The organism is Flavobacterium sp. (genome assembly GCF_004211145.1).
GTDB lineage: Bacteria > Bacteroidota > Bacteroidia > Flavobacteriales > Flavobacteriaceae > Flavobacterium.
In genome coordinates this window covers 1-57,671 of sequence record NZ_SEBS01000014.1, presented here as the reverse complement: position 1 = coordinate 57,671, position 57,671 = coordinate 1, and the positions used below count along the sequence as shown (strand labels likewise).

General features: G+C 47.1%; 43 protein-coding genes and 1 tRNA gene (1 of these 44 running past the window's edge). 26 read left to right on the top strand and 18 right to left on the bottom strand.

All coding sequences use genetic code 11. The features are described from left to right. The 9 genes from EOO50_RS08655 to EOO50_RS08615 all read right to left on the bottom strand — a co-directional run. On the bottom strand, positions 1 to 432 hold the 5' portion of the coding sequence (locus tag EOO50_RS08655; protein ID WP_290839285.1) for a hypothetical protein. It extends 165 nt beyond the left edge of the window; 432 of the gene's 597 nt are visible here — the first part of the coding sequence; its start codon is at positions 430 to 432; the stop codon falls past the left edge of the window. 160 nt (positions 433 to 592) lie between these two features. Further along, the gene (locus tag EOO50_RS08650; RefSeq protein ID WP_290839283.1) at positions 593 to 862 is read right to left on the bottom strand and encodes a hypothetical protein; all 270 of its coding nucleotides are present in this window, start codon (positions 860 to 862) and stop codon (positions 593 to 595) included. 3 nt (positions 863 to 865) lie between these two features. After that, positions 866 to 2,491, bottom strand: a complete 1,626-nt coding sequence (locus EOO50_RS08645) for an alpha-amylase family glycosyl hydrolase (RefSeq protein WP_290839331.1) — start codon at positions 2,489 to 2,491, stop codon at positions 866 to 868. A gap of 331 nt (positions 2,492 to 2,822) precedes the next feature. Then, positions 2,823 to 4,652, bottom strand: coding sequence for a glycoside hydrolase family 13 protein (locus tag EOO50_RS08640; protein ID WP_290839280.1), 1,830 nt, complete (start codon positions 4,650 to 4,652; stop codon positions 2,823 to 2,825). A gap of 64 nt (positions 4,653 to 4,716) precedes the next feature. Continuing rightward, the gene (locus EOO50_RS08635; protein WP_290839278.1) at positions 4,717 to 5,133 is read right to left on the bottom strand and encodes a GxxExxY protein; all 417 of its coding nucleotides are present in this window, start codon (positions 5,131 to 5,133) and stop codon (positions 4,717 to 4,719) included. Between the two features lie 107 nt (positions 5,134 to 5,240). Then, positions 5,241 to 7,541, bottom strand: a complete 2,301-nt coding sequence (locus EOO50_RS08630; protein WP_290839276.1) for a glycoside hydrolase family 65 protein — start codon at positions 7,539 to 7,541, stop codon at positions 5,241 to 5,243. Between the two features lie 293 nt (positions 7,542 to 7,834). Continuing rightward, on the bottom strand, positions 7,835 to 8,491 hold the full coding sequence (gene pgmB / locus EOO50_RS08625) for a beta-phosphoglucomutase (RefSeq protein WP_290839274.1): 657 nt from the start codon (positions 8,489 to 8,491) through the stop codon (positions 7,835 to 7,837). After that, positions 8,488 to 10,002, bottom strand: coding sequence for an MFS transporter (locus EOO50_RS08620; RefSeq protein ID WP_290839272.1), 1,515 nt, complete (start codon positions 10,000 to 10,002; stop codon positions 8,488 to 8,490). Before EOO50_RS08620 ends, pgmB begins: the two co-directional genes overlap by 4 nt. Positions 10,003 to 10,345: 343 nt before the next feature. Then, on the bottom strand, positions 10,346 to 11,389 hold the full coding sequence (locus EOO50_RS08615; RefSeq protein WP_290839269.1) for a LacI family DNA-binding transcriptional regulator: 1,044 nt from the start codon (positions 11,387 to 11,389) through the stop codon (positions 10,346 to 10,348). A 228-nt stretch (positions 11,390 to 11,617) separates the two neighbouring features. Here EOO50_RS08615 and EOO50_RS08610 point away from each other — a divergent pair, with 228 nt between their 5' ends. The 5 genes from EOO50_RS08610 to EOO50_RS08590 all read left to right on the top strand — a co-directional run bounded on the left by EOO50_RS08610 (position 11,618) and on the right by EOO50_RS08590 (position 23,282). Next, complete coding sequence (locus EOO50_RS08610) at positions 11,618 to 14,575, top strand: TonB-dependent receptor (RefSeq protein ID WP_290839267.1); 2,958 nt, start codon at positions 11,618 to 11,620, stop codon at positions 14,573 to 14,575. 12 nt (positions 14,576 to 14,587) lie between these two features. Continuing rightward, positions 14,588 to 16,195, top strand: a complete 1,608-nt coding sequence (locus EOO50_RS08605; protein ID WP_290839262.1) for a RagB/SusD family nutrient uptake outer membrane protein — start codon at positions 14,588 to 14,590, stop codon at positions 16,193 to 16,195. A gap of 18 nt (positions 16,196 to 16,213) precedes the next feature. Then, complete coding sequence (locus tag EOO50_RS08600; protein ID WP_290839260.1) at positions 16,214 to 17,281, top strand: SusE domain-containing protein; 1,068 nt, start codon at positions 16,214 to 16,216, stop codon at positions 17,279 to 17,281. Positions 17,282 to 17,340: 59 nt separating this feature from the next. Further along, positions 17,341 to 20,193: an alpha-amylase family glycosyl hydrolase gene (locus EOO50_RS08595; protein WP_290839258.1), complete on the top strand. Its 2,853-nt coding sequence runs from the start codon at positions 17,341 to 17,343 to the stop codon at positions 20,191 to 20,193. Positions 20,194 to 20,312: 119 nt separating this feature from the next. Beyond that, positions 20,313 to 23,282 (top strand): AsmA-like C-terminal region-containing protein, encoded by a 2,970-nt coding sequence (locus tag EOO50_RS08590; RefSeq protein ID WP_290839256.1) that lies wholly within the window; start codon positions 20,313 to 20,315, stop codon positions 23,280 to 23,282. A 14-nt stretch (positions 23,283 to 23,296) separates the two neighbouring features. Here EOO50_RS08590 and EOO50_RS08585 read toward each other — a convergent pair whose 3' ends face one another. Beyond that, positions 23,297 to 24,865 carry a hypothetical protein gene (locus EOO50_RS08585; protein ID WP_290839255.1) on the bottom strand — a complete coding sequence of 523 codons (1,569 nt, stop codon included), beginning with the start codon at positions 24,863 to 24,865 and terminating at the stop codon, positions 23,297 to 23,299. A gap of 77 nt (positions 24,866 to 24,942) precedes the next feature. Here EOO50_RS08585 and EOO50_RS08580 point away from each other — a divergent pair, with 77 nt between their 5' ends. Then, a complete protein-coding gene (locus EOO50_RS08580) occupies positions 24,943 to 25,296 on the top strand; it encodes a heavy metal-associated domain-containing protein (protein ID WP_290839253.1) in 354 nt (117 codons plus the stop codon). A 248-nt stretch (positions 25,297 to 25,544) separates the two neighbouring features. Further along, positions 25,545 to 25,859 (top strand): hypothetical protein, encoded by a 315-nt coding sequence (locus tag EOO50_RS08575; protein WP_290839251.1) that lies wholly within the window; start codon positions 25,545 to 25,547, stop codon positions 25,857 to 25,859. A gap of 127 nt (positions 25,860 to 25,986) precedes the next feature. Here the strand turns inward: EOO50_RS08575 and EOO50_RS08570 are convergent. Next, positions 25,987 to 26,059 (bottom strand) — tRNA-Phe (locus EOO50_RS08570). Positions 26,060 to 26,146: 87 nt separating this feature from the next. On the opposite strand from EOO50_RS08570, the gene EOO50_RS08565 reads away from it, so the two are divergent. From EOO50_RS08565 to EOO50_RS08535, 7 genes are all read left to right on the top strand, one after another. After that, entirely contained in the window at positions 26,147 to 26,878 is a 732-nt protein-coding gene (locus tag EOO50_RS08565; protein WP_290839249.1) for a type III pantothenate kinase, read from the top strand. Continuing rightward, positions 26,871 to 28,136: a hypothetical protein gene (locus EOO50_RS08560; RefSeq protein ID WP_290839247.1), complete on the top strand. Its 1,266-nt coding sequence runs from the start codon at positions 26,871 to 26,873 to the stop codon at positions 28,134 to 28,136. The genes EOO50_RS08565 and EOO50_RS08560 overlap by 8 nt, the downstream gene beginning before the upstream one ends. 25 nt (positions 28,137 to 28,161) lie before the next feature. Next, positions 28,162 to 29,448 carry a hypothetical protein gene (locus tag EOO50_RS08555; RefSeq protein WP_290839245.1) on the top strand — a complete coding sequence of 429 codons (1,287 nt, stop codon included), beginning with the start codon at positions 28,162 to 28,164 and terminating at the stop codon, positions 29,446 to 29,448. Positions 29,449 to 29,451: 3 nt separating this feature from the next. After that, a complete protein-coding gene (gene lptC / locus EOO50_RS08550; protein ID WP_290839244.1) occupies positions 29,452 to 30,006 on the top strand; it encodes an LPS export ABC transporter periplasmic protein LptC in 555 nt (184 codons plus the stop codon). A 48-nt stretch (positions 30,007 to 30,054) separates the two neighbouring features. Beyond that, positions 30,055 to 30,252: a hypothetical protein gene (locus EOO50_RS08545; protein ID WP_290839243.1), complete on the top strand. Its 198-nt coding sequence runs from the start codon at positions 30,055 to 30,057 to the stop codon at positions 30,250 to 30,252. 3 nt (positions 30,253 to 30,255) lie between these two features. Beyond that, complete coding sequence (locus EOO50_RS08540) at positions 30,256 to 31,506, top strand: hemolysin family protein (protein WP_290839242.1); 1,251 nt, start codon at positions 30,256 to 30,258, stop codon at positions 31,504 to 31,506. 137 nt (positions 31,507 to 31,643) lie between these two features. Then, complete coding sequence (locus EOO50_RS08535; protein WP_290839241.1) at positions 31,644 to 33,710, top strand: peptidylprolyl isomerase; 2,067 nt, start codon at positions 31,644 to 31,646, stop codon at positions 33,708 to 33,710. A gap of 51 nt (positions 33,711 to 33,761) precedes the next feature. Here the strand turns inward: EOO50_RS08535 and EOO50_RS08530 are convergent, their stop codons facing one another. Then, the gene (locus tag EOO50_RS08530) at positions 33,762 to 34,679 is read right to left on the bottom strand and encodes a GYDIA family GHMP kinase (protein ID WP_290839239.1); all 918 of its coding nucleotides are present in this window, start codon (positions 34,677 to 34,679) and stop codon (positions 33,762 to 33,764) included. A 36-nt stretch (positions 34,680 to 34,715) separates the two neighbouring features. After that, on the bottom strand, positions 34,716 to 36,059 hold the full coding sequence (locus EOO50_RS08525; RefSeq protein ID WP_290839238.1) for a hydroxymethylglutaryl-CoA reductase, degradative: 1,344 nt from the start codon (positions 36,057 to 36,059) through the stop codon (positions 34,716 to 34,718). A 125-nt stretch (positions 36,060 to 36,184) separates the two neighbouring features. On the opposite strand from EOO50_RS08525, the gene EOO50_RS08520 reads away from it, so the two are divergent. The 5 genes from EOO50_RS08520 to EOO50_RS08500 all read left to right on the top strand — a co-directional run bounded on the left by EOO50_RS08520 (position 36,185) and on the right by EOO50_RS08500 (position 43,869). Then, complete coding sequence (locus EOO50_RS08520) at positions 36,185 to 37,261, top strand: PA0069 family radical SAM protein (protein ID WP_290839236.1); 1,077 nt, start codon at positions 36,185 to 36,187, stop codon at positions 37,259 to 37,261. A 261-nt stretch (positions 37,262 to 37,522) separates the two neighbouring features. Beyond that, entirely contained in the window at positions 37,523 to 39,694 is a 2,172-nt protein-coding gene (locus tag EOO50_RS08515) for a S9 family peptidase (RefSeq protein ID WP_290839235.1), read from the top strand. Between the two features lie 21 nt (positions 39,695 to 39,715). Next, positions 39,716 to 41,599 carry a peptide MFS transporter gene (locus EOO50_RS08510; protein WP_290839234.1) on the top strand — a complete coding sequence of 628 codons (1,884 nt, stop codon included), beginning with the start codon at positions 39,716 to 39,718 and terminating at the stop codon, positions 41,597 to 41,599. Positions 41,600 to 41,609: 10 nt separating this feature from the next. Further along, a complete protein-coding gene (locus EOO50_RS08505; RefSeq protein ID WP_290839233.1) occupies positions 41,610 to 43,268 on the top strand; it encodes a peptide MFS transporter in 1,659 nt (552 codons plus the stop codon). Between the two features lie 136 nt (positions 43,269 to 43,404). Further along, positions 43,405 to 43,869, top strand: coding sequence for a thioredoxin family protein (locus tag EOO50_RS08500; RefSeq protein WP_290839232.1), 465 nt, complete (start codon positions 43,405 to 43,407; stop codon positions 43,867 to 43,869). Here the strand turns inward: EOO50_RS08500 and EOO50_RS08495 are convergent. The 5 genes from EOO50_RS08495 to surE form a co-directional block, all read right to left on the bottom strand. Next, the gene (locus EOO50_RS08495; protein ID WP_290839231.1) at positions 43,866 to 45,893 is read right to left on the bottom strand and encodes a ComEC/Rec2 family competence protein; all 2,028 of its coding nucleotides are present in this window, start codon (positions 45,891 to 45,893) and stop codon (positions 43,866 to 43,868) included. The two genes, EOO50_RS08500 and EOO50_RS08495, sit on opposite strands and share 4 nt — an antisense overlap. A 199-nt stretch (positions 45,894 to 46,092) precedes the next feature. Further along, the gene (locus EOO50_RS08490; RefSeq protein WP_290839229.1) at positions 46,093 to 46,824 is read right to left on the bottom strand and encodes a C40 family peptidase; all 732 of its coding nucleotides are present in this window, start codon (positions 46,822 to 46,824) and stop codon (positions 46,093 to 46,095) included. Positions 46,825 to 47,077: 253 nt separating this feature from the next. Beyond that, the gene (gene lpxB, locus EOO50_RS08485; protein ID WP_290839228.1) at positions 47,078 to 48,193 is read right to left on the bottom strand and encodes a lipid-A-disaccharide synthase; all 1,116 of its coding nucleotides are present in this window, start codon (positions 48,191 to 48,193) and stop codon (positions 47,078 to 47,080) included. Further along, positions 48,190 to 48,471: a hypothetical protein gene (locus EOO50_RS08480; RefSeq protein ID WP_290839227.1), complete on the bottom strand. Its 282-nt coding sequence runs from the start codon at positions 48,469 to 48,471 to the stop codon at positions 48,190 to 48,192. The genes lpxB and EOO50_RS08480 overlap by 4 nt, the downstream gene beginning before the upstream one ends. Beyond that, positions 48,458 to 49,237 (bottom strand): 5'/3'-nucleotidase SurE, encoded by a 780-nt coding sequence (gene surE, locus EOO50_RS08475; RefSeq protein ID WP_290839329.1) that lies wholly within the window; start codon positions 49,235 to 49,237, stop codon positions 48,458 to 48,460. Before surE ends, EOO50_RS08480 begins: the two co-directional genes overlap by 14 nt. A 336-nt stretch (positions 49,238 to 49,573) precedes the next feature. On the opposite strand from surE, the gene EOO50_RS08470 reads away from it, so the two are divergent. From EOO50_RS08470 to EOO50_RS08440, 7 genes are all read left to right on the top strand, one after another. Next, positions 49,574 to 51,811 (top strand): carboxy terminal-processing peptidase, encoded by a 2,238-nt coding sequence (locus tag EOO50_RS08470; RefSeq protein WP_290839226.1) that lies wholly within the window; start codon positions 49,574 to 49,576, stop codon positions 51,809 to 51,811. Positions 51,812 to 52,249: 438 nt separating this feature from the next. Continuing rightward, on the top strand, positions 52,250 to 52,903 hold the full coding sequence (locus tag EOO50_RS08465; RefSeq protein WP_290839225.1) for a GNAT family N-acetyltransferase: 654 nt from the start codon (positions 52,250 to 52,252) through the stop codon (positions 52,901 to 52,903). Positions 52,904 to 52,908: 5 nt separating this feature from the next. Beyond that, positions 52,909 to 54,099, top strand: a complete 1,191-nt coding sequence (locus EOO50_RS08460; RefSeq protein ID WP_290839327.1) for an argininosuccinate synthase domain-containing protein — start codon at positions 52,909 to 52,911, stop codon at positions 54,097 to 54,099. Then, positions 54,092 to 55,069, top strand: a complete 978-nt coding sequence (gene argC, locus EOO50_RS08455; RefSeq protein WP_290839224.1) for an N-acetyl-gamma-glutamyl-phosphate reductase — start codon at positions 54,092 to 54,094, stop codon at positions 55,067 to 55,069. Before EOO50_RS08460 ends, argC begins: the two co-directional genes overlap by 8 nt. 10 nt (positions 55,070 to 55,079) lie before the next feature. Beyond that, positions 55,080 to 56,237: an aminotransferase class III-fold pyridoxal phosphate-dependent enzyme gene (locus EOO50_RS08450; protein ID WP_290839223.1), complete on the top strand. Its 1,158-nt coding sequence runs from the start codon at positions 55,080 to 55,082 to the stop codon at positions 56,235 to 56,237. Continuing rightward, positions 56,234 to 57,181 carry an N-acetylornithine carbamoyltransferase gene (locus EOO50_RS08445; RefSeq protein WP_290839222.1) on the top strand — a complete coding sequence of 316 codons (948 nt, stop codon included), beginning with the start codon at positions 56,234 to 56,236 and terminating at the stop codon, positions 57,179 to 57,181. Before EOO50_RS08450 ends, EOO50_RS08445 begins: the two co-directional genes overlap by 4 nt. Then, on the top strand, positions 57,178 to 57,671 hold a 494-nt coding region (locus tag EOO50_RS08440), incomplete at its 3' end, for an acetylglutamate kinase (RefSeq protein WP_290839221.1). The genes EOO50_RS08445 and EOO50_RS08440, both read left to right, overlap by 4 nt.

Below are 57,671 nucleotides of genomic sequence, written 5' to 3'. Positions count from 1 at the left end.
GTCTTTTAGATATTTGTCTCTTTTTAAATACAATTCATCGAGGAAATTTTTTACGGCATCGGTATTCGGTTTATTTGAATAGATGTAGAAAAATGAGCCGGTCGACAAAAATATTTTCCAGTTCTTGTCGCTCTTGTAAAAATAGAATATCACGGCAAGAACAGCGATGAATAAAAAATAAAGCCACATATAGTCGCCCAAATTCTCTCCTTCGTGTCCGTCTTCTAAGACACTGAACGACGACAATACAAAAAGAACCGCTATGCCCAAGAAAACCAACCCATTCCTGTTCTCGGCAACTTTAACATTCGTAATTTCCTCAAAGCGGATGGTCCGACGATATTCGTTGCTGCCCAGTCGTTTTTCATAGTATGAAACTTCGCGATCTAAAATCTCGATTTCACGTACGTCGAAAAAATGGCGTTGCTTCATTTTGGCGGTGATTTTTAGTGGCAAGTTACTTGGCAAAGCAAAGTATCGAAATTATTCTACAAATCAATCTCTGAAAAAGCAAAAGGCTGCTAAAATCCAGAACGTTTATGTTGATTTTCAAAGTTTGAATATTCGGCCATCGGACCGTATTTGTTCGTGGTTATTCCGTTCCGATGTCATCTATCGATTCAACCCGTTTCGGTTCACGCTTCACGAATTTGAACGCTTTTTTCCAAATATAGATCGCGAGCAGGCCGATGAGCACATCGCCCAAGATCAACCCGAATGCGTAACCCGAAGCGTACGCGCTGTCGTCGGAATTAAAAATGTCGGCGATGCTCATGACGACTTTCGGGATCGAAACCAAAATCGCAAGCGTAAGGAACGCCGCGGGCAAAAACAGGAAATACCCGAATATCTTCCGAAACATAATTTACTTTTTAAGCTCGAGCAACACGGTTCCAAATGTCGAATCGACCTCGGCAAAACCATATTTTACGACGGTATCTTTGCCCGAAAAGGCGTCGTGTAATTTTGTTCCGTCCTGAAATACCGACGAAACCTTGAGTTTTTTCAAGCCTTGTGGCAAGTCAAGCCCAATGACGACGCGGTCTTTGATTTTTCCATTGTCGAAACCTCGGCTGAACACGTAAGGCGTCGCCGAAATTCTCTTGTGGATTCCGGCCCCGATCGAGACATGTCGGTTGCGGAACTTCCCGATTTTTTGCCAGTGTTCGAGGATTTTTTGCGTTTGCTCGTCCTGGGAAAGTACGTCCCAATTCATGAACGAACGCAAATTCGCATCGCCTTGAGCGCCTTCGACAACGAGCGCTCTCGCGGTTTCGTCTCCGTAATAGACTTGCGCGATCCCGGGTGAAAGCAACAATTTGGTTCCGCTTTCGAAACTTCTTGCGCGTTTGGCATCGAACGGATTTCCGTCGTCGTGCGATGACAGATAGTTGAGCACGCTGAAACCTTCGAGGTCGTTGTTGAGTTTGTCGGAGTATTTCGCGAATATGGTCTCGTAGTCTTTTTCAGCATCCCAACGGAATTCGAAATTGATCATGCTGTTGAAACCGTGGTCGAAATAATCGACTTTGCGGTCGCCGAAATTGTATTCTTTTCCGCCGCTGATTCCGTATCCGTAAACTTCCGCAACGGTGTAAAAGTCGTTGTTGTCGAGAACTTTTTCAGGATTTTTTGCCTTCCAGTCGGCGAAAGCGAAATTACATTGTGCCTTGAATTCGCCCCAAACCTGTTCGTTCGTGTGCTTCACGGTGTCGGCGCGATAACCGTCGATCCCGAATTCGCGAACGTAATCGGTGAGCCATTTTATGATGTAAAAACGCGGTGATCTCGGATAACCCGTGCGTTTGAAAAAATCGTCGAGTTCAGCAATTTCCTGTTCATATCGGCCTTCAGCTTTCCATTTTTCGATGAGATGCGGCGGAAGCGCGACCTCTTGATCGCTTTCAGTCAAGATATCGGGAAGATTGCTCACGAGCGTGCAAGCGGTCGTCGAATCGAACGTCTTGTAATCGCATTGCGGACCCGTGCGAACCCAATCGTTCGGCCAAACCGGATCTTTGTCGGTGACCGGGCCGGTGTGGTTGATCACGGCGTCGAGCAAAATCCTGATGTTGTGGCTGTGCGCGACTTCGACGAGTTCCGACAAGTCTTTCGCGGTGCCGAAATTCGGGTCGATCTGCGTCCAGTCTTTGGTCCAATAACCATGAAAACCGTACGACAAACCTTGGCCTTCGTCCGTTCCGCCGTGGATTTGTTCGACGATAGGCGTGAGCCAGATCGCGTTGATGCCGAGCTTGTCGAAATAACCTTCCTCTATTTTTTGTGTGATGCCTTTGAGATCGCCACCTTCAAAACCACGCAGTTTTCCCGCGGGTTGGTTGCGTCCGAAATTAACATCGTTCGAGCGGTTGCCGTTGTTGAAGCGATCGACGAGTAAGAAGTATAAGTTGGCGCCTTCCCAAACGAAAGGAATCTTCTCGGGTTTTGCAGCCGGAGCTTTACCGGGTTGCGCCTGTGTAGCTGTCGTCATAAATAATGTAGCGGTTAGGGCGGCGAAAAGTAATGTTCTCATGCGAATATTGATTTGCCGCGGTCGCAAGGTAAGGCGCAACTCCCGCGGTTCTATTTTTGAATTTCGGTGAAAAATTACGCATTTTCCATGGAAACTGACGTCGATTTGGATTTTACAACTATTTCGTCGGGTGTTTTCGAATTAGCCCTGCTTGAGCGTGTTAGCCTTTTGAAGGGAAACGCCTGGTTGGCTTGATTTGGGGCGGCGACCGAAGGAAGCCGCCCCAAACCATAGCAAAACCGCGTTAACCGAAAAAGCTAATAGCGGAAGCAGGAAAAGCTGCTGAAAATTATTTTAGTTCAAGTACGAACGTTGATTTCGGCTCGATTGAAATGTCTTGCTTGAGGTCGACGGTTTTTCCTGAAATCACGTCGGTTCCTGACGTAAAAGTTTTGATGCTTTCGGCGAAACGCGCCGTTTTGAACGTTTGCGGCTTGTTCGAATTGTTGATCACGACCATCACGGTTTCTTTTTCGTCGTATCGGAAATACACGTAAACATTGTTCTCGGGAATGTATTGGGTCGTTTTCCCGTTGTGGATGACCGATTTGGTTTTTCTCCAATTGAAGAGTTTCGACGTGAAATCGAAGTAACCTTTTTCAGTTTCGTTTCGACCCGACGCCGTGAATGCGCTGTGCGCATCGCCGTTCCATCCGCCCGGGAAATCACGCCTGATGTCGCCGTCACCTTTGCCTTTGTCGCCCGCCATGCCGATCTCGGAACCGTAATAAACCTGCGGGATCCCGCGGATTGTCGCGATCAACGTCATTGCCATTTTGTACGTCTCCAAATCGGTGTAGCGATGGTTGAAACGTTGGGTGTCGTGGTTTTCGGCGAACACCAGAATCGAATTGATGTTCGGGTACAAAAAGTCGTTCGCGAAATTGTCGTACATCTTGATCATGCCTTTGTCCCAAGCGGCGTCAGGTTCGTTGAACGCGCTTTCGATCGCATCGTGCAGCGTGAAATCCATGACCGACGGCAAATACGAATTGTAACTTTGGATCGCCCCGATTTTCGAGTCTTTTTGCCAGTACGCCATTTGCGCCTGGTCGTGCATCCAGACTTCTCCGACGATGTTGAAATGCGGGTATTCGTCGGTGATGGCTTTCGTCCATTTCGCGATGCCTTCTTTATCGCAATACGAATAGGTATCAACGCGGAAACCGTCCAAATCGGCGTATTCGATCCACCAGATCGCGTTTTGGGTCAAGTATTTTACGACGAGCGGATTGGCTTGGTTTAAGTCGGGCATCGATTTTACGAACCAGCCGTCGACGCAGAATTTTTTGTCGATTTCGGCCATGTTCGGGTCGAATTGCGTCGTCATTCGGTAATTGCTTTGGGCGTAACCCGGGAATTGGTGCAGCCAGTCGTAGGTCGGTATGTCTTTAAGCATCCAATGTTCGGAACCCCAATGGTTTGTCACGTAATCGAGCACGAGTTTCATGTTGCGTTTGTGGAGTTCCGATGACAATTTCACATATTCGTCATTCGTCCCGTAGCGCGGATCGATCTTATAGACGTCGGTCTGGGCGTAGCCGTGATACGTACCGCGTTCCTGGTTGTCTTCGCAAAGCGGCGTGTTCCAGATCGTGGTCGCGCCGGTCGATTGGATGTAATCGAGGTTGTTGATGATGCCTGCGATGTCGCCTCCGTGGCGGCCGTGGTCGTTTTTGCGATCGGATTTTTCTTTGGTGTCAGGCGTGCTGTCGTTTGACGGATTGCCGTTCGCGAATCGGTCGGGCATGATTAAATAAACCATGTCGGACGAATCAAAGCCTTGGCGCAGCTCTGAATCTTTACGGCGTTGTTTGAGTTCGTATTTTTGGGTAAATGCGGTTTTGTCTTTTTCTTTGAAACTGAACGTGAACGTGGACGCGGGAATGTTTTTGGTGTCGATCGTTACGAAAAGATAGTTTGGGTTTTCGGTTTTTTGAACGCTTGAAATTACGACGTCGTTGGAAACGGAAACAGAGTGTTTTGAGATGTTTTTACCGTAGAACATGATTTGGAGTTCCGGGTTTTTCATGTTGGAATACCAGAATGGAGGTTCGGTTTTTTGGATTTGGGCTTGCGCGATGGAAAACGTGAGGAATAAAAAAATAAGTTTTTTCATTTTTAAATTGTTTTACTTGGATTGCGTCTGAGATTATTTTCAACAATTAAGATAGTTGAGATAGTTAAGGGTTTTTTCTTTCGAAAAAATTGTATTTCGTGTTTAGTATGGGCTTAAATGATTGCGTGATATTGAGCGTGTTGAAATTAATTAGTAAACCTTGAGGAGAATTCAGCAATTTCATATAGGTGATAAGTTGCGCTTCGTGTATTGGCAAAACACTTTCTACGGCTTTTAATTCGATAACGATGAGATCATTAACGAAAAGGTCGACCCGTAAATCGCAGTCAAATGAAAGTGTGCCGTATTTTATCGGCGTTGTTATTTGCTGTTTCGTCTGAAATCCAGCTTGTTCAAGTTCGTACTTCAAGCATTTTTCGTAAATGCTTTCCAATAGTCCGGGACCAAGATTTTTGTGAACCTTGATGGCGCATCCAATAATCTCAAACGATAATCTCGTAATTTCTGTTTTCGTTATCATGGCGTATAAATTTTTTCATGTGGCGTGTATAAAGTGAAAAAAAACTAAGATAGTTAACGCTAGCTTCTTAACTAACCTTAACTATCTTAATTGTCAAAAAAAATTATCTAAACTGTGACAAGTCCATTCGGCTCAACAGTAACTTCCTTACCATTCACGAAAACAGTAATTTCCTCACCGCCTTCCAAAGAAAAACTCGTCTGGTTGGCCTGGACCGATACTTTCAAAACCTGGTTCCTAAAGTTGATCTTAAACGAATAACCTTCCCATTCCTTCGGGATACGCGGTGAAAAATGCAACTTGTCTTCCTTCACGCGCATGCCGCCGAAACCTTCCACGATGCTCATCCAGGTTCCCGCCATCGACGTGATGTGGCAGCCTTCCTCGACTTCCTTGTTATAGTCGTCAAGGTCGAGGCGCGACGTGCGCAAGTAGAATGTGTAGGCCATTTCCATCTTGCCCAAAACAGCCGCCTGGATCGAGTGGACGCAAGGCGAAAGCGAACTTTCATGAACGGTATACGGCTCGTAGAAATCGAAATGACGCTCCAATTCTTCGGTCGTAAAGTGATCCTCGAAGAAATAAAATCCTTGAAGCGTATCGGCTTGTTTGATGTAAGGCGAACGCAGGATGCGATCCCAAGACCATTTTTGGTTTATTGGGCGTTGTGATTTGTCGAGATCCGACACCTTCACGAGCTCTTTATCGAGGAAGCCGTCTTGTTGCAAATACACCTGATCTTCTTCCGAATACGGGAAATACATCTTATCGGCGACATCTTTCCACTTCGAAATCTCATTCAAAGTCAAATTCGTCTTGCCCAAAATCCTTTCATAATCCGACGCATAATCGAGCGACACTTTCTCCAATTGCCCGACGGCATAATCGATACACCATTTCGCGAGATAGTTCGTGTAGAAGTTATTGTTGACGTTGTTTTCGTATTCGTTCGGACCCGTAACTCCCAAGATCACGTATTGGTTTTTGTTGGTTGACCAAGTCGATCGTTGGTGCCAGAAACGCGCGATCGCGATCAGGACTTCGAGGCCTTTTTCAGGAATGTACGAGTAGTCGCCCGTGAATCGGTAATAGTTGAAAATGGCGAATGCGATCGCACCGTTTCGGTGGATTTCCTCGAACGTGATTTCCCATTCGTTGTGGCATTCCTCTCCGTTCATCGTCACCATCGGATACAAAGCCGCGCCATTCGTAAACCCGAGTTTGGCCGCGTTTTCAATCGCCTTGTCCAATTGGTTGTATCGATAAACAAGCAGGTTTTTCGCCACTTGTTGGTCTTTCGTCGCCATGTAGAACGGAATGCAGTACGCCTCGGTATCCCAATAGGTCGAGCCGCCGTATTTTTCGCCTGTGAATCCTTTCGGTCCGATGTTAAGGCGCGAATCCTTACCCGAATATGTCTGGTTCAACTGGAAAATATTGAATCGGATGCCTTGTTGCGCTTTCACGTCTCCGTCGATCGTGATATCGCTCATTTCCCAAACTTTTGCCCAGGCGTTCTGTTGTTCGATAAGTAATCCGGCATAGCCTTTTCCGACAGCCGAATCAATCACGTCATTTGCAGCCTTAACCGTATTCTCGTGGTTCATCGAAACCGTATAACCGCCGATTTTATGGATCGCCGATGTCTGGCCTTTCGCCACATTCACCGAATACGTAAACTGAACCTTTTCGTTCGATTTCTCAGTATTCTCAGGCGTTATTTCCAAGTTTTTCCCACCGACGAGAATGCTGCTCTGCATGAAAGTCGTCGCCGTGAAATGCGTCTTGAACGTACGCGCCGTCACGAATGCCTTGTTCTCGTTGTGTTCGACGCCAAGCGGTTCCCAGAATTTCTCCTCCCAGTTCGCGTCTTCGTTGTGGACGCCCGCATCGACGTACGGTTTGAACACGATCGTCGCGTCCTTATTGACAGGCGTGATTTCGTAATTGATGATGCCGGCCTCGTCGAGTTCCATGCACATGAAGCGGCGCACGTTGACTGAAATCTCGGTTCCGTTCTGCAACGTCGCTGCGAAAGATCGGTTATACCAACCTTCTTTCATATTGAGCTCGCGCTTGAAATCGCGGACCGAAACCGCGTTCAGATCGAGCGCTTCACCGCTGACCTCGATGTCGATCCCGATCCAATTCGGCGCGTTCAACACCTTGGCGAAATATTCCGGATAACCGTTTTTCCACCAGCCCACTTTTGTCTTGTCGGGGTAATAAACACCGCCGATATAACTGCCCTGAAACGTTTTTCCAGAGTATTTTTCCTCAAAATTCGCGCGTTGGCCCATGGCGCCGTTTCCGATGCTGAATAGGCTTTCGGACGATTTTACCCTTTCGGCGTCGAAACCTTCTTCGATGATGGACCAATTATTTGGTTTGATATAATCCTGATGCATTGTCTTTTTTTTTAAGTCGAAAGTCAAAAGTCAAAAGTCGAACGAGAGGTCGCGTCGCATTTGGCTTGCTTTCGGGTTTATGATTTTTTTGATGATTGTGATTGATGATTTTTTTGACGAAAGACTAACGACTAATGTCGAAGGACTTTCGAATCGGTTTAAATTTTTCCTCAATGGTCAAATTCGGATGTAAAACTTGATTTGGTCTAAAGAAAACGCTAGTCCTCAGTCCTTAGTCATTTCTCATTTGTCATTCGTCATTCGTCTTTCGTCATTCGTCTTTCGTCTTTCGTCTACTTATTAATTAACGTATCAATGAAACTCAAATCAATATGCACGAAATCCGGAAAGATATACTGCGCCTTGTCGAGAATAGTCTCATCTCCGATGCCGACACTCGTCATGCCCGCGATATTCGCCGCTTCGATTCCCGCGAACGAATCTTCGAACACGATGGAATCTTCGTTCGAGATGCCGAGTTGTTGGGCCGCACGTATAAATACTTCAGGATCGGGTTTGGCGTTCGTCACGTCGTTTCCGTCGACGATCACATCGAAAAAACTAAGAATTCCTGTTTTCTCGAGGATCGGGCGTGCATTCTTGCTCGCCGAACCCAATGCGATCGGTTGTCCGTTGTCTTTCAGAAACTTCAATACATGCATGACGCCTGGAAGGATTTCGCTTCGGTCCATGTTTTCGATGTACGACAGATAGTCTTCGTTCTTTTGTTTGAGCCAAATGTCCTTGTCCGATTGTGGCGGCTCGACGTTGCCGAGTTCAAGGATAATGTCAAGCGAACGCACGCGGCTCACGCCTTTCAATCGTTCGTTGTGTTCAGGTGTGAATTCGATCCCAAGCGAATCGGCGATTTTCTGCCACGCCAAAAAATGGTATTTGGCCGTGTCTACGATTACGCCGTCGAGGTCGAATATGAATGCTTTTTTACTCATTCTACTGTAATTTTCGTGCCTTCACTGACACGGAGTGTAAGGAACCCTGAGATGATCATCGAAATACCTCCGATGATCAACGCGTAAATCGGTTCGTCGTTAAAGAATTGTTTTACGATAAAGCCAAGAATGGTTGCGGCCACGATTTGCGGAATGACCACAAAAAAGTTGAAAACACCCATGTAATAGCCCATTTTCGCTGCAGGCAACGATCCCGAAAGCAACGCGAACGGCATCGACAAGATACTTGCCCATGCGATCCCGACGCCAACCATCGGAAGCAACAGCAGCATTTTCGATTTGATGAAGAAAATAGAGATCAATCCGATGCCACCGGCCGCGAGTGCGAGCAAATGTGTGATTCGGATGCCGAAGCGTTTGGCCAGAACCGGAAGCAGGAAGGCCACCAAAGCCGCGACGCCATTGTAAACGGTAAAGAGAACGGGAACCCAATCGGCGGCGTCGTTGTAGAGTTTCGAGGTAGTGTCCGACGTGCCGAAAACATGTCCTGTTACGGCCTGGGTCGTGTAAATCCACATCGAAAACAATGCGAACCATGAGAAAAACTGGACCAATGCGAGTTTTTTCATCGTGGTCGGCATGTTGAGCATGTCGGTCAAAATGATCGTGAATCCGTTTCGGACCTGATTTTTCCGAAGTAGCGACGTAATCATGAACAACGTTCCGATCACGATCAATCCCACGAATAAGATGTAGAGTTCCTTGGTCAGTCCGACTTCATAGATATAGGCCGTTGCCGAAGCGCCGATGGCTGTCATGAGCGCGCCGACTCGGAATTGTTTACTTCGGTTCGCGCTGGTTTCGTAATCTTCGATCTCGACGTTGCCGAGCATTTTTCGTTCTTGCTCCTCGAACGCGTGCAATTCTTCAGGCAGGTATTCCTTGGTGTTGAAAACCGTCCAAAGTACGGCGAGCAGAAACACGATCCCGCCGATGTAGAACGACCATTTCACCGAATCGGGAATGATTCCCGGAGGCGCGGTGTTAGAAATGTCGAACACGTTCGCGAACAGATACGGCAACAACGATCCTACGACGGCGCCTGTTCCGATAAAGAAACTCTGCATCGCAAAACCCTGTGTCCGCTGGCTCGCGGGTAAATTATCGCCCACGAATGCGCGGAACGGTTCCATCGAAATGTTGATCGAGGCGTCCATGATCCATAGCGTTCCCGCGGCAATCCAAAGCGTAGGGGAATTCGGCATGATGAAAAGCGCGATCGACGACAGTATCGCCCCGACCAGGAAATACGGTCGACGTCGGCCGAGTCTTGTCCAGGTTCGGTCGCTGAAATATCCGATGATCGGCTGAATGATCAAGCCCGAAACCGGAGCGGCAATCCATAAAATGGGAATTTCATCTACTTTGGCGCCCAAGGTTTCAAAAATGCGCGATGTGTTGGCATTTTGAAGGGCGAATCCGAATTGTATCCCAAGAAATCCGAAACTCATGTTCCAAATCTCCCAGAAACTTAACCTACGCTTTTCCATTATCGTAATTTAAAATAGGTACGATAAGCGCGATGCTTATCAAAAACTTGTGGGTCGAAGTAAAGTACAAGCTTGATAATCGCGTCAAATATAGCGTTTAATTTGAAAATGGGTTTTGGAAATGAGAAATTTGCGGTTTGAAGGGTTACGTTAACGTTTTCGTGTTGAAAACTTTGGAAATGGATGGACAGGTTTTGGATTGACAGATCTCAGATTTACAGATTGACAGATTTGCAGAATCGTCCGGTTTGAACGAATCGTCAATCTCGACAAAGTCGTTGGTCTGTCAATCTCCGAATCCGACATCTGTAAATCTGTAAATCTGAGATCTATAAATCTTAGATCAAAAATTCCCCTTCTTCAACGCCCGCGTCGATTCCCGTTCCACAAGATGCGTCTCGACAACCTCGGTTTTATAGTGTTCTTCTTCTTCCTCGTCTTCTGATTCCAAACGTTGGATGAGCATTTTCGCGGCTTTTCCGCCCATTTCGATGCCGTCCTGTGAAACCGTCGTGATGCTCGGCGAGGAATATTTTGAGATGATGCCGTCAGTGAATCCGATGATGGAAATGTCTTCAGGAACATGCAATCCGATTTTTTTCGCGGCCTTTATCGCGGTCACGGCGAACAGTTCGTTTACGGCGAAAACCGCATCGGGCTTGGTCTCGGATATGAATTTCTCGATCGGTTCGGCGCAGTTGTCGATGTCTTCGATGCGCAGGATCAGTTTCTCGTTCACGTCTCGGTCGTTGGCGCGCAAGGCTCTCGAATAACCTTCGGTACGCAATTTTCCGACGCTTACGTAATCGACCGTCGTGATCAACGCGATTTTCTTGAAACCGTTGTTGATCAGCCGTTCGATCGATTCGAAGGCCGCGCGGTTGTCGTCGATGATGACTTTGTCGCACAAGATATCGTTGGTCACGCGGTCGAACATCACGACGGGCATTCCCTGGTTGATGACTTCGATGATATGGTGGAAATCGCCTTTGGACTGCGTTTCTTTCGAAAGTGACATGATGAAACCGTCGATCGATCCGTTGGCGAGCATTTCCATATTGATGACCTCTTTGTCGAACGATTCGTCCGACAGGCAAATGATTACGTTATATCCGCTCTCGTTCGCAACTTGTTCGATGCCGCTGATGACCGTCGCGAAAAAATGGTGGACGATTTCAGGGATAATGATCGCGATTGTTTTCGTCTTTCGGTTTTTGAGGCTAAGTGCAATATTGTTAGGCTTGTAATTGTAGAGTTTTGCAAACGCTTGGACTTTCAATCGGGTATCTTCAGATATTTCGGGACTGTCCCGAAGTGATTTTGAGACCGTCGAAATGGATACATCGAGTTCTTTTGCGATTTGCTTTAAAGTGATCTTTCTTTTCATGTTAAGAAATTGGAAATTTTAGTATTCGAAAATTATAGTGTTCGGTTTTTGAAATTCATCAATAATGCCTTGTAATTCCTGTGATTAAAGGAAAGTTTTCAACACGAAAACGTTTGCGCAAGGGTTTCTGGTAGGGTTCTACGAAATCGTATGAAATTTTACTTAATTTTAACATTCGAAGTAGAGTATAAGCTAAACAAACCTATTTTTTTAACTCAAACAAAATGTATGAAAACAATTTACAAAAAGTTGTTCATTTTCCTACTGTTTTTGCCTTTTAGTGTTCTTGCACAAGGAACATTGACGGGAACGGTGACCGAAAAATCGACAGGTCAACCGTTGCCAGGGGTAAACGTAGTAGTTCAAGGTACCACTAACGGTACATCTACCGATTTCGACGGTAAGTACTCTTTGAATAATGTAAAGAAAGGCGATAAAATCGTATTTTCTTATATCGGATTCAAAGATCTTATCATGGATTACAACTCTCAAGCGACTTTATCCGTAAGTATGGAGGAAGATGCTAACCAATTGCAGGAAGTTGTGGTACAGGTAGGTTACGGTACGGTAAAGAAAAAGGACGCTTCAACAGCGGTAACGACTGTTACGGCAAAGGATTTCCAAAAAGGTCCTGTGGTTGCTGCTGAACAATTGATCCAGGGCCGTGTAGCCGGGGTTCAGGTCACGAATGGTGGCGGTGCTCCAGGTGAAGGTTCGATCGTGAGAATCCGTAGCGGTTCTTCAATCAACGGTAACAATGATCCTCTTTATATTATAGATGGAGTTGCGGTAGATGCAGGAGGCGGTGGTGTCCAAGGTGGACGTAGCCCGCTTGCCAACATCAACCAGAACGATATCGCGAGTATGACTATCCTGAAAGATGCGGCCGCGACTGCGATTTACGGTTCACGTGCATCGAATGGAGTTATCATCATCACGACAAAACGAGGAAAGTCTGGTGAAATGAAAGTCGAGTACAATGGTAACTTCCAGGTAAGTGAGGTTTCAGAATACGTAAATGTAATGGGAGCGAACCAGTTCCGTGATTTCGTGAACCAATACGGTAATCCAACACAAATTTCGTTGTTGGGTGCTTCGAACACTGACTGGCAGAAAGAAATTTTCCGTACCGCTTACGGAACCGACCATAACATTTCATTGGGCGGTGGTAAAGACAACATCACATATCGCGCGTCTCTTGGATACACGAATATGAATGGTATCCTTAAACATGATAATTTCGAACGTAGTACGTTGGGCTTGAGTTTGATCGGGAATTTCTTCGACAACCACTTGCGTGTTGAAGTCAACAATAAATCGGCTGTCATCCACAACAACTACAGTAACCGCGACGCTATCGGTGCAGCGGTAAGTTTTGACCCGACTCAAACGATTCTTTCAGGTAACGATAACTTCGGAGGTTATTTCCAATGGTTGAATACAGGTGGAACGTTCGAATCGAATGCTAACCGCAACCCGGTTTCCATGTTGGAGCAGAAGCACAACTTCGGTAACCAGTTCCGTAGCATAGGAAACGCACAACTTGAGTACAAGATTCACGGTTTTGAAGCCTTGAAACTTGTTGCCAATGTCGGTTACGATTACGCTTCGGGTAGAGGTTATGGAAGTACTGACGCCGATTACATCGTAACAGGTGAAGCCGGAGATACATACGATAGCCGTCAGGAAAACAAAAATATCCTTATGGATTTGTATTTCAACTACAACAAGAATTTCGAGGCGATCGATTCGAATCTTGATTTCACGGCGGGTTACAACTATCAGGATTTCCGTTATTCTCAGTACTACACAAATTTTGATGCTGCAAGTAGCGTAACCAACATTACGAGTAACATCGGTGAGCGTTTGAACCTTCAATCTTTCTTTGGAAGAGCGAGTTTCACGATCGCTGAAAAATACATCCTTAACGGTTCGATCCGCGCCGATGGTTCATCTCGTTTCACGGAAGATAATCGTTGGGGTTATTTCCCGGCTGCATCTGCCGCATGGCGTGTGAGCAATGAAAATTTCCTTAAGGAAAGCAAATATGTGAGCGAATTCAAATTGCGTGCGAGCTGGGGTATTACAGGCCAACAGGATACAGGATCACGCTATCCGTCGTACCCATTGTATCTGCAATCTTTCGCAGGAGCGGCGTATCAACTGGGATATGACGCAAGCGGAAACCCGGTTTTTGTTGAAACATTCAGCCCGCAGGCATATAACTCTGACTTGAAATGGGAAGAAACTGAAACGATCAACGTCGGTGCCGATTTCGGATTCTTCAACAATCGTATCACGGGTGAAGTTAGTGCTTACCGCAGAAGAACAAAGGATTTGTTGCTTTTCGCTCAAAACCCACAAGGGGTAAACTTTACGAACTACGCGTTCTATAACATTGGAAGCCTTGAAAATAAAGGTGTCGAGGTAGCGTTGGATCTGTATCCGGTACGTAACGAGAAAGTTTCATGGAGAGTTGGAGGTAACGTTACGTTCCAGACTTCTGAAATTACAAGTTTGAGTAATTCTCCGGTTCCTTCATTCGATGGTTACGATCTTACGACTGTTGCCGGTGGAACAGGAACATTCATCCAGAATCACCAAGTCGGTTACGCTCCTGCATCTTTCTATGTATTTGAGCAAGCGTACGATGTTGACGGTTCTCCAATCTACAACCAATTCGTTGACCGCAACGGAGACGGAATCGTGAACAGCGATGACAAATATCGTTTCCACAAGCCGGCCGCCGACGTTTATTTCGGTTTCAACACTGACGTGACATTCGGTAACTGGTGGTTCTCATCAAGTTTCCGTGGGGCGACAGGGAATTACGTATACGACAACGTAAACTCACAGCGTGGAAATCTTTCAGTACTTCCAGGTAACGGAAACTATCTCGTGAACGCTACGCCTGAGGCTGCGACAACGAATTTCCCTCAGCCACAGTACCAATCGGATTTTTACATCAAGGACGCTTCATACGTGAAGTGGGATAACGTGACGCTTGGTTACACATTTAAAGATGTGTTCGACAAAGGAAGCACGATGCGTTTGACAGGTGCTGTCCAAAATGTGTTACTCATCACCGGTTACAAAGGAATCGATCCTGAGGTACAAAACGGTGTTGACAATAATCTTTACCCACGCCCAAGAACATACACTTTGGGTCTGAATATTAATTTCTAATAAAATTGTGATATGAAAAAAATTGGTTTAAACATGATGAAAGTCGGAGTATTGCTCCTTTCGCTTTCATTGACTTCCTGCCTGGATGATCTTGACCAATCCAATCCGGCAAGCGAAGGAACACCTTCGGTAGACGAATTGTACAGGGATCCCGCAGCTTACAGGCAAACTCTTGCCAAGTTGTACGCGGGATTGGCAACTACCGGGCAACAAGGACCTGCGGGAACGCCGGATATCCAAGGTATCGATGAAGGCGCGAGCCAATACATCCGCGGATATTGGTTGATGCAGGAACTTACGACGGACGAGGCGATCATCGCTTGGAACGACAACACGATCAAAGATTTCCATTACCAGACATGGGGTGCAGCCGACGGTTTCATCAACGCAACTTTTTCGCGTCTTGATTATCAGGTAAAAAACTGTAACGAATTCCTTCGTCAGACAACCGACGAGAAACTTGCAGGACGTGGCGTGACCGACGCGGCTTTGCTTGCTGAAATCGCTACGTACCGCGCTGAAGCTCGTTTCTTGAGAGCGTTGAGCTACTGGCATTTCCTTGATTTGTTCGGAGGTCGTGTAGGTTTGGTTACTGAAGAGTCGCCAACATCTTACTTTCTTCCTGAGCAGGTTACGTCTCAGGTGATGTACGATTACATCGATTCGGAACTTATTGCTATCGATGCCGACCTTAAAGCACCACGTACAAATGAGTACCCGCGTGCCGATCAGGGCGCTGCTTGGATGTTGAGAGCGAAGTTGTACATGAACGCGAAGCAATACATCGGAACTGAAAAGTACGCTGAAGCTATGCCGATCATAAGCAACATCCTGTCTGCAGGTTATTCTTTGGTATCGAACTACAACTATCTTTTCCTTGCCGACAATGATACGAACGGGGCGCAAAACGAAAATATTTTCGCTGTTGCTTACGACGGTTTGAATACAAAAACGTACGGTGGTACTACATTCTTGGTACACGCTCCGGTTGGAGGTTCAATGACCGCTTCAGAATTCGGTGTCAACGGTGGTTGGGGCGGTGTCCGCACGACGTCGGCTTTCGTAGGGAAATTCCCGAACGCGACAGCTGATTCGGATACGCGTTCAAACTTCCATACTGATGGTCAATCATTGGTTATTAGTGATGTGGCTCAGTTTACTGAAGGATATGCCATCGAAAAGTTCCGCAACGTGACTTCGACTGGAAATGCCGGTTCAGATGCAGCGGGAGATTTCCCGGATACTGACTTTATCATGTTCCGTTTGGCCGATGCTTACCTTATGTATGCAGAATGTGCCGTTCGTACCGGAACTGACATTACGGGCGCAGTAGGTTACGTGAACGATGTTCGCGAACGCGCTTTCGGGAACAGCTCGAACAACGTAAGCAACCTTACACTAGATTTCCTTATTGACGAAAGAGCAAGAGAATTGCACTGGGAAGGCCATCGTCGTACCGACCTTATCCGTTTCAATAAGTTCACCGGAGGTGCTTATTTGTGGCCATGGAAAGGCAATACTCCATCAGGATCGCCGACTCCTAGCTTCAGAAAGATTTTCCCAATCCCTGCAAACGCAATCGGAGCTAATCCAACCCTAGTACAAAACCCTGGTTATTAATATTATAAAGTATATCAAATGAAAACAATGAAGAATATGATGATTGCGATGCTTGCTATCTTTGCAGTGTCGTGTACGCAGGATGATGTTGAGAACAGACCTGTAGTCGAAGGAAAAACAGCTCCTGTATTGAACGCGCCTGAAGCAGGTAACGTATACGTTCTTAATCCGGACACGCAGGAAGTACTTGCTGAGCGTTTCGTATGGACGGCGGCTGATTTCGGCGAAGGAGTCATTCCTAACTACGCTGTAGAAATCGATTACCTTGGAGATGCTTTCGATACTCCGCAAACAGTTGGAACTACATCTGGAACATTGCAATTGGCTGCATCGACAAGTACGTTGAATACTGCTTTGCAAGGTTTGGGCGCAACGCCGTTCGAGGCTGCAACTTTCGAAGTGCGTGTAAAAGCTTATGTTGGTGATTCAGTTATGTACAGCGAGCCTGTAGAAATGAGCATCACGCCATACACTACTGAGGCTCCGAAAATGTATGTCGTGGGTAACTTCCAAGCGGCTTCAGGTTACGGATCAGACTGGACACCTGCCGACGGTGCAGTGATCCAGGCTCCTGAGTACGGTGACACAAATTTCGAAGGTTTCGTTTACATGAACGTTGCTGCACCTGAATTCAAATTTCTTCCTACAAACACAGGTTTTGACGGAGATTACGGAGATGACGGTTCTTTCGCCGGAATGCTTGCTCAAGAAGGTGAATCGAACATCGTTGTTTCGGCTCCTGGTTACTATTTGATCAGAGCCGATACTGAAGCGATGACGTATTCAGCTGCTGCGATGTCTTGGGGAATCATCGGATCTGCCACGCCAACAGGATGGGATTCGGATACCAACATGACATATGATGCGGGAACTAAAAAGTGGACTATCGTAATGCCGTTGGTTGGTGGCCAAAAAATTAAATTCCGCGCCAACGATGGCTGGGACATTAACTTTGGTGACGACGGACAGGACGGTTCGTTGAACTACGGCGGTCAGGACATCGACGTCGCGACTTCAGGTACATACACGATCACTTTGGATCTCAGCACCCCTAGAGCTTACAGCTACACGGCTGTACTCAACTAATTCTGTAGAAATTAATAAAAGGGCTCTTTCGCGAGAGCCCTTTTTTCACATTTTAAGCTATGATCAAAAACTATTTATTTATCTGGGTACTGAGTCTGGTATCATGTGTGTCGATTTCCCAGGTAACTACCACACCGTCACCGCCTGAAGCGAACGCTCCGGTGACCATTTTCTTCAACAAAGCCGGAACAGGTCTCGCGACTTACAACGGTACGATCTACGCCCACACCGGCGTTACGGTGAACAGTACGAACTGGTCCAACGTGATCGGCCAATGGGGACAAAATACGGTCCAACCAGCATTGACACTTGTGTCAGGAACTACATACAAGCTTGAAATCACCCCCGATTTGTACACATATTACGGAGTTAGCACTTCGAACTCGATCACGCAGATCTGCATCGTTTTCCGATCGGATACCGGAGGCGCCCAAAGTACTGACTTCTACATTCCCGTAGGCGCATTCCAGGCAACTTTGACGGCGCCTGTATTGAACGGCACTACGATCGTAAACTCGGGTGGAAGCCTTGCCATCGCGGCAAACAACACCAACGGGAACGCGAATTACAACCTATTGGCGAACGGCGTAAGCATCAACAACGCGACTACCGCGAACTACAGCTTTACCGATACCAACATAACGGCGAATAAAAACTACGAATTGCAAATCGTACAGGGAACGACCACGCACACACGCAAATTCGCAGTCGTCGTCAATCCGGGAACGGTTACCCAGACAATTCCCGCGGGATTGGTCGACGGTATCAATTACAATGCATCTGACGCTACGAAGGCGACGCTCGTGCTTACGGCGCCGGGCAAGGATTTCGTGTATGTTGCGGGAAGTTTCAACGGCTTCAATCCGACGTCGGCGCATGCGATGAAAAAAGACGGTACAAGCGGCAAATTCTGGCTCGAACTTACAGGTTTGACAGCAGGTCAATACGCCTACTATCAATACTGGGTAGTCGACACGACGCCCACGACGAATTCCCCGGCTTTGGTAAAAACAGCCGATCCATATTCGACATTGGTCGTAAATCCATACGACGATCCTTACATTCCCGCGACTTCCTACCCGAATATGCCGGTTTTCCCGGCAGGACAGGATCGTGATGTGACGGTTTTGCAAACAGGGCAAACGCCATACAACTGGCAGGTTACGAATTTCGTAAAACCTAAGAAAGAAGACTTGGTGATTTACGAGCTTTTGGTTCGTGATTTCGACGCGAACCGTCGTTACCAAGATGTCATCGACCGTATCGATTACTTCAAGAATTTGAAGATCAACGCTATCGAATTGATGCCCGTAATGGAATTCGAAGGCAACGAAAGCTGGGGTTACAACACGTCTTTCCACATGGCACTCGACAAATTTTATGGTTCGGCGGCGAAATTGAAAGAACTCGTTGACCTTTGCCACCAAAATGGAATCGCGGTAATCCTTGACGTCGCACTTAACCACGCATTCGGGCGCAACCCGATGGTGCGTATGTGGATGAAAGATCCCGACGGAGACGGATGGGGCGAACCGGCTGCCGACAACCCGTATTTCAACGAAGTCGCGCGCCACTCGTACAGCGTCGGAAACGACTTCAACCATTCTTCGCTACTGACGAAAGAATACGTGTACCGCGTCCAAAAACAATGGATACAAGAGTTTAAGATCGACGGTTTCCGTTGGGATTTGACAAAAGGTTTCACGCAATTGTGTACGGCGTCCGACGAGACGTGTACGAACGGTTCACCCGCTGACCGCGTACCGATCCTAAAAGATTACGTCGATTATTCATGGTCGCTTGACCCAACGCACTATGCGATTTTCGAACACCTCGGAAACGACACCGAAGAAAAACAATGGGCTGATTACAGGCTCAACGAAACGCCGAGCAAAGGCGTCATGATGTGGGGCGAAATGGCGTACCAATACAGCCAGCTTGCAAAAGGTTACCCGACTGACGGCGTGATCACTCGCGTTGGCCACGTCGCGCACAACTTCGCTGGGAAACGCCTTATCGGATATCCTGAAAGCCATGACAAAGAAAGAATGGTCTATGGCATGATGACTTACGGAAACGGTGCCGGAGCAAGTCCGCCGTTGAACAACCTGAACAATTCATTGGGAAGGATGTCATCGATCGGAGCAACTTCATTGCTTGTTCCGGGTCCGAAAATGATCTGGCATTTTGCCGAACTGGGTTACGACGATTCCATTTACACGTGTAACAACGGAACCGTAAATGACGAATCGGGCGTGATCACAGGCGATTGCAAACTCGACACGAAACCGCAGGAACAATGGACCAACAATTGGTTGGGCGTTACGCAACGCGCTGAGATCTACAACAACTACAAAAAGATGATCCAGCTCAAGATCCAGGAGCCTGTTTTTGAAGGAAATTACGATATCAGCCCCGATGCGAACAACATTCGCCAAAGAATCTATGTATATGACAATTCACTTCCAGCGACGCAATTGAGAAACGTTGTCGTAATCGCGAATTTCTCGGTAGCTGCCCAATCGATCAACCCGAGTTTTCCATACACGGGAACTTGGTACAACCTGATGGACAACACCCCGATGACGGTTACCAATGCGACAGCCACGATTTCAGTTCCCGCAGGACAATTCCGAGTGTACGGAAACCAGCCTGTTTCCCTATCAGCCGACCAATTCGACACGACAGTAAACATGGCCTTGTATCCGAATCCGGCTTCGAGCGCGTTCGCAATTTCAGCCGACGTTGCACAACTGCAAGTATTCTCGGTGACCGGCCAATTGGTCAAGACGTTCCAGGGTCAATCGATCGGGACATCGTATGACATCAGCGATTTGACGCGCGGTGTCTATTTCGTAAAAGCGACTGACGAATACCGTCGCGAAAAAACGATGAAACTTGTAAAAGAATAATTTCGAGTTAGTTTTAGTTAAGTTAAAAAAGGCCTTTCCCTACCGGAGAGGCTTTTTTGTTTCTTAAAGCAACGCTAAAAGCCAATCGTAAAATTTAACATTTGGATTATATTTGTCTTATGAACAGACGTTTTAAGACCATATCGCTGCGCATCCTTAAATGGACGGGAATCACAATCGGATCGATTTTATTATTGCTTTTCCTAATTCCGTTGTTATTTCCGGGAACGCTTGCTGAGCAGGTCAAAGTCTTCGCCAATAAAAAACTCAAGGGCGAACTCAATTTCACCGAGGCGAACATCTCATTCTTCAACCATTTCCCGTCACTTACCGTGACGCTTGACAATTTCTCGCTTAAAGGTTCGGCCCCATTCGAGAACGACACGTTGATAGCGGCCGAGGAAGTCGCATTCGGCATCAATCTGAAACGACTAATTTTCGACAATCAAGTGAGCATAGACGAGATTTATGTCGACAATTCCGTCGTTAACGTCATGGTTAACGAACAAGGTTTGGCGAATTACAACGTCTATGTTTCTGAGGAGGAAGAACCGACCACCGACACCGTTTCAAATACATCCGTCCGACTCGATCGCATCGACATTTCGCATTGCCGATTGCGGTACGAAGACAAATCGGCTAAGATGCTGATCTCGGCCCAGGATTTCAACTACCTCGGAAAAGGAAATCTCGACCAGTCGGTATTCGATCTTGAAACCGACGCCGAGATCGGAAACTTTGATTTCGTGTACAACGGCGAACCGTATCTGCAACGCAAAAACGTAAGTGCCGAACTGGTCACGCGCATCAACACGAACGCGCTCACGTTCAGTTTCCAGCGAAACGATTTGAAAATCAACAAACTTCCCATAAATTTCAAAGGCGATTTCAATATCCTCAAAGAAGGGTATTATATCGACGTCGAAGTATCGTCGATCGGTAGTAACCTGCAGGATTTATTCACGGCGCTTCCGCCCGAGTACGTGACCTGGCTCGAAAGCTCGAAAGTCAAAGGCGATATCGATTTGTTGCTCACGTTCAAAGGCCGATACGACGCGACCACGAACCGGAATCCGTCGCTCGCGTTCAGCACCAAAATCACCGACGGTTACATCGAATACACGGGCGCACCGTTGCCGACAAGCGACATCAACCTGAATTTTCAGGCGGTCCTTCCGTCGTTGAACACCGACAGCTTGAGCGTGAAACTCGATTCGCTCACGTTCAAACTCGGGGACGAATACATGCGGGCTTACGTGGAAACCACGGGCGTGAAATCGCTTGACATCAAGGCGAACGTAAAAGGAAACCTCGATCTCGAAACGCTCGACAAATCACTTGGTTTGAGCGTCGTCGACATGAGAGGAAAACTCAATATGAACGTCGAAGCGAACGGCATTTATGATTCCGAGAAGCGTTTGTTCCCAAAAACCAACGGAAAAATCCTGCTTAGGAACGCTTGGCTCAAGACGTCGTATTATCCGAATCCGATAACCGATATCAATTTTGATCTGAGCGCGCTCAACGGAAACGGGAAATTCAGCGACACCAAAATCGCGATCAAACCCGCTCGCTTCACGTTTGAAGGAAATCCGTTCGACCTGCAGGCGGCGTTCTCGAATTTCGATGATGTCGATTATGATGTCCGTGCCAAAGGCGTGATCGACATTGGAGCGATCTACAAAGTTTTCGCCCAAAAAGGGATCGACGTAACGGGTTACATAAAGTCCGACGTCAAGCTCAAAGGCCGCCAAAGCTACGCGACGACGGGACAATATTCGAAACTCGACAACAGCGGGACGTTGCTCATTCGCGACATCAAGGCCTCGATGGACGCATTCCCGAAACCGTTCATGATCAAGAAAGGCGCGTTCGTTTTCGACCGCGAGAAGATGAATTTCAACGAATTTGCCGCCACATACGGCCAATCGGATTTCGCGCTCAACGGCCGACTCATCAACGCGATCAATTACTTTTTCGAGAAACGCGGCACGCTCCACGGCAGTTTCAAGCTCGATTCGAAATACATAAATGTGAACGAGTTCATGGCCAACAAACCGGCAGAACCAACGGCTCCGACGAAGTCTGAAGTCGTCGAAACCAAAGACAGTCCAAAGCCAAGCGAACCGCCGGCCAAACAAGGAAGCGGCGTGATCGTCGTTCCCACAAACCTCGACGTCTCGCTCTCGACGAACATCGCAAAAGTCAAGTATGACGATCTTACGCCTGAGAAGATCAGGGGAACCGTCGGCGTGAGCAAAGGAAAAGTCACGTTCAAGGGAACGCAGCTCGATATCGTCGGCGCGACATTGAATCTAGACGGCATGTACGACGACGCCTCGACCACGAAAGCCGGTTTCGACTTGCGTTTCCGCGCACGAAATTTCGACGTGCAACGCGCGTTCAAGGAAATCGAGATGTTCAAGGAACTCGCGACATCGGCTGGGAATGCCGAGGGAATCATCTCGGTCGACTACAAACTGAACGGCGTGCTCGACGCCAACATGGATCCCGTCTATCCATCGCTTGAAGGCGGTGGCGTGGTTTCGCTCAAAAGCGTGAAGATAAAAGGCCTAAAAATGTTCGGCGGAATCAGCAAGAAAACGGGTTCCGACGGTTTGAACGATCCCGATCTGTCTCGCGTGGACATCAACACGAAAATCAAAGACAACGTGATCACGGTCGAGCGTACGCGCATGAAAGTCGCCGTTTTCCGTTTGCGGTTCGAAGGGAAAACGAGTTTCGACGGCCAGCTTGCGTTGCGCATGAGGCTTGGTTTGCCGCCTTTCGGATTGATCGGAATCCCGATTGCGATTACCGGGACGCATTCCGACCCGAAAATCAAAGTGTTCAGTAAATCGACCGATGAAGTCGAAGCGACCGAGTACGGCGGGAAGCCCGTAATCACGCAGCCTCAGGGAAATGCGACGCCAACCAAGACCGAGGAACTCAAAAAGGAAAAGGCGGAGGCGAAGAAAGAAGATGATGAAAAGAAAAAGGATGAGAAGAAGTCCGACGATAAAAAATCCGACAAAATCCGCGACGAGAAAATTCCCTTGAAAACAGAACCCGAAACGAAAACGAAATAAAAAAAAATCCTGACTTAGATCAGGATTTTTTTTAGGCCTTCGGCTATGCTTTTCCAAAACATATTGTAGAACGATTTGTCTTTCTCACGTTCGACTTCGATCTCGGTCTGCTTGACTTTTTCCTTGCTGTCTTTCTTGACGAAAATTCCCGCGACCGCAGTGAGGAATTTGTTCTTTTTCTGGCGGTCGTTCTTCTTGTAGATCGTGAATTTCAAGTCGTCGTAATTGATCCCGAAGTTGCCTTTCGATCCGTTGTCGTTGCCTTTGAAATCGAAATAGACTTCATCCAGGATTCCTTTTCCCGTGAAATTCATGTAGGGTTTGCTGAAGTCCGACAGTTGCTCGACGGGAAATTTCTTGATGCTGCCGCGAATCCGGAAACCATCTGACTTGTCGAGCACATTGAGATTCCATTTGACGTTCATAGGTGCGACATCCATGAATTTCGCCGCGACTACGATCTTGACATCGGGCAATTTCGTCTGTTCGAAACCGCTGTAGATGTTTGTCGCGGTAAGGTTGAACGGGCTCCAGCGCAGTTTTCCGGGGCCGCCGTCCCCAACTTGTTCCTCATATTCCAATACCGAATTTTTGATCGCCAACGTGTCGATGCGCAAATCGAAACCAAGATCACGCAAGAGCGAGTTGTAGAGTTTTTTCTTGCGCAAATCGTCGGCGACGCGCTTGTCTCGGAAGATATTCGCGTTCACGTTGTCAAGCTGCAACTTGCTCGAATGCACGAACAACGTATCGTCCTTGCGAAATCCCCAGGATAAATTATTTAGGTTGAGTTTTTCGACCTTGATGTTGTACATGTCGCGCTCGGTTTCAAGCGATTTTATGAACGCGGGTCGGCTCAGATCGCATAGGTATTCGAGTTTCTCGAGTGTAAAGCCGTCATTTTTCGTGGCGATTTTGCCCGTTTTTATATGATACGTGACGTTCGGCTTGTAATAGACGCTGTCGCAATCGAACGAATAGGTTTCGTAGGCGAACGGGATTTTGCGTTTGAGCACGTCGTCGGTGATCGCGATTCCGTTGAGTTCGATGGAAATGTTGCGAGCCGTAAGCATTGGTTTGCCTGATTTCGGATATAAGATCGTGACGTCGCCGTTGTGGAGTTCGACTTCAGAGACGCTGATGACTTTTTCGAACGGTGCCACGACATCGGCGCTCAAACTTTTTGAATATTGAATTTTCTTCTCGTCTTTCTTGTACAGCGTGATTTTCGGTTTTTGGATAATGACGCGCCTGGCCTTTATACGATCGCTTACAATCAGGCTCCAGACGCTTATTCCGCGTACTTCAATTGACTCGACGCTCGCAAAGATTCCGGCTTTGTTGATGCTGTCCTTGAGTGCGGCTTTGGGCACGATTGAAATATCAGAGGCCGTAATCGTCGAGGTCAACAGCGACACGTTGAGATTCTTGTACGTGATGAAGTACGGCGATTTGTTCTTCTCGTTGATGATCAGCGGCAGTTTCTTGTCGATCCAATAATAATTGAAGTACAACCCGAACGCGATGACGAGCAGGACGAATGCACCGATTCCGATGAGGATTTTCTTGAGGTGTTTTTTCATGTCGAATAAAAATAGCGAATATTCGCGCGGCGTTTTTGATATTGTGATATTTTTACGATCCGTTTAAAAAAGATTACATGAAATCAGCAATCAAAATTTTTTTAGTGGCGTTTGTTTTACTTTTCGCACAAGACATTTCGGCCCAAAAAACCGTGCAGACCGCAACCATAAAAACACTGATCAATTGCGATCACTGCAAACAATGTGAAACCTGCGGCGACAAATTCCAAAAGACATTGCTCAAGGAGAAAGGCGTTCAAATGGTCGTGCTCGACGAAAAAGCGATGACGATAACAGTAACCTACAACTCCAAAAAAACCGATTTGAGCAAGGTAAAAACCGCCATCAGCAAATTGGGTTACGACGCCGATGAAATCAAAGCTGATCCGGCTTCCTATGAGAAACTCGACGCCTGTTGCAAGAAAGCATAAATCCAAATGAAATTGGTCGCGTTCCACGAAAAGACAGTTTGCGATTTTTTCGACAATCTGTTAAATCGACATTTTCAAAGCACTTTATCGATTAAAAAGAGAGTGGTGGAATTTCGCCTTTGAGATAATCTTCACACTAAAAACTTAGCAAAATCGCGGTTTGCGACGAAGAGTATGTGCAAATATACCGTCGTAATCTGTAATTTTTATAGTCGTATTTGGAGTTAGCTTGCCTGAAAGCTTTCGCCATGATTACGCATACCTTGATATTTAAATGTAAACTCGACCAATTACCAGATCCGCAAAACGTCGGGGATTTTCTAATTGACGAGCTCGACCATCCGCGGCTTTTCTACTTCGGGCGCGATGGAAAAAGAGTGACAGGCAATACGAAAAAATTCATCACACGATTAAAAGACACGTTTTACGTCAAGGTTTCGTTCCATCATTTGCTCAAACTCGATCCCATTCATTCGTTCGCGGTGATCAAAGAAGCATTGCGAAAGGGTTTCATAACGAAATTCACGTACGACGAAAATCAATTGAATGTAATTCTTTACTAACAAAAATCTTCGTGACTTAGCGTCTTCGAGTCTTCGTGTCGAAAATACAGGCGGTTATAGGAACCGTTCTTAAAAACGAGAAAATAATAAAAACAAAAAACCCGAACGAGTTGTTCGGGTTAATTTGTGGTACCTCCAGGAATCGAACCAGGGACACATGGATTTTCAGTCCATTGCTCTACCATCTGAGCTAAGGTACCTTTGCAGATGCGGGTGCAAATATAGAATGATTTTTAATCTATGCAAAACAAAAAGCGTAAAAAAATCTATTCGTACCTTCGCGCCCAATGGTACTTACAATCGACATCGGGAATACGAGAACGAAAGGCGCTGTATTTGAGCAGGATGCGATCGTGCATCAATTCGTGACGCTGGAAAGCGACTGGCAAAAAAAGGTTTGGGAAATTCTCGATGCGTATCCGAATATAGGAAATTTGGTCGTCGCGTCGGTAGGAAAAACACGACACGAAGGCATTTTGGAGTTCGAAAGTCGCGTAAAAGTCCATTTCATTACGCACGAAACAATCTTTCCCTTTGTAAATAAGTACGCGACGCCCGCAACTTTGGGAATTGATCGAATGGTTTTGGCTTCGGGTTCGGTGCTTGAATTTCCCAAGCGGAACAGGCTCGTGATCGACGCCGGAACTTGCATTACCTACGATTATATTGATTCCGACGACAATTATCTTGGCGGATCCATTTCGCCCGGAATCCGATTGCGGTATGAAGCACTGCACAATTACACGGCGAGATTGCCCTTGTTGACGCAGGAAATTCCGCCCGATCCGATCGGCGATTCGACGGCTGCGGCCATACATTCGGGAGTCGTGAACGGCGTGGTGAATGAAATCGACGGATTCATCGATTCCGCCCGAAAACGCTGGCCAAACTTTATCATAATTTTAACTGGCGGTGATACAGTTTTTTTGGCTAAGCAATTAAAAAATACCATATTTGCCAATCCAAATTTTCTGCTCGAAAGTTTGAACCGAACATTTCAATTTATCCTAAATGATTAAAAAAATTCTGGTAAGCGCATGCTTGCTGCTGTCGTTCATTTCTTTTGCGCAGGAAGGCAGTTATTCTCCATATTCTTTTTACGGAATCGGGGATCAGCGCTTCAAGGGAACCGTTGAAAACCGCTCAATGGGCGGGCTTACGATTTTTCCCGACAGTATCCACATAAATATACAAAACCCGGCGTCTTTTTCATCATTGAAGCTAACGACATTCACAATTGGAGGAACTTCTTCTTGGGCCGACCTCACGACCGAACAAAAAAGCGAACAAGCCAAGCGCGTCGTACTCGATTACCTTGCGGTAGGTTTACCGGTTGGCCAGAAATGGGGCGTTTCGTTCGGATTGATGCCATACACGTCCGTAGGTTATAAGATAAGGACCGAAGTATTGTTGCCGGACGATGAAGTTTCCACGAGAAGCTTCTCAGGAACGGGCGGGTTGAATCGCGTTTTTGCGGGCGTCGGATATAAAATGACAAAAAATTTCAGGATCGGGATTGACTTGAACTATAACTTTGGAAACATCGAGACAACCGTCACGCAGCGCGTTTTCGGGGTGCAATTCGGCACGAGGGAACAAAATATCACCGAGGTCCGAGGCATGAGCATGAACGCCGGATTGATGTACGAAGGCAAAATAAACAAGACATTGCGCGCATTCGCGGGCGTAACGTATACACCGGGAACCAAATTGAGCGCCGACAACATTATCCGTCTGAACACCGTCCAATTTCAAAATTCGGGAGCGACAGTAGTCGTCGATTCCATTCCGGGCGTACGGTCTAAATTGGATCTCAGGCTTCCGACGCGATTCAGCATCGGTGGAGGTTTAGGCGAGCCGACCAAATGGCAAGTCGGAGCCGAGGTAACGTTCCAGGATTACAAAGACCAGGCAAACCGTTTCGACTCGGGCAATTTTACGAATGTCGGATTTGAAAACGCAATAAAATACAGCATCGGTGGTTATTATATTCCGAACTACAATTCATTCAGCAGCTATCTGAGTCGCGTAACGTACCGAGCCGGTGGCCGATATGAAAACACAGGTTTGGTCATAAACGCACAATCCATACACGATGCGGCAGGAACCGTCGGATTGGGATTGCCTATCGGAGGCGCGTTCTCGAACGTAAACATCGGATTGGAATACGGTAAGCGCGGCACGAAAGCGTACGGGCTTGTCGAAGAAAAGTACTTCAATTTATCGGTTGGACTTTCGTTCAACGATAGATGGTTCGTCCGACGCAAATACGACTAAACGTCAACCTTAAAAGAATTAAGTCATGAAGTGGAAATTTGCTATTTTGTTCGTGCTAATATGTGTCGTTTCGGGTCTTTCCCAAACGCAGAAGCCTGACAGGGATTGCCAGTTGAAACTTTATTCGGTCGACAGCCTCGTAAAGGCGAACGAATACGACAAGGCGTGGATTCCGTGGTCGGAACTGCGCAAGAAATGTCCGACGTTAGACGAGAGAATTTACACCAAAGGCTTCGAAATCGTAAAATTCCGGATCGACCGCGTTCCCGCCGACCAAAAGGAACGTGGCGTACAGGAACTTTTGAAACTGTACGACGATTACAACAAATACTATCCGAATAATCCTGTGCCGATCGCATTGTATAAAGCGATGGCGATGGATCACTACAAGGTCGGGACGAGCGACGAAATTTACGCGCTACTCGACAAGGCATTCAAGAATCCGTCGAATTTCAAGGACGTCGACGCGCTGCACCTGTATCTGAAACTTTACGTCGAAAAACAAAAAGCCGGCGACAAAACGATTACACCCAAAAACATCTTGGTAAGACGTGACGCGCTGGCGACGCATTTGGCGAAGCTCACGGCCGAATCTCCCGGAAATGCGAAAGCGAACGAGCGTTATGCCGATACGATGGACAGGCTGGTTTCTGATTTCGAAACCTGCGAAACCCTCAGCCAATACTACGGAGAAGTGTTCGAAGCCCGAAAAAAGGACACGATCTGGCTCGGCGTCGCAAGTAAAAAACTACTCGACAAGCAATGTGTGAGAAGCCCGATTTTTTCGAAAATATCCGAGGCGCAACAAAACCTCAAACCGACTTCACAATCGGCGTACAATCTCGGAACGATGGCTTTCGAAGCCGGGAAATTGGAAGATGCGGCGAAATATTTCAACCAATCGGCCGATTTAAGTAAGGATCCGAGTGATAAAGCCGCGACCTATTTCACGATCGCATCGATGATCTACATGCAGTCGGATAAAGCGAAGACCAAGGAATACGCCCAAAAAGCGCTCGAAGTCCAACCGAACTTCGCCAAATCCTACATTCTGCTTGCGCAATTGTATGCCGACGCAGGGAAAGATTGCGCCAAGAACGACTTCGAGAAGAAAGCGCTCAATTGGCTTGCCGCCGAGACGATGAAAAAAGCGGTTTCGGCCGATCCAAAAATGAACGCCCTCGACAAGATGGTCAAGAAATACAATGAGAAAGCACCGACATCGGCTGAAATCAAAGAAGCGAAAATGGCGGGAAAAACCATTGCATTTGGCTGTTGGATCAATGAAACGGTCGATGTGCCGCAACTCTAAAACATGAAATTACGCAACTACATAAGCATTTTGGTGTTGGCGATCTTACTCGTCGGCAGCATCTCGTGCGAAAGTAATTTCAAGGAAGTCCAGAAAATGAGCTTTTCGGAATTTACGCCGAGCGGGGAAGCCGACGATTTCAATTTGAAATACACCGATTCAGGCCGCATCACATCGATCCTAAAAAGCCCGAAGATGCTCGATTACGGAGCGGTGCAATATCCGTTCATCGAATTCCCGAAAGGCGTTCTCGTGACGTTCTACGATAAGAACCAGAAGAAAACCTACGTGAAATCAGATTACGCGGTGAGTTACAAAGGAACCGATCTCATCGACCTTCAAGGCAACGTGAACATCTGGACCGACACGGGTTCGCGCCTCGAAACCGAACAATTGTATTTCGATCAGAAAAACGAATGGTTCTTCACTGAAAAGAAATTCAAATTCACTGACCCGAAAGGCGTTTCGTACGGCCAAGGCGTCGACTTCAGCAAAGATTTCAAAGTCGTGAACTCGCAAAAGATCTCGGGTGAGATCGAACGCGGCAACGACATGTAAAACCGCCCGCGAATATTCACTATATTCGTAAAGGCCAATCACAAACTTATGGGTTATCTAAAAATCGTACCTTACATTTATCTCGCCGCAGGGCTATTTTTCATCTATACGGGCGTGTTGCGCTACCTTGACCACGAAGAAGGATTTTGGATCTGGTTCGTGATCGCGGCGCTTTCGATCTTCATGTTTTTCTTCAGGATGAAGTTTGCGCGCAAGTTCGAGGACAACAGGCGCGATAAAAAATAAGCGATGGAAACCGGTATCATAATTACTAGCCTGATACTGGCCGCGTTCTTTTCGGGCATGGAAATCGCGTTCGTCTCGTCGAACAAGATCTATCTTGAAATCGAGAAGAAACAAGACGGTTTCCTCGCCGGAATTCTCACCAAACTCACTGAAAAACCGTCGAAATTCATAGCGGCGATGCTCGTTGGCAACAACCTGGCGCTCGTGGTTTACGGCTATTTCGCGTCGGCGCTTTTACTGCGTTGGTTGCAGCCTTACCAGTTTACGATGTTGTCGAATTTGTTGTTGCAGACGTTGATCGCGACGGTCGTGATCTTGCTGACTTCAGAATTCCTGCCCAAAGTATTTTTCCAGATCTACGCCAACAGCCTCATGCGTTTCTTCGCGTTCCCGGCCTACGTCTTCTACAAGATTTTCTATTACATTTCGACGCTCATCCTTTGGTTTTCCGACATAATCCTCAAGAAATTCTTTGGGACCGGAAGCGATCCGGTACAAGTGTTTTTCAGCAAGGTCGAGCTCGGAAATTACATAACCGAACAAATGAGTACGGTCGAGGCGCACGAGGAAGTCGATTCGGAAATCCAGATTTTCCAGAACGCGCTCGATTTTTCAGGCGTGAAGGCACGCGATATCATGACGCCGCGCATGGAAATCTCGGCGATCGATATCTACGCGCCGGTTTCGGAATTGCGTGAATTGTTCATCGAAACGGGTTATTCGAAAATCCTCGTGTATCAGGAATCGCTCGACGACATCATCGGTTACGTGCATTCGTTCGAATTGTTCCGACAGCCGCGCCGCGTCAAGCAGGTGATGATTCCCGTAGAATTCGTCCCGCAGACCATATATATTAAGGACGCGCTCGATCTGCTCACGAAGAAACGCAAAAGTGTTGCCGTCGTGCTCGATGAATATGGAGGAACGGCGGGCATCATGACGGTTGAAGACATCGTCGAGGAACTTTTCGGGGAGATCGAGGACGAACACGACGAGATCGAAAAACAGACCGAGGAGAAAATCAACGACACGACCTGGCTTTTTTCCACGCGTCTCGATGTGGAATATCTCAACGAAACGTACAATCTGGACATTCCTGAGGGCGATTCCTACAGCACGCTCGGCGGATTCATCGTGAATTCCACGAACGAGATTCCTCAAAAAGGCGAACAGGTCGTAATCGGCAACTTCCGTTTCACGATCGAACAGGCCACGAACAAAAAAATCGAGCTCGTCAAAATGGTCATCGGCTAACTGAAGTTCTTTTGCCATCTGAAAATCTGTCAATCTGAAATCTATCAATCTAAAAAATGGAAATAATTCCATTAGTTTATGGTTATTAAATAGATAATTGTATTTTCGCAAACTGAAATAAAAATCAAGAATATAAAATGGCAGTTTTATCAAAAATCAGACAGCGCTCAATGCTCCTGATAGGTGTGATCGGATTTTGTTTATTAGCGTTCCTCATCGGTGATTTGTTTACCAGCGGTAACATCGGTATGGCGTCTAAAGACGTGGGAAGCATAAACGGCAAAGACATTACGTACGAGGATTTCCGGGTTAAGGTGAGCAATGCTGAAAAAGGTGGACAAGGAATGTCGCTTACACAGGCTTCAAACAGCGTTTGGGACCGTGAAGTGGCGATCGCGTTGCTTTCGGCGGAGTTCGACAAATTGGGTATCCGCGTCGGCGAAAAACACATCCTTGAAGCGTTGAAGAACGACCAACAGATCGGTCAGAACCCAATGTTCAAGAACGACAAAGGTGAATTCGACGTTGCTAAATTCCAGGAATTCGTAAGCTCGAACCCGGAAATGGCCGCAGCTTTCAAAGACAGCGAGAAAAACGCCACCTTGAATGCAAAATATCTTTTGTACAACACATTGGTAAAAGGCGGAGTTTTCGTGACCGAAGCCGAAGCCAAATATAAATATGAGGCCGAAACGACCAAAGCGACATTCGATTACGTTGCCGTTTTGTTCTCATCGGTTAAAGACAGCGACGTTAAGATCACTGATGCCGAGTTGACCGACTACATGAAAAAACACGAAAAGCGCTATAAGGCTGACGAGAACCGCGAGCTTGAATACGTGCTGATCGAAGACAAACCATCGGCTAAGGATGAAGCTGAAGTGAAAGCGAGCATCGACGCGTTGCTTACTTCGACTGACACCACAGGAAACTTCCGCACGACGAATGACGTTCCTGATTTCGTGAACAAACATTCAGATGTCCCTTACGATTCGACTTACATCGCCAAAAAAGACCTTCCTACAGAGCACGCCGAAGCGTTGTTCAACCTTCCTGTCGGCGCGATCTACGGACCGTACATGCAAGGCGGTTACTATGCGATTACCCGCGGAATGGGGCGCAAGGCCGGAGCGAACGCAAAAGCAAGTCACATTTTGATCAGCTGGGAAGGAACCCAAGTGCCGAACAAGCGTGAGAAAAGAACCAAAGAAGAAGCAAAAGCGAAAGCAGAAGCTTTGTTGACGCAGGCAAAAGCGAATCCATCAGGTTTCATGATGTTGGCGCTTACGAATTCTGACGATTCATCGGCCCAACAAGGCGGTGATCTTGGATATTTTTCATCGGGACAAATGGTGAAGCCGTTCAACGATTTCGTATTCAACAATCCAATCGGTACGATAGGTTTGGTCGAGACGCAATTCGGATACCACGTAATCAATGTTACCGACAAGCAAGATGCGGTCAGATTGGCGATCATCGCCCAAAAAATCGAGCCGTCTGACGCGACGACCGATGCACTTTACCAACAAGCGGTAAAAGTGGAGATGGAAGCGAACGACAAAGATTTCGCATCGGTGGCGAAAGCCGAGAAATTGACTATCGTTCCAAAAGTGAAAGTCAAAGCTATGGACGAAGCTTTCGGAAACATCGGAAACCAACGTCAAATCGTGCAATGGGCGTTCAACAGCAAGACTGAAGCCGGCGACGTGAAGCGTTTCGAAGTCGTGAATTTGGGTAACGTGATCGTAAAACTTACGAAAGTGAATCCGGAAGGACTTCTTTCTCTTGACGAGGCGCGTGTAAGCGTCGAGCCGATCCTTAAAAATAAAAAGAAAGCCGAGATGATCATCGCCAAAATGAAAGGCGGATCACTCGCTGCCGTTGCTCAAGCCAACAACACGACGGTTCAAACTGCAACCGACTTGACTCTTGAAAACGCCGTAATTCCAAATGCAGGCCAAGAGCCGAAAGTAGTTGGAGCTGCCATCGCGCTTGGAGCCGGGAAAGTTTCAAAACCGATCGAAGGAAATTCAGGAGTTTATATGGTGCAGCCGAAAATCGTTGCCAAAGCGCCTGCGATCAAAGAACACGTCGATTACACGAACAAGCTCAAGCAAGTCACGGCAGGTTATCCTGGACGCGTTGTTCCTGCGCTTAAAGCCGACGCCGACATCGAAGACAACAGAACGAAATTCAATTACTAAGAGAATTTCTTTACACATAAAAAATCCCGAGCGTTTCGTTCGGGATTTTTTTTATAATATCATTTCGCTGAACGGTATGACGGTTTCATAACCGCGCTTCTTAAAATATTCGGTCGGGTTCTCACGGCTCACGGCCATTACGAAATCCCCGCCCCAACCGCCGAGGCTTTTGACGACGCCTTTGAAATCGGGGAACAATGCTTCCTTGACGGTCTGCATTTCGAGTACGTCGCTAAGGATGCTTTCGTGTTTTTCCATCAGATGCGCGAACGATTTCATGTCGGGAGCCGATATCGCTTCGTGCGTCACGCGGTTGATCCTGTCGACGATGGGCTTGATGTTCTTCTCTCGATTCTGTTGATATGTCGCGATAGCCGCCTTGCTGCTTTGTTTTTTGTTCAGATAGACGAAGTACAGATCGGCGGTGAAATACGGATGGAAGTCGATGATGTCGACCTGAGGATTTCCATCGGCGATCCGATACAAAATAGGCGAGTCGTTTTGCGCGCAAGCGATGTCGTAACCGCTGCCGCCGAAACTATTCCAAAGCAATTCGAACGCGTCGATCCCGAGCCATTGCGCGATGTTGTTGATCAAGGTCGATGACGTTCCCAAACCCCAATTCCTCGGGAAGGTGAGGTTCGTCGTGATCGAATAACCTTTCGCGTTTTCAAGGAACGATGGATTTTTTAGCCAGCCTTCGTGTAAAATCTCAAGTAAGGTATTCCTGACGTTGTCATTTTTTTCGACGTAATCGGGATTGCATATTTCGGCAAATGCAAACGAATCCTCGAACCAAACGCTGCCGTCGCTATTTAAGCTTTTCCAATCGATTTTTTCGCCCGATGATTCCTCGACGATCAAATCCTGCCCGAATTTCGTCGGACAAGCGAACGCAACAGCTCTATCGAGTACGACGTATTCGCCGGTGATGAGCAGTTTTCCGTTGGAGTAAAATCGTTTTTTCATAGGTATTTTGTAGCCGGGCGAGCGAACGATCGGTTTCTAGTTCTTGCGCAGGCTTTCGATGAAGTTCACCGCGGCCGCATGTGAAATCGCGTGTTTCTTAAAATATTTCCGAACCGATTCGCGCTCTTCGTCGGTCGCTTCGAACTGGTTCAGGATATTGTTCAGGTGCATTTTCATGTGGCCTTCCTGGATTCCCGTGGTCGTGAGCGAACGCAAGGCGGCGAAGTTCTGTGCGAGTCCGGCCGCGGCGACGATCTGCATGAGTTCAGGCGCCGACGGTTTCTCAAGCACTTCCAAGGCGAATTTGACCAACGGATGCAAAGATGTCAAACCGCCGACCGTTCCCAAAGCCAACGGGATTTCCATCCAGAAATGGAAGTTGCCGTCTTCGATTTTGGCGTGCGAAAGGCTTGCGTAACGTCCGTCTTTTGAAGCATAAGCGTGAGCCGCGGCTTCGATTGCGCGGAAGTCGTTTCCGGTCGCCAGAACTACGGCATCGATGCCGTTCATGATGCCTTTGTTGTGCGTCACGGCGCGATAGGGTTCGATTTCGGCGATCTGGACGGCCGTGACGAATTTCTCGGCGAACGCTTGCGGATCGATTATGTTTTTCTCGGCGAGCTCTTCGATTTTGCACGAAACTTCGGCGCGAACGATGCACGAGGTAACGTAATTCGAGAGAATGCTCATCACGATTTTTATGTTTTTTTCTTCCGATGAGAAACCTTCGTATTCATCGGCTTCGGCTTTCAATGTTTTGGCGAATTGCTCGAGACATGAATTGATGAAATTCGCGCCCATCGAATCCTTGGTTTCGAACGTCGCATGAAGCTGGAAATAACCTGGGATTTCCGATGTCCTGTCGCGTAATTCAATGTTGAGGATTCCGCCGCCCCGTTGTTGCATGTTCTTCGTCAGAGGTTCCGTATCGTAGAAAAAATGCGGTTTGATGAGTTGGAAAAAACCTTGGAGTTTTTCTTTGTCGCCTTGGAAAATGAAGTGGACTTGCCCGATTTTTTCGGTGTTCAGCACTGTCGTTTTAAAACCGCCTCGCGTCGACCAGAACTTCGCCGACTTCGAAGCCGCGGCAACTACCGAACTTTCCTCGATCGCCATCGGAATCGTATATGTCTTTCCGTTGATTGCGAAATTTGGCGCGATGCCAAGCGGAAGGTAAAAATTCGTGATCGTATTTTCGATGAAATCGTCGTGCAATTGCTGCAGTTTCGCGTCGGAATTCCAATAATTTTCGAGTAAGGAAATCGCGTTTTGAGGACTGTCGAAATACGTATCGGCGATCCATTTGATCCTTTCGTCCTTTGAAAGTTTCGAAAAACCCGCTATGCTTTTTTCCATGTGAGGCAACTTTGATTGCTGCAAAGATAGTTTTTATCGCGAAGTCTTGAGGGATGAATGTTTATAAGATTTTTTTCAACAACATAAGATTTTTAACATCGATATTGATTGATTTAACATTGCAACTGCATATCTTTCGAAAGCGAATTATGGAAGAGAAAAGTGACTATATATGGGGTAGAGGCGCGCAGAAAAATGTGCAGAACCGTTTCTTTGCCGAATCGCATGAAGTGAGCGACGATTTTCTTAATTATTGTAACGCCGAAGGTGACGACCCCGATCCGAACAAGACGCATTATCTCGAAGTATTCCCAAAAACCATCGTGAACCGCGTCGAAAGCCCCGATGTCGGCATGGCGTATTCGATGAACAGCTATCAAGGTTGCGAACACGGCTGCATTTATTGTTACGCGCGGAACAGCCATGAATATTGGGGTTACAGCGCGGGATTGGACTTCGAGCGCAAGATTCTCGTCAAGAAAAACGCAGCTCATCTGCTTGAGGAAAAACTGCAAAGCAAAAACTGGAAAGCCCAGACGATCATCATGAGCGGCAACACCGATTGTTACCAACCCGCCGAACGCAAATTCGGGATCACGCGCCAATGCCTTGAGATTTTTTACAAGTATCGGCATCCGGTCGGCATCATCACGAAGAACGCATTGATTTCGCGTGACATCGACATCGTTTCGAAATTGGCTCAGGACGATTTGATAGGCGTGAGTATTTCGATAACCTCATTGTCCGAGAAAACGCGCCAACTCGTCGAGCCGCGAACTGCATCGATCAAGAAACGATTGGAAACCGTGAAATTATTGTCGGACAACGGGGTTCCCGTGAACGTGATGATAGCGCCCGTCATTCCGGGAATCAACAGTCACGAAGTTCTGCCGCTCGCGAAAGCAGCCGCCGATGCGGGAGCGCTGTCGATTGCGCACACGGTCGTTCGCCTGAATGGCGCTATCGGGGAAATCTTCACCGATTGGGCGCACAAAGCCATGCCCGACCGCGCCCAAAAAGTCCTGAATCAAATAAAGGAATGTCACGGCGGCAACCTAAACAACAGTCGTTGGGGAAACCGTATGCGTGGCGACGGCAATTTCGCTGATCAAATCCACGCTCAGATGCGTTTGGCAAGACGCAAGTTCTTTGAAGGGAAGAAATTTCCGCCGTTGAACAAGGATTTGTACGAGCAGTATCGCGATGGGCAGTTGAGTTTGTTTTGAGACGTTTGATTTTGCCACGAAGGCACGAAGTCGCGAAGACTTAATTAGCTGCTAAACTTTCTTAAAGCTGTTTTATGTTTTGCCATCTTCGTGTCTTTGTGCCTTCGTGGCAAAAAAACACAAAATTTGATGGACGACCCGTAACAAATCCCAGTTTCAACGACCAACCGCCATCAACCAAAAACCAGATTTAACAACGTGAAAATAGCATTATATGCATTTTTTTCACTAACATTGACGGTTTTTATATTACTCATAAAAATGACTAAACTTTTCAGGATTACCGCGCTTTTTTTATTGGTGTGCGCGACGGTTTCGGCTCAAAAAAAGATAACCGTCGAGGAAATTTTCACGGGTGCTTTCCGCACAAAAGGCATGGACGAATTGGCTTCCATGAAAAACACGAACCAATACACGGTGCTGAATTTTGATCGCGCGGCACGAAGCATGACGATCGATCTATACGATTTCGCGACTTTGAAAAAAGTTTCGACGTTGATCGACACCAAGAGTCACAAGGAATTGCAATCGATCGACAGTTATTCGTTCGACGAATCCGAGAAGAAAATCCTCATCGCGACTCAAAGCAACCAAATCTTCCGCCACTCTTTCACGGCCGATTTCTATTTGTACGACATCGCAGGCAAGCAACTTTCAAAAATTCTCGAACAAGTCCAGGAACCGACTTTTTCGCCTGACGGAACGAAAATCGCCTACGCCAAAGCGAACAACTTATTCGTCTACGACATCGCCTCCAAAACAAGTACGAACGTCACGACCGACGGCAAGAAGAACAGCGTCATAAACGGCATCACCGACTGGGTTTACGAAGAGGAATTCGCGTTCGTCCGTGCATTCGACTGGAGCGCCGACAGCAAGAAAATCGCCTATATCCGTTTCGACGAATCGTCGGTTCCCGATTTCACGATGACGGTTTTCCACAAAGATTTATACCCGAAGGAAGAAACATTCAAATATCCCAAAGCGGGCGAGAAAAATTCACTCGTTACATTGCACTTGTACGATGTTTCGGCCAAATCAAACAAAGACGTGAAACTCGGGAACTATTCCGATTTCTACATCGCGAGATTGAAATGGACGAAGGACGCCAATACGTTGAGCGTACAGGTCTTGAATCGTCATCAGGACAACCTCGATTTGATTTTCGTCGACGGGAATTCGGGCGCAGCGAAAATCGTACTCAACGAAAAAGACAAAGCGTATGTCGATGTCACCGACAACCTCACGTTCCTGAAAGACAACAGTTTCATTTGGACGAGTGAGAAAGACGGTTTCAACCACATTTACGTATACGACAAAAACGGGAAACTCAAGAACCAGGTCACGAAAGGAAATTGGGAAGTCACGGCGTATTACGGATTCGATGAAAAGAATAAAACAGTTTTCTACCAATCGGTTGAGAACGGTTCGATAAACCGCGACGTCTACAGTATCGGCCTCGACGGAAAAAATAAGAAACGACTTTCTTCACAAGTCGGAACAAATACAGCGACGACGTTCAGCCCGAACTTCGATTTGTACATAAACAGCTTCACAAGCGCGACCGAACCGGCTTCGTACACGTTACGCGATTCGAAAACAGGCAAAGAAGTCCAGGCGATTTCCGACAACAAAGCGTTGCTCGAAAAAGTAAAAGCCTACAATTTGCCCGCGAAGGAATTCCTCACGATCAAGACTGAAAAAGGCGTCGAGCTCAACGCCTGGATGATCAAGCCGAAAGACTTCGACGCGTCCGAGAAATATCCGGTTTTCATGTACCAATATTCGGGTCCGGGTTCTCAGGAAGTCGCCAATAACTGGCTCGACGCGAACGATTATTGGTTCATGATGTTGAGCCAACAAGGTTATATCACGGTTTGCGTCGACGGGCGCGGAACGGGTTTCAAAGGCGCGGCGTTCAAGAAAATTACGCAAAAGGATTTGGGCAAACTCGAAGTTGAAGATCAGATCGACGCGGCGAAAGTCATCGGGAATTATCCGTATGTCGACAAAACGCGCATCGGGATTTTCGGATGGTCGTACGGCGGTTTCATGTCGTCGAACTGTATCTTGAAAGGCGCCGACGTATTTAAGATGGCGATCGCGGTCGCTCCGGTCACGAACTGGAGATTCTACGATTCGGTCTACACGGAACGCTACCTGCAAACGCCTCAGGAAAATGCGGCGGGTTACGACGAGAATTCGCCGATCAACCACGTCGACAAACTGAAAGGAAAATATTTGCTGATCCACGGTTCGGCCGACGATAACGTCCACGTGCAAAATACCATGCAAATGGTCGAAGCGCTCGTGCAGGCCAACAAGCAATTCGAATGGGCGATCTACCCTGATAAAAATCACGGCATCTACGGCGGAAAAACGCGCATCCAACTGTTCGACAAGATGACGAACTTCATCCTACAAAATTTATAATAACCAATACAAACTATAAAAATGGCAGAAATTCAGGCAAAAACAGGACATCCTAAAGGACTTTGGGTACTTTTCGGTACCGAAATGTGGGAGCGTTTCAACTTCTACGGAATGCGCGCGCTGCTCACGTTATTCCTCGTAAATTCACTCATGATGAAGGAGGCCGACGCGTCTTTGATCTACGGCGGATTTCTCGGGTTGTGCTACCTGACGCCACTGCTCGGCGGTTTTGTTGCCGATCGTTTCTTCGGAAACCGCAACTGTATCTTGCTCGGCGGATTGATGATGGCGTGCGGACAGATGTTATTGTTCTTCAGCGCGTCGGTCTTCGGAAGTAATCTATCGCTCGCCAACACGTTGATGTGGACGGCACTCGGCGTGATCATCTTCGGAAATGGATTCTTTAAGCCGAACATTTCTTCAATGGTCGGAAGTTTATATCCGAAACAAGAGAAAACAAAGCTCGACACTGCGTTTACGATTTTCTACATGGGAATCAACATCGGAGCGTTTTTGGGCCAATTCATTTGTCCATTCCTGGGCGACGTGAAAGATGCCGGCGGCGTTCGCGACATCCACGCGTTCAAATGGGGATTCTTGGTCGCGGCGCTTGCGATGCTTATCGGATCGGCGACTTTCTACATGCTTAAAAACAAATACGTCGTGACGCCAGAAGGTAAACCGATCGGAGGATTGCCATCGAAAAACGATTCAGGCGACTACGAAGAAGGCGAAGCTCAGAAAGCGCATTTCACGACAGGATCGTTGTTTATGTGCGTTGGTTTGTTCGTGGTCTTGTTTTTCGTGTTCAACTACTTTACCGAGGGCGACAACGTCGTGAAAACATACATTTATCCAATGATTTACGCGGCCGGAATCACGCTCGCGGCGCTTATCCTTACCGACAAAACCCTTACGAGAGTCGAGATCCAACGTATTTGCGTGATCTACGTGATGTCGTTTTTCATCATCTTTTTCTGGGCGGCATTTGAACAGGCAGGTTCGTCGCTAACGTTCATCGCCGACAATCAAACCGACCGTAACTTCCTCGGAATTTGGGACATGCCGGCTTCGATGGTACAAATCTTCAACGGATTGTTCGTCGTGATGTTTGCGGTTCCGTTCAGTATGCTGTGGGACCGATTGCGTGCGAAAGGTCAAGAGCCGATCTCGACCGTAAAACAATCTATCGGATTGGCATTGATCGCATTGAGTTATTTCATCATCGCGCACAACGTAAAAGATTTGGGCAACGGAATGTTGGCGATTTATTGGTTGATTTTGTTGTATTTGATCCAGACGTTCGGCGAACTTTGTTTGTCTCCGATCGGATTGTCATTGGTCGGAAAATTATCTCCGAAGCGTTTCGCCTCGTTGGCATACGGCGTTTTCTTTATCTCGAACGCGGCTGGTTATGCACTTTCGGGAACATTAGGTTCGATTTTGCCTCCAACTGGCGACAAATATGAAATCGCGCAAAAAGCCAACATCGACTTGAAAGGCGTGCTTGACAAAACCAAAATCGCCGACGGTGCCGAATTGTTCACACTTGCAAAACTAAACCTTGCCGAAGTCGACAACGCGAAAGCCAAAGAAAACAATATTGACGTTGCCGCGAAAATCAAAGCGGTTGCCGAAAAGAAAGGCGCAAAAGAAACGGCCGTAAAAGAGAAAAAGGAATTCGTCGACAGCTACAAAGCATCCGATACGAGCTTCACTGCCGCGGAACTTACCACGATAAAAGACCAGCAAATCATAAAAGCGCAGTACCCGACTTTCGCGGGATTCGTAATTACGGACCTGTATGACTTCTTCATGGTATTCGTGGTATTGTGTGGAATCGCGTCGGTCATCCTGTTCGCGCTTACGCCCGTTCTCAAGAAAATGATGCACGGCGTCCGCTAAAATCCAAATTATGTGGAATAAACATCCTAAAGCGCTCCCATATCTTTTCCTTTCCGAAATGTGGGAGCGTTTCGGTTATTACTTGATGATCGGAATCTTCACGCTTTATCTCAAAGACGTGGAAAAAGGTTTCGCGATGACCGAGAAAGAAGCGTCCGATCTGTACGGAACGTTCATCGCATTGGTCTTCCTGACGCCATTCATCGGTGGTTTGATCGCCGACAGATATTTAGGTTATAGAAGGTCGATCATTCTCGGCGGAATTCTAATGGGAATCGGATATTTCCTCATGGGCGTACATTCGCTTCCCGTTTTGTACGCGGCGATGACGCTCGTAATCCTCGGGAACGGATTCTTTAAACCCAATATTTCGACGTTGCTCGGAAACTTCTACAACAACGACGAATACAGGAACAAGAAAGACGAAGGCTACAACATTTTCTACATGGGAATCAACGTGGGCGCGTTCGTTTGTAATTTTTTCGGGGCCGCGCTGTACAACCTTTTCGGATGGCAACAAGCGTTCATGGCAGCCGGAGTCGGGATGTTCATCGGCGTGATCACGTTCATGATCGGCATAAAACATTACGGAACGCACGACCAGAAAAAAGGCGTGCAACCCGGAGACATGCCGTTCAGTAAGATCGTGTTGTTTATTTTGTTGCCGTCGATCGTGTTCGGAATCATCGGCTGGTTCATAAAAGGTGTTGCGTCCGATGCTAATCCCGACGCGTACATTTTCGGTTCCGACAGCACCGACGCATTCATTTTCGCATGCATTCCCGTAATCCTGTTTTACGCGTCTTTGTATTTCCGAGCAAAACCCGACGAAAAACGTCCGATCGGTGCGTTGCTGACGATATTTTCGGTCGTAATTTTATTTTGGGCCGTGTTTAAATTGAACGGATCGGCACTCAACACTTGGGGCGATCGCTACACCGAAAGACAAATCACGGGCACGACCGAGAATGTGTTCAACACCTTGCAGCAGTCGTCGAAAATAAAATACGCCAAAGATTCGGTCGGCGTGTACGATGAGCAGTTCCGACTTCAGAAAGTCGACGGGAAAGTCGTCAAGGAAGTCAATTATCCCGTGTATTTCAAAAATGTAAAGCCTGAAAAACTTCCGGCCGAAAATGCCGAAATCTCACTTTGGTCGTCCAATCTGAGCCAATCGATAAATCCGGGTTGGGTAATTATTTTGACGCCTTTGGTAATCGCGTTCTTCACATTTTTGCGAGGTCGCGGTAAAGAACCGACGACTCCGACAAAGATCGCGTTCGGTCTCTTGATCTCGGCATTATCGGTTTTGGTAATGGTCGCAGCCGTAAAAGCAGGCGGAAACGGAAGTGAGAAAGTCAGCGTTTGGTGGCTCGTCGCGAATTATGGGGTAATCACTATCGGGGAACTCTTTCTGAGCCCGATGGGATTGTCGGTCGTTTCCAAACTCAGTCCCGTAAACATCACGTCGCTCATGATGGGCGGCTGGTTTCTCGCGACTTCGATCGGGAACAAATTAAGCGGCGTTTTGGCCAGCATGTGGGATTCGTATGAAGACAAGACGAATTTTTTCTGGCTCAACTTCGGGCTGCTGCTCGGCGCGACGGCGTTGATGTTCGTGCTTTTGAAACAATTGAATAAGGTAATGGCCGAGAAAGGCATCAGGTAACATGTTGTCGATTCGTGCAATAACCGTTAGGAACACGCGATTATAAGTCTGCGGAGCTCAAAAAAATCTGCGACGCGTAAAATAATTTATTACCTTTCGGCACCGTTTTTGAAAAGGCGGGCCCAAACTTTTTACTATGAAAAAACTACTTATAGCGCTGTTTCTGGTCGTCGGGTCGATGACCGTCCAGGCTCAGGAATTGGAATGGCATACCGATATCAACAAAGCGGTAAAATTGTCTGAAAAATCAAAAAAACCGTTGCTCATGTTCTTCACGGGAAGCGACTGGTGCGGTTGGTGCATCCGATTGCAGAAGGAAGTTCTCAAAACGCCTGAATTCGCCAAATGGGCGAAAGACAACGTGATTTTGGTCGAGCTCGATTTTCCGCGTCGCACGCCACAATCCGATGAAGTAAAGAAACAAAACTTCGAGTTGCAACAATTTTTCGGCATTAAAGGTTATCCGACGGTCTGGTTCGCAAACGCCACGGCCGACAAAGCTGGAAAAGTGAGCTTCACCCAACTGGGAAGCACGGGTTACGTTGCGGGCGGCCCGACGGTTTGGCTCGACGGCGCAAACAAGATCATCAAAAAAACCTAAGGTAATTCCTTTAAACGATAGAATCCCTTTTCAGCTGTGGCATGGAAAGGGATTTTTTGTTTGAGGCAAGTCGCCTTCCAGCGTTCGATGTCGTTCCGATAGTTCGAGGCATCGACAATTATCAGTTGCGGTTTGTGAGATGTCAGGATGCGTTCGAGATTTATTTTCGGGGATTGGGAAAGCAATATGATATCGGCCGAAACGTTGTTCGGGAATACGGCACTGCTATCTGAGATAAAGATGGTCTTGCCTGCAAAATATTCGAAATTTTCCAAGCTGTCGGACTTTTCAACGGAACTGAAGTTCGCCGTCAAATAAGGGCGCAATGTAAATTCAAATGATTTTTCCGAAATCGAATCCCGACTTCTTACCGACGTTTTTTCTCCATTTCGACACGCGATGACCGTATTTTTTTGGCTGTGGAAAACAATCCATTCGCGCTCCGTTTTCGCCGACCAATTTTGAAAGACGAACGTCAGTTGAAATAGCAGCAAAAGCAAAACGGCGATCGCCAACTTATTGAACGATGGTTTTTTCATCCAGAAAATCGCCGCGATGATCAATGCGTACGAAACGAAAAGCATCGGTAAAGTAAACGCGACATCGCGAAACACGAACTGCTCGAAACGCGCAATCGCCGCAATAACGTCATCCAGGATTGAAATGCTTTGCTGTAGACAATACGCCATTATTTTGGGCACCGACGCCATCATCGCCCACGCCGCGACGGCCAAACCCAACGCCATGATCAAACTCAACAGCGGAATCACGACGAGATTCGTCACGAAAAACAATCCCGGAAATTGATGGAAATAATACAGGCTCAACGGGAAAGTTCCGATCTGTGCCGCAAACGAAACCGTTACAATGTTCCAGAAATAACGCGCGATTTTGTTGTCGAACGTCACGAATCGGTCTAATATCGGCTGCAGCCAAAGGATGAAGAATACGGCGACGTAACTCAATTGGAAACCGACATCGAACAAGAATCCGGGCCGAAAGATCAGGATGAGCAACATCGAAACCAAAAGCGTATGGAAAACGTTCGTGCTGCGCCTCAGGTGCATTCCCAACGCGACGAACGAAAACATCACGACCGACCGAACCACGCTCGGAGCCAAACCCGCCAAAATCGCGAATCCCCATAATCCAAGAATGACTATACTGAGTTTGATCAACGACCAACGCTTCGTCCGTGGCAAATAATCCAAAAATAAATTCAGTATAAGCAATACGAATCCAACGTGAAGTCCTGAAACCGAGAGAATGTGAACCGCGCCCGCGAACTGATAATCGCGCAGGATTTCAGGATCGATTTCCTGTTGTTGCCCCAAAAGCAAGGCCGCGAAAACTTGGAGTTCTTTTTCTTGGAAACCCGCGACTCGCAAATTTGACAGCACGCGTTGCCGCAATCGGTCGGAATAATAAAAAATGTCTTTGGTTGCGCCGACGATAATGAACGATTCGGTTCTTACTTGCGCGAAGATATTTTTGTTGGTGAGATATTTCCCATAATCGAATTGGTTCGGGTTCAGTGGTTTTTTGTGGTCGGCGATTTTTCCGAACACGATGATGTTTGAACCAACTGCCAAGTGTTTCCTTCCTTTCTGTCGCGTACTGTTAAGCAGGATTTTTCCCGAAACTTTTACGCTGTCGACGCTTGAAACCTCGCAAATATAACGCTTGTAATAATCGGTGGTTTTAAGTTTTTCAAGAACCCGAAGCTCAAGAAGCGAAGACGTTTCGGTGTTTTTGATGTGATGCGAAAAATGACTTTCATTAAAGATCGCTACGTGCGCAAGCAAACAAAAACTGCCAAGCGAAGTCGACATTGCAAAGCTTAACGCGCCGAAGACGAAAGATTTTGATTTCGACCTCAAAAGCAAAGTCGTTAATAGCAACGCGCCCGAAAAGCAAACCACAAATAAAACAGCGCGAAGTCCAAATTGAAACTGGGACTGGATGATGATTCCCAAGATGAAGAACGACGTAATGCGAGCGAGCGGGAATCGGAGCAGTTTCATGGCGTATAAAAAAAGAGAGGCAATACGCGGATGGAGAGATTGGACTAAAATTTCCCAGACGGTATTGCCTTCTGTGGGCTAAAATTGTTTGGTAAAAATATCAGCAATCCGCAACGGTCGGTTACATTTTTTATGTACATAATGTTAAGGCATAAAAAAACCGGGCATGAACCCGGTTGTGTATCTTAATCGTAAAAGCTTACAGCATCCTGTTTGCCTGTACGAAATTCTTCTTGTAGTAAGGCTCTTTCGTCGATGAGATGATTACGCCTTTTTGGGTTGACGAGTGCACGAACTTGATTTCGTCCTCAAGCACTTCGACGACCATCCCGACGTGGTTGATCACGCGTTTCCCATTCGTATGGAAGAAAACCAAATCGCCTTTCTTGATCTCTTTGTTGTCGACTTTTTGGCCGACCTGCGCCATCGCATTCGAGCTGCGCGGCAACTTCATGTCGAACAATTTGTAAACCGCGGTAACCATTCCCGAACAATCCATGCCTGAAGTCGTCGTGCCGCCACCAAGGTAACGCGTCCCGATAAACGTCATCGCATTGTTGATCATCTGCACAGCGACGTAATTTTCCTCAGGAGACGGAACCAAATCCGGATCTTCCTTGTCGTTCAACAAAGCCTTTTTACTTTTCGCTTTTTGCGCAACTGGCTTTGAGGAAGCAGGTTTTGCGGCAGTTACGGGAGTTTTCGTGTTCGTTTGTGCGACCGGTTTGGTCGTTGACTTGTCAGACGTGTTCGAGGTAAGCGCTCCGATCGTAGATTTTACATCGGGTGAAACAGTCTCAGAAGTTGTCGGTTTTTTGTAGACGCCTTTTTTCTCGGCTTCTTTTTTTGTGGTGATCACCTGTGCGTTGCTTTGGGCGGCAACCAGTAGGAAGACAGGCAATAAGATGTAAAATGCTTTTTTTACAAACATATTTTATTTTTTATTTTTCAGGCATCTCGGCCTTTAGATTTATAAATAAAACTCTGTAGTAGAATTTCTTTTGGGTTAAACACTAACGCAAAAATGACAGTGCTTAGTATTGGGGTGGATGCAAATATAGCAACTTTATGTGGAAATTATGTAAATCGACATTTTAAAATTGTGAACAAATTAAATTTTTATGTTGAAAAATCACGTTAAATCGTTCATTTTCAGACAAAAATATCGCGCTTGAAGTGGCTGATTATCGCTTGAGGTTATCAACAATCAATTGGGCCGTTTTTGCGCTCGCGCCTTCACCACCAAGCTTTTCTTCGAGCAGATCGTAGTCGTGCAGCAACTTTTTACGATGGTTTTCATCAAGCAGTTTTTGAAGTTCCTGCTTGAGGCGTTTCGGATTTAATTGGTCTTGTATCAATTCGGTCACGACTTCGCGGTCCATGATCAGATTCACGAGGGAAATATATTTTAAGGTAATGATGCGCTTGGCGATCTGGTACGAAATCCAATTTCCTTTGTAACAAACAACTTCAGGAACCTTGAACAAGGCGGTTTCCAGCGTCGCGGTTCCCGACGTGACCAAAGCGGCCGTCGAAATGCTCAACAGATCATATGTTCGGTTCAAGATGAAATGAACGTTCTTCGTCTTCGTAAACTGCTTGTAAAACTCGGCCTCCTGGCCTGGCGCGCCCGCGATCACGAACTGGTGATCGGGAAATTGCGCAACTGTTGACAACATGATCGACAACATTTTGCTGATTTCCTGTTTCCGACTTCCGGGCAATAACGCGATTACGGGTTTTTCATCGAGCCCGAATTCATCTCGGAACGCGGAATCGTCGACCTTTTCACGTCCATGGATCGCATCGATGAGCGGATGTCCCACGAAATCCACATCGTATTTGTGCTTGCCTTCATAAAAATCCTTCTCGAACGGCAAAATCACGAACATGCGGTCGACGTCGCGCTTGATGTCGACGATACGATTTTCCTTCCATGCCCAAATCTGTGGCGAGATATAATAGAATGTTTTGTAATTTTTCGGTTTCGCCCATTTCGCGATGCGCATGTTGAAACCCGGATAATCGATGAAAATCAACGCGTCGGGCTTGAAATTTTCGATGTCCGACTTACAGAATTTGATGTTGCCCAATATCGTCTTGAGGTTCATCACGACTTCGGCGAAACCCATGAACGCGAGTTCTCGGTAATGCTTGACCAACGTTCCGCCCGCGGCCTGCATCAGATCGCCGCCCCAGAATCGGATATTGGCCTTCGGATCTTCGCGCAACAATGCCTTCATCAGATTCGCACCGTGCAGATCGCCCGACGCTTCGCCAGCTATAATATAGTATTTCATAGGATTTGCAGCACTAAAGTGATTACGGTGATTACGATCATCGACAACACGACGCCTCTCGCCATCAAATCTTTTTTCAATTGGAGCAGGATGAAAAACGCGACCAGATTCACGATCGCGCCCAACGCGAGCACTTTCGAGATTTGGCCCGTCTGCCTGATGATATGAAGTCCGTCCATTACCGAATAGTTCGTAAAAAGCACGATAAACAGGAAACTTCCCGCAAGCGCGCCCGTCAAACCGATAAGTAAACCCAGGATGAAATCAGTTTTGTCCATCGAAATTCCAGGAGTTGAGTTGTTGCATCGCGTGATAGGCCGTAAGGTCGAACTGCACTGGCACGATTGAAATATAGCCATTGTCGAGCGCCCATTCGTCGGTGTCTTCGCCTTTGTCGAGGTTTTTGAATTCGCCCGTGAGCCAATAATAATGTTTTCCGTACGGCGTCGTGCGCTTGTCGAATTTCTCGACCCACATCGCTTTCGCCTGTCTGCAGACCTTGGTTCCTTTGAACGTTTTTCGCTTCGGGAAGTTCACGTTTAAAATTACGCCTTCGGGCATTCCGTTTTTAAGAACCTGTTTCGCGATAGCCTTGATATGTGGTTTCAAAACCTCGAAATCGGCGTTCCAATCGTAATCCTGGAGCGAAAACCCGATCGACGGGATGCCTTCGATTCCGGCTTCGACGGCCGCGCTCATCGTTCCCGAATAAATCACGTTGATCGACGAGTTCGAGCCGTGGTTCACACCTGAAACGCAAAGGTCGGGCTTGCCTTTTATGATCTCGTTGACCGCGAATTTCACGCAATCCACGGGCGTTCCCGAGCAACTGAATTCCTCGAAAGCCGCGTCGGGTGTAGAAATCTGGTTTAAATACAACGTGTTGTTTATCGTGATCGCGTGTCCGGTTCCACTTTGCGGGCTGTCGGGCGCCACGACGAGAATGTCGCCGAGTTCGCGCATCACGTCAATGAGCGCGCGGATTCCGGGAGCGGTGATGCCGTCGTCGTTGGTGACTAAAATTAGAGGTCTTTTCAAATTAATAATTAACAATGAATAATTAATAATTGGCAGCTATTTCCGGCTATCCGCTATTAGCTTTCTTGCAAAACACCATTTTGTAAGCCGTTGCGCGAGCTTCCTTTGGTCGCTGCGCAACGCCAACAAAATCCGGCGTTTTCCTTCAAAAGGCTAGCCGCTGCTATCCGGGCTGGGGCTGCGTAACAAAAAGTACGAAATCGGTACTAATCGGGAACGGAACAAGCAAAAATACGCATTTTTGAAAGCCATTCTTAATTTAGTACCTTTAACAAAAAATTATACGGAACCCGCGAACTACGGCATAATTTTTCATTAAATTGCCCGTTTTAAACCCCAGAAATGAATGCAATCCTGCGCTATATGAAAAGGAATTATAAAGTTATCTTGTGTGTCGCGGTCCTCGCGGCAGCCCTATGGAGTTTCATGCCCAAAAAAGATTCGGGCGACCCTGAGAAAGACAAAGTCCTTCTTGAACTCCTGACGTTCGTCATCGAGCGCGGTCATTACGACCCTGCGAACATGGACGACAATTTCTCAAAAGGAATCTACAAGGATTACATTGCGGCGCTCGATCCGTCGAAGCGTTTTTTCCTGCAGTCGGACATCGATGATTTCGTGAAGTACGAAACCCAGCTCGACGACCAGATCAAGAACAAGGATTTATCGTTCTTCAATTTGACGTACAACCGTTTGTTGGAACGCATCAAAGAGAGCAAAGTCTATTATAAGGAAATTCTCGACAAACCGTTCGACTATAATGTAGACGAGAGTTTCAACACGGATTCCGAGAAGCTTCCGTACGCCAAAACCACAGCCGAGCTCAAAGAGAAATGGCGCAAGCAGGTAAAATTGTCGACGCTTTCTTCATTGGCCGACAAACTCGATTTGCAGGAAGGCAAGGCGAAGGTCGAAAAACCATCGGCCACGCTTGAAGAAGACAGCCAGGAAGACGCCCAAAGAGTACTCGAGAAAAAGAAAGAAGAAGCCGTTAAAATCGAGAAGAAATCATTTGCCGAACTTGAAAAGGAAACACGTGAAAGTTCGTTGAAATCGCTTAACGAATACTTCGGTTTCATCGACGATTTGGACAGGAACGATTGGTTCTCAGTATACATCAACGCAATCGCATCGCGTTTCGATCCGCATACATCTTATTTTCCACCCGATGAAAAAGAGCGTTTCGACGTTTCGATGAGCGGAAAACTCGAAGGAATCGGTGCGCGTCTGCAAAAGAAAAACGACTTCACTGAAATCACCGAACTTATTTCAGGCGGACCTGCTTGGAGAGGAAAAGAACTCGAATCGGGCGACGTCATCCTCAAAGTCGGGCAAGGCGACAAAGAGCCTGTCGATGTTGTCGGGATGCGTCTTGACGATGTCGTGAAAAAGATCAAAGGTCCAAAAGGAACTGAGGTTCGCTTGTCTGTCAAAAAAGCCGACGGGACGATGAAAGTGATTTCAATCATCCGCGATGAAGTCGAAATCGAGGAAACGTACGCCAAATCGACGATCATCGAGAAGAACGGAATGAAATACGGCATGATTTACCTGCCTAAATTCTACATCGACTTTGACAATGCGAACGCTCGCGATGCCGGAAAAGATATCGCACTTGAAGTCGAGCGCCTTAAAAAAGAAAATGTCCAGGGAATCATCCTCGACGTGCGCGACAACGGAGGCGGTTCTCTTAAAACCGTGGTCGATATCGCCGGATTGTTCATCGATGAAGGCCCGATCGTTCAGGTGAAATCGGCCGGAAAGAAGAAAGAAGTCTTGTATGACAAAGATCCGAAGGTAGAATACGACGGTCCGCTCGTGATCATGGTAAACAGTTTCTCGGCTTCGGCTTCAGAGATTTTGGCAGCCGCGATCCAAGATTACAAACGAGGCGTGATCATCGGGAGCAAGCAGACATACGGAAAAGGAACCGTGCAGAACGTGATTGATCTGAATAACTTCGTACGCAACAGCGACTACGGCGATTTGGGAGCGCTTAAAACGACGACCCAAAAGTTCTATAGGATCAATGGAGGTTCGACCCAGCTCGACGGTGTGAGCAGCGATGTGGCGATGCCCGATCGTTATTCGTACGTGAAAATGGGTGAGCGCGATATCGACAATGCAATGCCGTGGGATAAAATCGATCCCGCCGATTATAAGGTCTGGAATAAGCAATCGAATTTCAACGTCGCCATCGAGAACAGCCGCAAGCGTATGGCCGCGAACCAACAGTTCAAGCTTATCGACGAGAACGCGAAATGGATCAACGATCGCAGCGAAGAAAATGTGTACAGCCTAAAACTCGATAAGTTCCGTAACGAACAAAATTCACTCGAGGAAAAAGCCAAGAAATACAAAGTGCTTTCAGAATACCACAACAGCCTTAAGTTCGAGTCGTTGCCGTATGAGAAAGATCAGATCGTGAAAGACGATTTGCTCAAGGAAAAACGCAAGAGATGGCACGAAAGCCTCAACAAGGACATTTATGTGGACGAAGCGGTGAACATTCTCGACGATTTGCAGTCGAAAACCACCAAAACGGTAAGCATGAAAAAAGACAAGACGGTCAATCCGTAATATATTTTGTCAAAATCTTAAAAAATAGGCTTCGAAATTCTCGAGGCCTATTTTTTTTAACGTCCGAAAACGGTTTCGACGAAATTAGTATTTTTTTAGCATCAAAAATGACGGGTAAAGTTTTCAAATACTATAAATTTGCTACCATGAATACAAAGGCACATAATCATATCGCGCTTACTTCACCGCGACGACGACCAGGAACAGCTAAGCAGGCTTAAGTTCTTGACTCGTGATTTTGTAACCTTTTTGTATTTGTTTTGAAAAATTCCATTTCCCTTTTTTCCCCTTTCAGCCCATTGGCTTCGATTTCGGTTTTTGCATCTTTTGCAAGCCGACGACGATTCCGACCGTAAGGTCTGCGATCTTCATGAACCGATGCGTCCGGTTCCCTTCCCCAAATAGTTTTCAGTTTACGTACAATCAAATTTCAACACAATGGGTATCTCAATCGTGGTCGCCCGTGAAGCACATTATCGTTTCGCACAGGAAATTTGCGACACCATCGAAGCTTCGGCTTTGCTTCGCGGAACCGGAATTGCCAAACGCTCGCCCGAATACATCCTGAACAAGATGCAGAATGGCGACGCAATAATTGCAGTCGATGGTGACCGTTTCGCCGGATTCTGCTATATCGAAAGCTGGCAGCACGGCAAGTTCGTGGCCAACAGCGGATTGATCGTGCATCCCGATTTCAGGAATCTCGGACTCGCGAAAAGCATCAAGACAAGAGTTTTCGAATATTCGCAGGAGAAGTTTCCGGGCGCAAAAATATTCGGGATCACGACGGGTTTGGCCGTTATGAAAATCAACTCCGAACTCGGTTACAAGCCCGTCCCGTTTTCAGAACTGACTGACGATCCGAGTTTTTGGAAAGGCTGCAGCGGCTGCACGAATTTCGACATACTGCAACGCAAGGACTACAAAATGTGCTTGTGCACGGGCATGCTTTACGATCCTGAAAAAGACAAGAACCGCGAAAAATATACATTCAACCAAAAAGTACTCTCGCGGTTGAAAAGCATCAAGCAAGCGCTTTTCCTCAAAAAAGAAAAGCCGAAACTCAAATCGAAACAAACAACTACGACATGACAGCGATAAAAAAAATAGTCCTGGCCTACAGCGGCGGCCTTGACACCTCATTTTGCCTCAAATATCTGCAGCAGCAAGGTTATGAAGTGCATACGATTCTCGTGAATACGGGAGGATTTTCGGCCGATGAACTCGATTCGATCGAAAAGCGCGGCTACGAGCTCGGCAGTAAAGCGCATGTGAACCGAGATATCATCGATAAATATTACGACGAGGCGATCCGTTTTCTCATTTACGGGAACGTGCTCAAAAACAACACTTATCCGTTATCGGTTTCGGCCGAACGCGTTTTCCAGGCCATCGAAGCCATACAATTCGCCAAACAGATAGGCGCCGACGCGATCGCACACGGCAGCACCGGAGCCGGAAACGACCAAATCCGTTTCGATTTGATTTTCCGAACCATCGCACCTGAAATTGAAATCATAACTCCCATAAGAGATTTGAAACTTAGCCGTCAGCAGGAAGTCGAATGGCTGCAGCAAAACGGCGTGGAATATTCGTGGGAAAAGGCGCAATATTCGATCAACAAAGGCATTTGGGGAACATCGGTTGGAGGAAAAGAGACGTTGACATCGCATCTTCCGTTGCCCGAAAGCGCCTTTCCATCGCAAGTCGAAACGTCGGAACCTCAAAAAGTCACGCTTCATTTTGAAAAGGGCGAACTTGTCGGGTTGAACGGATATTTCGACAAACCGTCAACCAATATCGTCGCACTCGAAAACATCGCGTCGGCGTTCGGTATCGGGCGCGATATCCATGTCGGCGATACGATCATCGGCATTAAAGGTCGCGTCGGATTCGAAGCTGCCGCACCGCTCGTTATCATAAAAGCCCATCATCTGCTCGAGAAACACGTGCTTTCGAAATGGCAGCAATACTGGAAAGAACAACTCGGGAATTGGTACGGCATGTTGTTCCACGAAGGCCAATATCTCGATCCCGTGATGCGCAACATCGAAACCTTTTTGGCCGATACGCAGGCGAATGTTACGGGAATCGTCACGGCAACGTTGCGTCCGTATCATTTTTCGCTTGACGGAATCGAGTCCGATCACGATCTCATGAACACCCAATTCGGGCAATACGGTGAAATGAACAACGCCTGGAGTGCCGATGACGCCAAAGGTTTCATCAAATTAACGGGCAACGCCCAAGCGATTTATTCGCAGGTAAACCAAGAAAATTATGAATAAGGTAGGAATCATCGGCGCCTCGGGCTACACGGGAGGCGAATTGCTTCGATTACTCGTCAATCATCCGCAAGTCGAGATCGATTTTGTGTACAGTACGACCTTCGCGGGGAAACCTGTACATTTTGTGCATCAGGATTTGATTGGAGAAAATTTACCCGACTTTACATCTGAGGTCAACACCGACGTCGACGTCGTATTTTTCTGCCTCGGGCACGGAAAATCAAAGGAATTCCTATCGCTTCACCCATTTCCACAAGAGACGAAAATCATCGATCTCGGCAACGATTTCCGCTTGGCGGCCGACGCGAATTTCCAGGATCGGACATTCGTGTACGGGCTTCCCGAGTTGAACAGGGTTGCGATTTCGAAATCGAACGCCATCGCGAATCCCGGTTGTTTTGCAACGGCGATCCAATTGGCATTGCTTCCGCTCGCGCAAAACGCATGGCTAAAAAGCGACGTCCATATCAACGCCACGACTGGAAGTACGGGCGCTGGAGCGCAGTTGTCGGCGACCTCGCATCATCCGTATCGAACGGGAAATATGTCGCATTATAAAGCGTTCGAACATCAGCATTTGGGCGAAATCAATCAGAATTTGAGCGAGATCTCATCGTCCGAAATCGGGAATTTGTTGTTCATTCCAAATCGAGGAGATTTTACGCGTGGTATTTTTGCGACCCTATATACGAAACTCGAAATCCCGTTCGCCGAAGTATTAAAAACCTACGAGGAATTCTATGATAAAGAGCCTTTCGTAAACGTCACGACCCAAAACATCGGCCTGAAAACGGTACTGCAAACAAACAAATCGCTGATTAGCCTGGAGCAAAAAGGTGAGTATTTATTGTTGACTTCGGTGATCGATAATCTCGTCAAAGGCGCGTCAGGACAGGCGATCCAAAACATGAACCTAATGTTGAACCTTGACGAGACCGCTGGGCTGAAGCTCAAAGCGTCCGGCTTCTAATCCATTCGCGATGAAAAATTTATTTGACGTTTATCCTTTGTACGACATCACGCCGGTTCGCGCTTCGGGCAGCAAAGTGTACGATGAAAGCGGTCGGGAATTCCTTGATTTCTACGGAGGTCACGGCGTGATTTCGATCGGGCATTCGCATCCGGACTACGTAAAAGCCGTTTTTGATCAGGTTTCGAAGATCGGGTTTTATTCCAATTCGATCCAAAATCCGTTGCAAAATGCGTTGGCCGAGAAACTCTGTGCGTTTTCAGGATATCAGGATTACTCGCTTTTCCTGTGCAATTCGGGAGCCGAAGCCAACGAGAACGCGCTCAAGCTCGCATCGTTCCACACGAAGAAATCGAAAGTAATCGCGTTCAGGAAGAGTTTTCACGGACGAACTTCGGCCGCAGTCGCCGCAACCGACAACAAATCGATCGTCGCGCCGATCAATTCGCACCAGGTCCTTTTTTTTGAATTGAACGATGAAAAATCGGTTTCCGACGAACTAAAAAAGGGCGACGTCGCCTGCGTCATCATCGAAGGAATTCAAGGCGTCGGCGGATTGGACGAAGCATCGACCAAATTTTTCCAATTCCTGTCGGCCGAAACGAAAAAACAAAATGCCGTTTTGATTCTCGACGAAATCCAAAGCGGTTACGGCCGAAGCGGGACATTTTTCGCGCACCAACATCATAACATAAAACCCGACATCATTTCAATTGCAAAAGGAATGGGCAACGGTTTCCCGATCGGCGGGATTTTGATTTCGCCCGAATTCAAAGCGTCCCACGGCTTGCTTGGTACGACTTTCGGCGGAAATCATTTGGCGTGCGCGGCGGCTTTGTCGGTTTTGGATGTGATTAAAAACGAAAATCTGCTTTCGAATGTCAACGACGTCAGCAATTATTTCCAGCAGAAAGCAAGCGAAATTTCGCAGGTCAAGAAAGTTAAAGGCCGCGGTTTGATGCTCGGTCTCGAATTCGATTTTGAGATCGCCGAACTTCGAAGAAAATTGATCTACGAACACGGCATTTTCACGGGAAACGCAAGCCAGAAAAACCTGCTTCGTATTTTGCCGCCGCTGTCGATCACAAAACCTAACGTCGATTTCTTTTTTGCGAAACTGGCCTTGGCGCTGGAATCCATTGTTCAACCTTCAACTGTCGCGACATGAAGAATTTCACTTCGGTAGATGTTATCGAAAACCTCGAAACCTTACTCGATCTGGCCGCCAAACTAAAATCCGAGCCGTATTCGCGCGAAGATCTAGGCAAGCGCAAAACCATAGGATTGCTGTTTTTCAATCCGAGCCTGCGCACGCGCCTGAGTACGCAAAAAGCCGCGTCGAACCTCGGGATGAATGCGATGGTCATGAATTTGAACACCGAAGGCTGGCTGCTCGAATTCGAGGACGGCGTCGTGATGAACGGCAACAAGGCCGAACACATCCGCGAAGCCGCGCAAGTCGTTTCCCAATATTGCGATATTTTGGCCGTGCGGAGTTTTCCGACTTTGACCGACAAGGAAAAAGATGTTTCGGAACACGTGATCTCGTCGTTCAAAAAGTTTGCGTCGGTTCCCGTCGTGAGTTTGGAAGGCTCGAGCGAACATCCGCTTCAGGCCGTCGCCGACGCGTTGACGATTCGTGAGTTTTCGACCAAAAAACGTCCGAAAGTCGTGTTGACTTGGGCGCCGCACCCGAAGGCATTGCCGCACGCGGTTCCGAATTCGTTCGTAAAAATCATGAAAATGTCCGATGTCGATTTCATAATCGCGAATCCTCAAGGTTACGACCTCGACCCGAAAATTACCGAAGGCTGCGCGATCACGCACGATCAAAATAAAGCTTTCGAAGATGCCGATTTCATTTACGCGAAAAACTGGAGCTCGTTCAGCGAATATGGAAAAATCCTGTCGGAAGATTTGGGCTGGACGGTTTCGGCCGAAAAAATGAAACGCACGAATAACGCGAAATTCATGCATTGTCTGCCCGTCCGACGCAACATGATCGTGACCGACGACGTGCTCGACAGCGAATCCTCGATCGTGATTCCGCAAGCCAATAATCGAAAGTTCGCGGCACAAGCCGTGCTTCATGAAATCCTCGACAACCTATGAAACCTGAACTGACAATATTGAAAATAGGAGGAAACGTGCTCGACGAGCCAGCCGTTTTGAACGAGGTTTTGCTGGATTTTGCAAACCTTAACGGAGCAAAAATCCTCGTGCACGGAGGCGGAAAACTCGCGACGCGATTGGCCGAAAAACTCGGCATCGAAGCCAAGTTCCACGAAGGTCGTCGCATCACCGACGAAGCCATGCTCGAGGTTGCGGTGATGAGTTACGCGGGCTGGATCAACAAATCGATCGTTGCGAAACTGCAGTCTTTGGGGCTTGCCGCAATCGGTGTTTCAGGCGCCGACGGCAATTTGATTTTAAGTAAAAAGCGTCTGGTGAAAGCAATTGATTTCGGTTTTGTGGGCGATGTCGAAAACGTGAATTCCGATGGGTTGACGCGACTGCTTGGTGCTGGATTTTTCCCCGTTTTCGCGCCGATAACGCACGATGGAAACGGCCAGTTGCTCAACACGAACGCCGACACGATCGC

Bases quoted from the DNA above. Each gene is read 5' to 3' on its own strand.
- EOO50_RS08650 (WP_290839283.1), bottom strand. From the start codon at position 862: ATGTTTCGGAAGATATTCGGGTATTTCCTGTTTTTGCCCGCGGCGTTC.
- EOO50_RS08645 (WP_290839331.1), bottom strand. From the start codon at position 2,491: ATGACGACAGCTACACAGGCGCAACCCGGTAAAGCTCCGGCTGCAAAA.
- EOO50_RS08640 (WP_290839280.1), bottom strand. From the start codon at position 4,652: ATGAAAAAACTTATTTTTTTATTCCTCACGTTTTCCATCGCGCAAGCC.
- EOO50_RS08635 (WP_290839278.1), bottom strand. From the start codon at position 5,133: ATGATAACGAAAACAGAAATTACGAGATTATCGTTTGAGATTATTGGA.
- EOO50_RS08630 (WP_290839276.1), bottom strand. From the start codon at position 7,541: ATGCATCAGGATTATATCAAACCAAATAATTGGTCCATCATCGAAGAA.
- pgmB (WP_290839274.1), bottom strand. From the start codon at position 8,491: ATGAGTAAAAAAGCATTCATATTCGACCTCGACGGCGTAATCGTAGAC.
- EOO50_RS08620 (WP_290839272.1), bottom strand. From the start codon at position 10,002: ATGGAAAAGCGTAGGTTAAGTTTCTGGGAGATTTGGAACATGAGTTTC.
- EOO50_RS08615 (WP_290839269.1), bottom strand. From the start codon at position 11,389: ATGAAAAGAAAGATCACTTTAAAGCAAATCGCAAAAGAACTCGATGTA.
- EOO50_RS08610 (WP_290839267.1), top strand. From the start codon at position 11,618: ATGAAAACAATTTACAAAAAGTTGTTCATTTTCCTACTGTTTTTGCCT.
- EOO50_RS08605 (WP_290839262.1), top strand. From the start codon at position 14,588: ATGAAAAAAATTGGTTTAAACATGATGAAAGTCGGAGTATTGCTCCTT.
- EOO50_RS08600 (WP_290839260.1), top strand. From the start codon at position 16,214: ATGAAAACAATGAAGAATATGATGATTGCGATGCTTGCTATCTTTGCA.
- EOO50_RS08595 (WP_290839258.1), top strand. From the start codon at position 17,341: ATGATCAAAAACTATTTATTTATCTGGGTACTGAGTCTGGTATCATGT.
- EOO50_RS08590 (WP_290839256.1), top strand. From the start codon at position 20,313: ATGAACAGACGTTTTAAGACCATATCGCTGCGCATCCTTAAATGGACG.
- EOO50_RS08585 (WP_290839255.1), bottom strand. From the start codon at position 24,865: ATGAAAAAACACCTCAAGAAAATCCTCATCGGAATCGGTGCATTCGTC.
- EOO50_RS08580 (WP_290839253.1), top strand. From the start codon at position 24,943: ATGAAATCAGCAATCAAAATTTTTTTAGTGGCGTTTGTTTTACTTTTC.
- EOO50_RS08575 (WP_290839251.1), top strand. From the start codon at position 25,545: ATGATTACGCATACCTTGATATTTAAATGTAAACTCGACCAATTACCA.
- EOO50_RS08565 (WP_290839249.1), top strand. From the start codon at position 26,147: ATGGTACTTACAATCGACATCGGGAATACGAGAACGAAAGGCGCTGTA.
- EOO50_RS08560 (WP_290839247.1), top strand. From the start codon at position 26,871: ATGATTAAAAAAATTCTGGTAAGCGCATGCTTGCTGCTGTCGTTCATT.
- EOO50_RS08555 (WP_290839245.1), top strand. From the start codon at position 28,162: ATGAAGTGGAAATTTGCTATTTTGTTCGTGCTAATATGTGTCGTTTCG.
- lptC (WP_290839244.1), top strand. From the start codon at position 29,452: ATGAAATTACGCAACTACATAAGCATTTTGGTGTTGGCGATCTTACTC.
- EOO50_RS08545 (WP_290839243.1), top strand. From the start codon at position 30,055: ATGGGTTATCTAAAAATCGTACCTTACATTTATCTCGCCGCAGGGCTA.
- EOO50_RS08540 (WP_290839242.1), top strand. From the start codon at position 30,256: ATGGAAACCGGTATCATAATTACTAGCCTGATACTGGCCGCGTTCTTT.
- EOO50_RS08535 (WP_290839241.1), top strand. From the start codon at position 31,644: ATGGCAGTTTTATCAAAAATCAGACAGCGCTCAATGCTCCTGATAGGT.
- EOO50_RS08530 (WP_290839239.1), bottom strand. From the start codon at position 34,679: ATGAAAAAACGATTTTACTCCAACGGAAAACTGCTCATCACCGGCGAA.
- EOO50_RS08520 (WP_290839236.1), top strand. From the start codon at position 36,185: ATGGAAGAGAAAAGTGACTATATATGGGGTAGAGGCGCGCAGAAAAAT.
- EOO50_RS08515 (WP_290839235.1), top strand. From the start codon at position 37,523: ATGACTAAACTTTTCAGGATTACCGCGCTTTTTTTATTGGTGTGCGCG.
- EOO50_RS08510 (WP_290839234.1), top strand. From the start codon at position 39,716: ATGGCAGAAATTCAGGCAAAAACAGGACATCCTAAAGGACTTTGGGTA.
- EOO50_RS08505 (WP_290839233.1), top strand. From the start codon at position 41,610: ATGTGGAATAAACATCCTAAAGCGCTCCCATATCTTTTCCTTTCCGAA.
- EOO50_RS08500 (WP_290839232.1), top strand. From the start codon at position 43,405: ATGAAAAAACTACTTATAGCGCTGTTTCTGGTCGTCGGGTCGATGACC.
- EOO50_RS08495 (WP_290839231.1), bottom strand. From the start codon at position 45,893: ATGAAACTGCTCCGATTCCCGCTCGCTCGCATTACGTCGTTCTTCATC.
- EOO50_RS08490 (WP_290839229.1), bottom strand. From the start codon at position 46,824: ATGTTTGTAAAAAAAGCATTTTACATCTTATTGCCTGTCTTCCTACTG.
- lpxB (WP_290839228.1), bottom strand. From the start codon at position 48,193: ATGAAATACTATATTATAGCTGGCGAAGCGTCGGGCGATCTGCACGGT.
- EOO50_RS08480 (WP_290839227.1), bottom strand. From the start codon at position 48,471: ATGGACAAAACTGATTTCATCCTGGGTTTACTTATCGGTTTGACGGGC.
- EOO50_RS08470 (WP_290839226.1), top strand. From the start codon at position 49,574: ATGAATGCAATCCTGCGCTATATGAAAAGGAATTATAAAGTTATCTTG.
- EOO50_RS08465 (WP_290839225.1), top strand. From the start codon at position 52,250: ATGGGTATCTCAATCGTGGTCGCCCGTGAAGCACATTATCGTTTCGCA.
- argC (WP_290839224.1), top strand. From the start codon at position 54,092: ATGAATAAGGTAGGAATCATCGGCGCCTCGGGCTACACGGGAGGCGAA.
- EOO50_RS08450 (WP_290839223.1), top strand. From the start codon at position 55,080: ATGAAAAATTTATTTGACGTTTATCCTTTGTACGACATCACGCCGGTT.
- EOO50_RS08445 (WP_290839222.1), top strand. From the start codon at position 56,234: ATGAAGAATTTCACTTCGGTAGATGTTATCGAAAACCTCGAAACCTTA.